This window comes from Pseudomonas sp. 05N431 (assembly GCF_056397005.1).
The window spans coordinates 56889-114559 of sequence record NZ_JBFTMN010000011.1; the positions used below are offsets into that span (position 1 = coordinate 56889).

Annotated in this window: 48 protein-coding genes and 1 pseudogene (2 of these 49 cut by a window edge); 37 read left to right on the forward strand and 12 right to left on the reverse strand. The window is 60.1% G+C overall.

The genetic code is table 11. From position 1 onward, the window contains the following. The 4 genes from speA to AC1DIG_RS19610 form a co-directional block, all read right to left on the reverse strand. Window positions 1–84: the 5' end (the start) of an arginine decarboxylase gene (speA, locus tag AC1DIG_RS19595; protein ID WP_477768630.1), read on the reverse strand. Its footprint begins 1830 nt before the window's first position; 84 of the gene's 1914 nt are visible here — the first part of the coding sequence; its start codon is at window positions 82–84; its stop codon lies beyond the left edge, outside the window. 219 nt (window positions 85–303) lie between these two features. Then, a complete protein-coding gene (locus AC1DIG_RS19600; protein WP_477768631.1) occupies window positions 304–675 on the reverse strand; it encodes a translation initiation factor Sui1 in 372 nt (123 codons plus the stop codon). A 193-nt stretch (window positions 676–868) separates the two neighbouring features. Further along, on the reverse strand, window positions 869–1438 hold the full coding sequence (locus AC1DIG_RS19605; RefSeq protein WP_477768632.1) for an NUDIX hydrolase: 570 nt from the start codon (window positions 1436–1438) through the stop codon (window positions 869–871). A 3-nt stretch (window positions 1439–1441) separates the two neighbouring features. Further along, a complete protein-coding gene (locus tag AC1DIG_RS19610; RefSeq protein ID WP_477768633.1) occupies window positions 1442–2509 on the reverse strand; it encodes a DUF2333 family protein in 1068 nt (355 codons plus the stop codon). Between the two features lie 291 nt (window positions 2510–2800). Here AC1DIG_RS19610 and gcbA point away from each other — a divergent pair, with 291 nt between their 5' ends. The 14 genes from gcbA to AC1DIG_RS19680 all read left to right on the forward strand — a co-directional run bounded on the left by gcbA (window position 2801) and on the right by AC1DIG_RS19680 (window position 21611). Beyond that, window positions 2801–4471, forward strand: coding sequence for a diguanylate cyclase GcbA (gcbA, locus tag AC1DIG_RS19615; protein WP_477768634.1), 1671 nt, complete (start codon window positions 2801–2803; stop codon window positions 4469–4471). A 970-nt stretch (window positions 4472–5441) separates the two neighbouring features. Continuing rightward, the gene (locus AC1DIG_RS19620) at window positions 5442–6485 is read left to right on the forward strand and encodes a methyl-accepting chemotaxis protein (RefSeq protein WP_477768700.1); all 1044 of its coding nucleotides are present in this window, start codon (window positions 5442–5444) and stop codon (window positions 6483–6485) included. A gap of 181 nt (window positions 6486–6666) precedes the next feature. After that, window positions 6667–8430, forward strand: coding sequence for a protein-disulfide reductase DsbD (locus AC1DIG_RS19625; protein ID WP_477768635.1), 1764 nt, complete (start codon window positions 6667–6669; stop codon window positions 8428–8430). A 131-nt stretch (window positions 8431–8561) separates the two neighbouring features. Continuing rightward, window positions 8562–9014 carry a type II 3-dehydroquinate dehydratase gene (gene aroQ / locus AC1DIG_RS19630; RefSeq protein ID WP_019693755.1) on the forward strand — a complete coding sequence of 151 codons (453 nt, stop codon included), beginning with the start codon at window positions 8562–8564 and terminating at the stop codon, window positions 9012–9014. Window positions 9015–9062: 48 nt separating this feature from the next. Next, window positions 9063–9524 carry an acetyl-CoA carboxylase biotin carboxyl carrier protein gene (gene accB, locus AC1DIG_RS19635; RefSeq protein WP_477768636.1) on the forward strand — a complete coding sequence of 154 codons (462 nt, stop codon included), beginning with the start codon at window positions 9063–9065 and terminating at the stop codon, window positions 9522–9524. 17 nt (window positions 9525–9541) lie between these two features. Further along, complete coding sequence (gene accC, locus AC1DIG_RS19640) at window positions 9542–10903, forward strand: acetyl-CoA carboxylase biotin carboxylase subunit (protein ID WP_019693757.1); 1362 nt, start codon at window positions 9542–9544, stop codon at window positions 10901–10903. A 320-nt stretch (window positions 10904–11223) separates the two neighbouring features. Then, window positions 11224–12102, forward strand: coding sequence for a 50S ribosomal protein L11 methyltransferase (gene prmA, locus AC1DIG_RS19645; RefSeq protein ID WP_477768637.1), 879 nt, complete (start codon window positions 11224–11226; stop codon window positions 12100–12102). 30 nt (window positions 12103–12132) lie between these two features. Continuing rightward, complete coding sequence (locus AC1DIG_RS19650) at window positions 12133–13395, forward strand: DUF3426 domain-containing protein (RefSeq protein ID WP_477768638.1); 1263 nt, start codon at window positions 12133–12135, stop codon at window positions 13393–13395. 197 nt (window positions 13396–13592) lie between these two features. Then, window positions 13593–14603, forward strand: a complete 1011-nt coding sequence (gene dusB, locus AC1DIG_RS19655; protein ID WP_054595437.1) for a tRNA dihydrouridine synthase DusB — start codon at window positions 13593–13595, stop codon at window positions 14601–14603. Continuing rightward, window positions 14600–14920 carry a DNA-binding transcriptional regulator Fis gene (gene fis, locus AC1DIG_RS19660; RefSeq protein WP_007921650.1) on the forward strand — a complete coding sequence of 107 codons (321 nt, stop codon included), beginning with the start codon at window positions 14600–14602 and terminating at the stop codon, window positions 14918–14920. The genes dusB and fis overlap by 4 nt, the downstream gene beginning before the upstream one ends. Window positions 14921–15002: 82 nt before the next feature. Continuing rightward, window positions 15003–16610 carry a bifunctional phosphoribosylaminoimidazolecarboxamide formyltransferase/IMP cyclohydrolase gene (purH, locus tag AC1DIG_RS19665; RefSeq protein ID WP_477768639.1) on the forward strand — a complete coding sequence of 536 codons (1608 nt, stop codon included), beginning with the start codon at window positions 15003–15005 and terminating at the stop codon, window positions 16608–16610. Between the two features lie 167 nt (window positions 16611–16777). Then, entirely contained in the window at window positions 16778–18073 is a 1296-nt protein-coding gene (purD, locus tag AC1DIG_RS19670) for a phosphoribosylamine--glycine ligase (RefSeq protein WP_477768640.1), read from the forward strand. A 99-nt stretch (window positions 18074–18172) separates the two neighbouring features. Beyond that, window positions 18173–20950 (forward strand): hybrid sensor histidine kinase/response regulator, encoded by a 2778-nt coding sequence (locus AC1DIG_RS19675; protein WP_477768641.1) that lies wholly within the window; start codon window positions 18173–18175, stop codon window positions 20948–20950. A gap of 64 nt (window positions 20951–21014) precedes the next feature. After that, the gene (locus AC1DIG_RS19680; protein WP_054595433.1) at window positions 21015–21611 is read left to right on the forward strand and encodes a MarC family protein; all 597 of its coding nucleotides are present in this window, start codon (window positions 21015–21017) and stop codon (window positions 21609–21611) included. A 41-nt stretch (window positions 21612–21652) separates the two neighbouring features. Here the strand turns inward: AC1DIG_RS19680 and AC1DIG_RS19685 are convergent, their stop codons facing one another. After that, entirely contained in the window at window positions 21653–22336 is a 684-nt protein-coding gene (locus AC1DIG_RS19685) for a hypothetical protein (protein WP_477768642.1), read from the reverse strand. Between the two features lie 50 nt (window positions 22337–22386). Beyond that, window positions 22387–23211, reverse strand: coding sequence for a hypothetical protein (locus tag AC1DIG_RS19690; RefSeq protein WP_477768643.1), 825 nt, complete (start codon window positions 23209–23211; stop codon window positions 22387–22389). A gap of 294 nt (window positions 23212–23505) precedes the next feature. Here AC1DIG_RS19690 and AC1DIG_RS19695 point away from each other — a divergent pair, with 294 nt between their 5' ends. After that, window positions 23506–24156, forward strand: coding sequence for a hypothetical protein (locus AC1DIG_RS19695; RefSeq protein ID WP_477768644.1), 651 nt, complete (start codon window positions 23506–23508; stop codon window positions 24154–24156). 141 nt (window positions 24157–24297) lie between these two features. Here AC1DIG_RS19695 and cobJ read toward each other — a convergent pair whose 3' ends face one another. The 4 genes from cobJ to cobG are packed head-to-tail and all read right to left on the reverse strand — an operon-like array spanning window position 24298 to window position 28658. Then, complete coding sequence (gene cobJ / locus AC1DIG_RS19700; RefSeq protein WP_477768645.1) at window positions 24298–26001, reverse strand: precorrin-3B C(17)-methyltransferase; 1704 nt, start codon at window positions 25999–26001, stop codon at window positions 24298–24300. Beyond that, window positions 26001–26732: a precorrin-2 C(20)-methyltransferase gene (locus AC1DIG_RS19705; protein WP_477768701.1), complete on the reverse strand. Its 732-nt coding sequence runs from the start codon at window positions 26730–26732 to the stop codon at window positions 26001–26003. The genes cobJ and AC1DIG_RS19705 overlap by 1 nt, the downstream gene beginning before the upstream one ends. Continuing rightward, the gene (locus AC1DIG_RS19710; RefSeq protein WP_427529489.1) at window positions 26732–27358 is read right to left on the reverse strand and encodes a precorrin-8X methylmutase; all 627 of its coding nucleotides are present in this window, start codon (window positions 27356–27358) and stop codon (window positions 26732–26734) included. The genes AC1DIG_RS19705 and AC1DIG_RS19710 overlap by 1 nt, the downstream gene beginning before the upstream one ends. Continuing rightward, window positions 27351–28658 carry a precorrin-3B synthase gene (cobG, locus tag AC1DIG_RS19715; RefSeq protein ID WP_477768646.1) on the reverse strand — a complete coding sequence of 436 codons (1308 nt, stop codon included), beginning with the start codon at window positions 28656–28658 and terminating at the stop codon, window positions 27351–27353. The genes AC1DIG_RS19710 and cobG overlap by 8 nt, the downstream gene beginning before the upstream one ends. A 131-nt stretch (window positions 28659–28789) precedes the next feature. Here cobG and cbiE point away from each other — a divergent pair, with 131 nt between their 5' ends. The 11 genes and pseudogenes from cbiE (at window position 28790) to AC1DIG_RS19770 (ending at window position 40104) form a co-directional block, all read left to right on the forward strand. Further along, window positions 28790–30001: a precorrin-6y C5,15-methyltransferase (decarboxylating) subunit CbiE gene (cbiE, locus tag AC1DIG_RS19720; RefSeq protein WP_477768647.1), complete on the forward strand. Its 1212-nt coding sequence runs from the start codon at window positions 28790–28792 to the stop codon at window positions 29999–30001. Beyond that, window positions 29994–31091: a cobalt-precorrin-5B (C(1))-methyltransferase gene (locus AC1DIG_RS19725; protein WP_477768648.1), complete on the forward strand. Its 1098-nt coding sequence runs from the start codon at window positions 29994–29996 to the stop codon at window positions 31089–31091. Before cbiE ends, AC1DIG_RS19725 begins: the two co-directional genes overlap by 8 nt. Then, entirely contained in the window at window positions 31088–31816 is a 729-nt protein-coding gene (locus AC1DIG_RS19730; protein WP_477768649.1) for a cobalt-precorrin-6A reductase, read from the forward strand. Before AC1DIG_RS19725 ends, AC1DIG_RS19730 begins: the two co-directional genes overlap by 4 nt. Before the next feature lie 225 nt (window positions 31817–32041). Beyond that, on the forward strand, window positions 32042–32443 hold the full coding sequence (locus tag AC1DIG_RS19735) for a DUF2946 domain-containing protein (RefSeq protein WP_103316987.1): 402 nt from the start codon (window positions 32042–32044) through the stop codon (window positions 32441–32443). Between the two features lie 47 nt (window positions 32444–32490). Then, on the forward strand, window positions 32491–32970 hold the full coding sequence (locus AC1DIG_RS19740) for a copper chaperone PCu(A)C (protein ID WP_477768650.1): 480 nt from the start codon (window positions 32491–32493) through the stop codon (window positions 32968–32970). Window positions 32971–33026: 56 nt separating this feature from the next. After that, entirely contained in the window at window positions 33027–33452 is a 426-nt protein-coding gene (locus AC1DIG_RS19745; RefSeq protein ID WP_477768651.1) for a DUF2946 domain-containing protein, read from the forward strand. A gap of 91 nt (window positions 33453–33543) precedes the next feature. Further along, a complete protein-coding gene (locus tag AC1DIG_RS19750; RefSeq protein WP_477768652.1) occupies window positions 33544–35673 on the forward strand; it encodes a TonB-dependent copper receptor in 2130 nt (709 codons plus the stop codon). 123 nt (window positions 35674–35796) lie between these two features. Continuing rightward, window positions 35797–37179 carry a PepSY-associated TM helix domain-containing protein gene (locus AC1DIG_RS19755; protein WP_477768653.1) on the forward strand — a complete coding sequence of 461 codons (1383 nt, stop codon included), beginning with the start codon at window positions 35797–35799 and terminating at the stop codon, window positions 37177–37179. A 174-nt stretch (window positions 37180–37353) separates the two neighbouring features. Next, window positions 37354–38136: pseudogene (locus AC1DIG_RS19760) on the forward strand (ABC transporter ATP-binding protein); the annotation flags it as partial. Between the two features lies 1 nt (window position 38137). Then, window positions 38138–39097: an ABC transporter substrate-binding protein gene (locus tag AC1DIG_RS19765; RefSeq protein ID WP_477768654.1), complete on the forward strand. Its 960-nt coding sequence runs from the start codon at window positions 38138–38140 to the stop codon at window positions 39095–39097. Beyond that, a complete protein-coding gene (locus AC1DIG_RS19770) occupies window positions 39094–40104 on the forward strand; it encodes a FecCD family ABC transporter permease (RefSeq protein ID WP_477768655.1) in 1011 nt (336 codons plus the stop codon). Before AC1DIG_RS19765 ends, AC1DIG_RS19770 begins: the two co-directional genes overlap by 4 nt. A 33-nt stretch (window positions 40105–40137) precedes the next feature. On the opposite strand, the gene AC1DIG_RS19775 is transcribed toward AC1DIG_RS19770, so the two are convergent. Then, window positions 40138–44856 (reverse strand): DUF4329 domain-containing protein, encoded by a 4719-nt coding sequence (locus AC1DIG_RS19775; protein ID WP_477768656.1) that lies wholly within the window; start codon window positions 44854–44856, stop codon window positions 40138–40140. 318 nt (window positions 44857–45174) lie between these two features. Between AC1DIG_RS19775 and urtA the strand changes: the two genes are divergently transcribed. The 11 genes from urtA to ureC all read left to right on the forward strand — a co-directional run bounded on the left by urtA (window position 45175) and on the right by ureC (window position 55455). Beyond that, window positions 45175–46440 carry an urea ABC transporter substrate-binding protein gene (gene urtA, locus AC1DIG_RS19780; protein WP_477768657.1) on the forward strand — a complete coding sequence of 422 codons (1266 nt, stop codon included), beginning with the start codon at window positions 45175–45177 and terminating at the stop codon, window positions 46438–46440. Between the two features lie 155 nt (window positions 46441–46595). Further along, the gene (gene urtB / locus AC1DIG_RS19785) at window positions 46596–48098 is read left to right on the forward strand and encodes an urea ABC transporter permease subunit UrtB (RefSeq protein WP_477768658.1); all 1503 of its coding nucleotides are present in this window, start codon (window positions 46596–46598) and stop codon (window positions 48096–48098) included. After that, window positions 48098–49177: an urea ABC transporter permease subunit UrtC gene (urtC, locus tag AC1DIG_RS19790; protein WP_477768659.1), complete on the forward strand. Its 1080-nt coding sequence runs from the start codon at window positions 48098–48100 to the stop codon at window positions 49175–49177. Before urtB ends, urtC begins: the two co-directional genes overlap by 1 nt. A gap of 11 nt (window positions 49178–49188) precedes the next feature. Further along, window positions 49189–50058, forward strand: a complete 870-nt coding sequence (gene urtD, locus AC1DIG_RS19795) for an urea ABC transporter ATP-binding protein UrtD (RefSeq protein WP_477768702.1) — start codon at window positions 49189–49191, stop codon at window positions 50056–50058. 132 nt (window positions 50059–50190) lie between these two features. Further along, window positions 50191–50889, forward strand: a complete 699-nt coding sequence (urtE, locus tag AC1DIG_RS19800) for an urea ABC transporter ATP-binding subunit UrtE (RefSeq protein ID WP_477768660.1) — start codon at window positions 50191–50193, stop codon at window positions 50887–50889. 30 nt (window positions 50890–50919) lie between these two features. Then, on the forward strand, window positions 50920–51771 hold the full coding sequence (locus AC1DIG_RS19805; RefSeq protein ID WP_477768661.1) for an urease accessory protein UreD: 852 nt from the start codon (window positions 50920–50922) through the stop codon (window positions 51769–51771). Window positions 51772–51926: 155 nt separating this feature from the next. Next, window positions 51927–52229, forward strand: a complete 303-nt coding sequence (gene ureA, locus AC1DIG_RS19810) for an urease subunit gamma (RefSeq protein WP_019693787.1) — start codon at window positions 51927–51929, stop codon at window positions 52227–52229. Between the two features lie 9 nt (window positions 52230–52238). Next, on the forward strand, window positions 52239–52772 hold the full coding sequence (locus AC1DIG_RS19815) for an N-acetyltransferase family protein (RefSeq protein WP_477768662.1): 534 nt from the start codon (window positions 52239–52241) through the stop codon (window positions 52770–52772). A 6-nt stretch (window positions 52773–52778) separates the two neighbouring features. Next, on the forward strand, window positions 52779–53312 hold the full coding sequence (locus AC1DIG_RS19820) for a GNAT family N-acetyltransferase (RefSeq protein WP_477768663.1): 534 nt from the start codon (window positions 52779–52781) through the stop codon (window positions 53310–53312). Beyond that, window positions 53309–53614: an urease subunit beta gene (locus AC1DIG_RS19825; RefSeq protein ID WP_429539031.1), complete on the forward strand. Its 306-nt coding sequence runs from the start codon at window positions 53309–53311 to the stop codon at window positions 53612–53614. The genes AC1DIG_RS19820 and AC1DIG_RS19825 overlap by 4 nt, the downstream gene beginning before the upstream one ends. 140 nt (window positions 53615–53754) lie before the next feature. Then, the gene (gene ureC / locus AC1DIG_RS19830) at window positions 53755–55455 is read left to right on the forward strand and encodes an urease subunit alpha (RefSeq protein ID WP_477768664.1); all 1701 of its coding nucleotides are present in this window, start codon (window positions 53755–53757) and stop codon (window positions 55453–55455) included. 72 nt (window positions 55456–55527) lie between these two features. Here the strand turns inward: ureC and AC1DIG_RS19835 are convergent, their stop codons facing one another. Continuing rightward, on the reverse strand, window positions 55528–57671 hold the 3' portion of the coding sequence (locus tag AC1DIG_RS19835) for an NEL-type E3 ubiquitin ligase domain-containing protein (RefSeq protein WP_477768665.1). Its footprint extends 3124 nt past the window's final position; the window shows 2144 of its 5268 coding nt (coding positions 3125–5268); the start codon falls outside the window, past its right edge — the gene reads right to left on this strand; it ends in the stop codon at window positions 55528–55530.

Genomic DNA, 57671 nt, shown 5'->3' on the forward strand with positions numbered 1-57671 from the left:
CCAATGGCGAATCCCGTAAACACTGCGGCTGTCCGCAACTGTCCATTGGCTGCCATCGTCTTTGCGTGTGCGTCGTACGGACATCGAAGTCCCCTATAAAGAAGTCAAAGAGCGCCACCCGGGTTGAGGGCTGGCGCAGTCTAAAGTGAAAAAATGACGATTAGCCTGCAAGCGGGATAGACCACACTTGCAGCGCTGAGTTTAGAAACCGGTCAGAACAGGCTCTGTGAAAACCATGGAGACGACGTTCAACCTGAATCGGATCAGGACTGCATCAAGTCGGGGTGGTTTTCACAGAGGCTGCTAGCCGCCGGATTTCTTCGCTTTGAAACCGTGTTTGATCAGCTCTGCCAAGAGTAGCTCGACATGATCGCCCTGGATCTCGATGATCCCGTCCTTCAACGCACCACCGGTGCCGCAACGTTTCTTCAACGTCGTGGCGAGATCCTTCAGCGCGTCTTCGGCCAGCGGCACGCCGCTGATCGTGGTCACCGTCTTGCCGCCCCGGCCCTTGCTTTCGCGGCGCACGCGCGCGATGCCGTCACCGGCCGGAATAACGGTTTGTTTGCAGATGCAGGCTGCCACCGGCTGGCTACAGTCCGGGCAATGTCGACCTGCGTCGGTGGAAAATACCAGGCCACCAAGGGCGGCGAAGGATGCGGCTTTTTTGGCCACCGGCAATCCTCTTGGGAGGACAAAGACTGGTCGCAGCAACGTTGGCACGTGCTATCGACCGCGAAGCCCCACTCAGGCAGGGGCAGCGCTACTGGACCGGACGCCCTTACAAAAAGGAGTGCCGGTTCAGCTTGAAAAGGTCGCGCAGTGTAACGGCAAAAAGCGCACTTGCTAAGAGCCAATCGGCGCCATTTTATAGATCTTTTGCGACGCCCTTTACAGTGTCGCCCCCGCGCGCGCGCAGATAGCGCTTCAACGCCGCCAGAGAGTCCGGGCAGTAAGGCTTCTGGGTGATTTCCTGCATCACCTGCTCGAGAGGAATAAAGAGGGCCTGAAGCACTTCTTCCGGCTGCAGGATCAACGGCCCGTCCCAGACTGCCGAAAACGCCGAACACCACAGGCGATTGCCAGTGTCTTCAAAGAAAAAGTGATCATGGGCGGTCAGCTCGACCCCACTGACGCCCAACTCTTCTTCCAGTTCACGGGCCGCCGATTCGGCGTAGGTTTCGCTCGCCAGGACCATGCCGCCCGCCGCCACATCCCAGAACCCCGGATAGATGGCTTTGCTGAACGTGCGCTGATGCACGCACAGTTCACCGGCCGAGTTGAACAGCATGATGTAAGTGCCGCGTCCGATCAGCCCGCGCTCGCGCAAGTCCGAGCGCACCAGCGAACCGAGCAGGTTGTCCTGCTCGTCGACCCAGGCGATCTGTTCGGCGTCCGAGGCTGCGCGGTGCGCAGTCTCATTGACGTTATCAACCATGACTCAGCCCTGATTGAGCAATTGACGCAAATCGATAACTGCCGCGTTGGCCCGCGAGATGTAGTTGGCCATGACCAGCGAGTGGTTGGCCAAAATCCCGAAACCGCTGCCGTTGAGGATCATCGGGCTCCAGACTGTTTCCTGGGATGCCTCCAGTTCACGAATGATCTGACGTACGCTGACCGTCGCGTTCTTCTTCGCCAGTACATCGGCGAAATCGACTTCGATGGCGCGCAGCAAATGCGACAGCGCCCAAGCCTGACCGCGCGCTTCATAGAATACGTCGTCGATCTGCAGCCAAGGGGTTTCCACTCGCTCTTCGTCCAGCTGCGGCACCTGACCCGGCGCCAGGGTTTCGGTTTTCAGCGCGGTGTTCAGCTTGACCCGGCCAACGCTGGCCGACAGGCGTTGCGACAGCGAACCCAAGCGGGTCGCGACATCACCCAGCCAGTTGTTCAGGTTGTCGGCACGCGCATAGAACTGGGCGTTTTTTTGCGTTGGATCGGACAGGCGAGCCTGGTAGCGGCTCAGGGAGTTGATGCCTTCCTGGTATTCCGACTCGCTGGACGGCAGCATCCAGCTCTTGTTGTCGAAGTTGAAACGCGGCTCGGCCTTGGCCAGATCGGCGTCTTCAGCCGATTGCGATTGCGAACGGGCAAAGTCTTTACGCAAGGCGCGAGTCAGATCGCGGACTTGCACCAGCACGCCATATTCCCAATTCGGCATGTCGTCCAGCCACAAGCCCGGTGGAAAACGGTCGTTGGAAATATAGCCACCCGGCTTGTGCAGCAAGGTACCGGCGACGGTCTTGAGGGTTTCGACCGTGGTGTAGCCGATGACCATCTGCTTGCCTTCCTTCTCGGCAGCCAGTTGTGCGTTCTGCTGAACCGGAAACAGCGCAGGTTCATGGCTCCAATACCAGCCCAGGGCGAGGACCACCAGCAAATACAGGCCAATCAAGGTGGCCAATGCGCGGCTGAACAGCAGGCCACCTAAATAGCTGCGGGTTGCCGACTTGGGTTCGGCGGCACGTTCAGGCGCGCTGCCTGTGCGGTTCTTCCAGTCCAGCATGGCGATATCCTTTCAATCACTTGAGTTCGTCGGTTCGACCACAACCCTACTCCATCGTGCTTTGTTGCGAGCAGATTAAATCTGCCCGGCAGACAGTGGATCGCACAGTGGTTGCGAGTCGAGCAGCCACTATAAATGAAGCACAGCGTTGATCCTATGCGACCAGTCGGTCAGGAACTGAATAACGTCGCTTTACAGTTTATTGATGTACGACACTCATGCCATTGGAAAGAGGTGCTAGCATAGAGCCACCAGTCGACCTCAGCATGCACCCTAACTAGTAGTCAGGATATGACCGAGCCAGAAGACCCCAGCCGTGAGCGCCTCAAGCACCACTTTGCCCAGCGGGTAATTCATCAAGCACGTCAGATTCTTGAGATATGGCAGCGCCTGCAACGCTGTGAATGGTCAGGCGCCGACCTGGCAGAGCTGAGTGAAGCGAACCTGCGGCTGCTGCGTTTCGCCGAACGTTTCGAACAACCCGAACACACCCACCTGGCGCACAGCATCAGCCAGTCGCTTGCAGCCGTCGACGCCAATCGCGGACGCCTGAGCAGCGGGCTGATCACCGACCTCAATCGCCTGATGCAGCGCCTGTCGCGCACCGGCCTGCGGCATGGCGACCAGCTCGAACAAACCTTTCTACCGCCACTGCGCAAGCCGATCTACGTGATGCTGCAAGATCACGACCGCGCCGAGCGACTGGCCAAGCAACTCGAGTTTTTCGGGCTCAGCGCGCAATCGCTGGACAGCGTGGCGGCGTTTCGCTCCTCGATGGTCGAGCGGTTGCCGGCAGCGATTGTCATGGACGTCGACTTCAGCGGCCCCGGCATGGGCCTGCAACTGGCAGCCGAAGCTCAGGAAGGCCTGGAGCAGAAACTGCCGCTGCTGTTTTTCAGCCTGCTGGAAACCGACACCCCGACCCGCCTCGCGGCCGTACGCGCTGGCGGCCAGGAGTTTCTGACCGGCACCCTCGAAGCGTCGAGCCTGCTGGAAAAGATCGAAGTGCTGACCTGCGTCGCCCAGTACGAACCTTATAAAGTGCTGATCATCGACGACTCCCGCGCCCAGGCCCTGCATACCGAGCGCCTGCTCAACAGCGCCGGGATCGTCACCCGCACCTTGATCGAGCCGATTCAGGCGATGGCCGAACTGGCGGATTTCCAGCCGGACCTGATCATCCTCGACATGTACATGCCCGCCTGCACCGGTACCGAGCTGGCCAAGGTGATCCGGCACAACGACCGTTACGTCAGCGTGCCGATCATCTACTTGTCGGCCGAAGACGACCTGGACAAGCAGCTTGACGCCATGAGCGAAGGTGGCGACGACTTCCTGACCAAACCGATCAAGCCGCGGCACCTGATCACCACCGTACGCAACCGTGCGGCCCGGGCGCGCAACCTCAAGGCGCGGATGGTCCGTGACAGCCTGACCGGCCTCTATAACCACACTCATATTCTGCAATTGCTCGAAGACTGCAGCTTCCGCGCCCGTCGCGAGAACAAGCCATTGAGCTTTGCGATGCTCGACATTGACCATTTCAAGCGGGTCAACGACAGCCACGGCCACCCCATGGGCGACCGGGTGATCAAGAGCCTGGCGCTGTTTCTCAAGCAACGCCTGCGCAAGACCGACTTCATCGGCCGGTATGGCGGTGAAGAGTTCGCCATCGTGATGCCGGACACCGATATCGAATCGGCCTGTAAAGTGCTCGATGAAATCCGCCAGCGCTTTGCCGAGATCCACTACCCGGCCCAGCCGCAGGACCTCTGGTGCACCTTCAGCGCCGGTGTGGTGGACCTGCATGAAGACTCCGACAGCCTGATGATGGCCAGCCAGGCGGACGAAGCGCTGTACCGCGCCAAGCACGCCGGACGCAATCGCGTTCAAGCCGCGCGGTCGTCAAGTCAAAGTGCCACTTTTTCACCTGAATCCACTGATTCGGTCATAACCCTGTAACACAAACGCAATAACTTCAGGCACTTACCATTCTGTCGTTGGTAGAACCGCGATGCGCCTGAAGTTGCTGACCAATCTCAATACCCTGCTTTTAGTCGCGGTGTGCCTCGCACTCGGCGCCACCCTCTGGTGGTCGCAAAAAGCCCTGGAGCGTCCTTATCTGTTGATGGAGCGCTACCTGGGCCTGTCGCAGCACTTTCAAAATCAAGTGGCGCGCAACGTCGAAGATTACCTGGCCAGCGGCGATGCCCTGCGCCTGAGCAGCGCCAGCCAAGCCATCGAGACCCTGCAAAAAGAACTCGACGAACTGCCGGCCGGCCTGGCTGACAGCTTGCGTCCGAGCCTCGCCAGCCTCGATGACTTCAGCAAGACCGACCTGTTGGCCGCCGGCAAACTGGCAGGTGATCCCCAAGCTTTGCTGCTTCAGGCCGAGCGCGAACTGGGCGCCAGCCTGGAGCAACTCAGCCAATACGCCACCAGCGCCAATACGCCTGCCGCTACCGCCTATCTTCCGCCTTTGCTCATAGCCTCGCAGCACGTCGGCAAACTCTCGCTGGCCCGGGACAAACTGGTCAGCAGTGGCCGCAGCGAACTGGCGGCCGATGTCGAGCGCGAAGTCAGCAGCATCCGCACTCAGGCCGAGCTGATCGAAGCGCTGCCGCTGCTCGGCGTGACCGCCAGCAAAGAATCGAATACCGACGATTTTTCGGCGATGATGGGCCTGGAAAACACTGAAAAAACCGTCGCCGAAGATGCCGGCACCGGCTTCAAACGTGATCTTGCCAGCCTGCTGACCCGCTACCCCGCCGAACTCGGCCGAACCCGCGAACAGATTCAGAAACGCGCCGACCTCAGCGCCGCCACCCACCTGAAAATTGCCGCCGTGCAACAGGCAATCGCCGGGCTGGAACCCGCCGTTCGTGCGCAACATGGGCAAATCCAGGGCGAGGTGCGGCTCATGCAGGGCGTGATGATCGGCCTGATCCTGCTGATCGCGCTGTTGATCGACACCTTGCAGCGTCGCCTCGCCCGCGTGCTGACCAATTTGGCGCCAGCGCTGTCGACCTGGGCCGAAGGCGACTTCAGTCGGGACATCCAGCTCGGCGCAACCAACCGTGAGCTACAGGACATTCAAGAATCGCTGAATCGCCTGCGCGCCTATCTGGTGGATCTGGTCGGGACAATCCGGCTGAACGCCGAACAGGTTGCCGGCAGCAGCCGGGTATTGGCCGAACTGAGCAGCGACTTGCACAGTGGCGCCGAACATCAGGCCGGCGACACCGCGCTGATTCGCGACTCGCTTGGCGAGTTGGAAGCCACCATCCAGCAAGTCGCCGGCGATGCCAGCCAGGCTGCCGACGCCAGCCGTCACGCCGGTCTTGCGGTCGAGCACGGGCAAAAGGTCATTGGCTTGAGCCTGACCGGATTGCACGCGCTGGTCGGCGAAGTCCAGGGCAACGCACAAATGATCGAGCATCTGGCCGAAGAGTCGGCCACCATCGGCGGCGTACTGACGGTGATTCGCTCGATTGCCGATCAGACCAACCTCCTCGCCCTGAACGCGGCGATTGAAGCCGCCCGCGCCGGGGAAATGGGCCGCGGTTTTGCGGTGGTTGCCGAGGAGGTTCGTTCGCTGGCGCAGCGTACTGCTGGCGCCACCGCAGAAATCCAGACCCTGATTGCCGGCCTGCAGCAGGCCGCACGGCAATCGGTGGAAGGCATGCGCGCCCAGGTCGAACATGCCGAAGCCACCGCCAACCAAGCCCAAGCAGCTGATGGTGCGCTGGACAAAATCGTCGGGGCGATCCAGACCATTGCCGACACCGCCGTACGCATCGCCGATGTCACTGCCCAGCAAAGTGGTGCTGTCAGTGAAATCCGCGATCACAGTGAGCGGATTCATCAGTTGGGCGGGGATAACCTGGTGCGGATTGGCGAAGGCCGCAGTCAGGGCGAAAACCTGCTGGTGCTGGGTGGTCAGCTGCATACCGCCGTTCAGGCCTTCCGCGTCTGACAGACCGCCATCGCGAGCAAGCTCGCTCCCACAGGTGACCGAGTTCGCCCAAGGGAATGCGATCGAATGTGGGAGCGAGCTTGCTCGCGATAGCGCCAGAACAGCCACCGCAGAACTTCCCGCCCTGCACACCCATCCGCGGTCCGCTATCATGCGCTCACTTCCGATACGCGAGATTGTCATGCGCCGTCTGCTCTGCCTGATGCTGTTAGTGCTGGTCCTGCCGGCAAATGCCGCCGGCCTTTTGGACAGTCGCCCCAGTTCGACCCTGGGCTCGATCAACAACAGCGCCGACTTCCTGCCCGTGCGCGAAGCCTTTCAGCTGAGCCTGGTGGAGAGCACGCCGCAATCGATCAAGCTGCGTTTCGTCGCCACCGAGGGTTACTACCTCTACCGGCATCGCTTCCAGTTTCACAGCGAGCCCGCCGACATTGGCCTGGGCACCGCGCAACTGCCTTCAGGCGAAAAAAAGCACGACGAGTACTTCGGCGATGTCGAGGTCTACCACGGCATTCTCGACGTAGACCTGCCACGCAGCAGTGCCGATCAGCGGGGTTTTACGCTGGCCGTCACCTACCAGGGCTGTGCCGATAAAGGCCTGTGTTATCCACCGGAAACCGAACGCCTGGCAATCGACGGTGCAGCCATTACCCCCCCAACCAGTGCTGCAGGCTGGAGCTGGCGCGAACTGGCGCTGTTCTTCCTCGCCGGCCTTGGCCTGACGTTTACCCCTTGCGTGCTGCCGATGCTGCCGATCCTCTCCGGCGTGGTGCTGCGCGGTCAGGTCGGCGGGCTGCGCGGTTTCAATCTGTCGCTGGCCTACGTCTTGCCGATGGCCGCCTGTTTCGCCGTGCTCGGCGCGTTAATGGGTCTGTTCGGTGCCCAGCTGAACCTTCAGGCACGCCTGCAATCGGCGTGGGTGTTGGTGCCGTTTGCCTTGTTCTTCGCGGTGTTTGCGTTAGCGATGTTCGGGGTGTTCGAACTGAAATTGCCCCATGTGATCAGCAGCCGCCTGGACCGCATTGCCGGTCGCACCGAAGGGGGTTCGCTGTGGGGCGCGGCCGTGCTCGGAGTGGTATCGAGCCTGTTGGTCTCGCCGTGTGTATCTGCACCTTTGGCCGGAGCACTGCTGTATATAAGCGCCAGCGGCGATGCGCTGGGCGGTGCGTTGAAGCTGTTCGTTCTGGGCCTGGGGATGGGCGCGCCATTGTTGCTGGTCGCCACCGGCGGCGCGGCCTGGCTGCCGAAAAGCGGCCCGTGGCTGGTCTACGTGAAAAATGCAATTGGCGTATTGCTGCTGGGTTTGGCAATCGGCTTGCTGAGCCGGGTATTGCCGGGCCCCATCACCTTGCTGCTGATCGGTTTGCTGGCAGCCGGGGTTGGCTTGTTCCTCGGGGCGCTGGAGCTTGGCTATAAACCGCCACGAAAACGACTCGGCCAATTGCTCGGGATACTCTTGGTGTTTTACGGGTTGGCCTGTTGGTACGGCGCCTTCAGTGGCCAGGCCGATCCGTTCAGTCCGATAAGCCAGCCAAAAGTCATCAACACTCCCGGCAGCGCTCAAGCGCAAAACCCGAGTGAATGGCAAACCATCAGCACCCCGGCGGAACTCGATCGCGTGCTCGCTGAAGCAAAATCCGCCAACACCCCACTGTTGCTCGACTGGTACGCCGACTGGTGCATCAGCTGCAAAGTCATCGAGCGCGAGGTGCTTAACGAGCGCAACGTCGTCGAACGCCTTAAAGGTTATCGGCTGGTTCGCTTCGACATTACCGCCAGCAACGCCGAACAACGCGCCCTGCTCGACCGTTACAAGCTGTTTGGACCACCGGCGCTGATGTTTTTCGGCAAGGATGGCAAGGAACGTGGCGATGTGCGGGTGATTGGCGAGATCAATGCCAGGGACTTCGCCGAACGTGTCGCTAAAGCGAATGACCAGATTTAATCAGTTGGTCACATAAATCGCGCAATCATCGGTCATTGTGCTGGCTATTGCAGAGAACTGGACAGTCACAAACGCTTTGCGGCATAGTCGCCGGGTTCTGATAACTGCACACAGATAACAAGGAACAGCCAATGGCGACCCTACTGGTTTTGCACGGACCCAACCTGAACCTGCTCGGCACCCGCGAACCGGGCGTCTACGGGGCTGTGACCCTGGCCGAGATCAACCAGGACCTGGAACAACGCGCGCGCAATGCCGGCCACCATTTGCTCTACCTGCAAAGCAACGCCGAGTATGAATTGATCGACCGCATTCACGCCGCTCGCGGCGAGGGTGTGGATTTCATTTTGATCAATCCAGCAGCTTTTACGCATACAAGTGTCGCATTACGTGACGCGCTGCTGGCGGTGAGCATCCCATTCATCGAAGTGCATTTGTCTAACGTGCACAAACGCGAACCTTTCCGCCATCACTCTTACTTCTCCGACGTTGCGGTGGGAGTGATCTGCGGCCTTGGCGCCAGCGGTTATCGACTGGCCCTGGAGGCCGCCCTGGAACAGCTTGAAAGACAGGCAACGGCTTGAACAACAAGCGTTAAACGCCCCTGACCGACCCTTGGGAGTTGATGATTCATGGATATCCGTAAAGTTAAGAAACTGATCGAACTGCTGGAAGAGTCCGGCATCGACGAGCTCGAGATCAAGGAAGGCGAAGAGTCCGTACGTATCAGCCGCCACAGCAAAACCCCGGCTCAGCAGTACTACGCTCCTGCGCCAATGCACGCTCCGGCTCCGGCACCTGTCGCTGCTGCCGCGCCTGCTGCCGCTGCACCTGCTGCTCCCGCTGCGCCAGCGCTGAACGGCAACGTTGCCCGTTCGCCAATGGTGGGCACTTTCTATCGCAAGTCTTCGCCGTCCTCGCCATCCTTCGTTGAAGTTGGCCAGAGCGTGAAGAAAGGCGACACCCTGTGCATCGTCGAAGCCATGAAGATGATGAACCACATCGAAGCTGAAACCAGCGGTGTGATCGAATCCATCCTCGTCGAAGACGGCCAGCCGGTTGAGTACGACCAACCGCTGTTCACCATCGTTTGAACCGCGGAGAGCCAACGATGTTGAAACCTGCGAAGTTGGAAAAAGTTCTGATCGCCAACCGCGGTGAAATCGCCCTGCGGATCCTGCGTGCCTGCAAAGAGATGGGCATCAAGACCGTCGCCGTTTACTCCAAGGCCGACAAGGAGCTGATGCACCTGGGTCTGGCAGACGAGTCGGTTTGCATCGGTCCGGCATCGGCCGCGCACTCTTACCTGCACATTCCAGCGATCATCGCCGCTGCCGAAGTGACCGGCGCCACCGCCATTCACCCAGGCTACGGTTTCCTCGCGGAAAACGCTGACTTTGCCGAACAGGTAGAAAACTCCGGCTTCGCCTTCATCGGCCCGAAAGCTGAAACCATCCGCCTGATGGGCGACAAGGTTTCGGCCAAGCACGCCATGATCGCTGCCGGCGTTCCAACCGTTCCAGGTTCCGATGGCCCGCTGCCGGAAGACGAAGAAACCGCTCTGCGCATTGGTCGCGAAGTCGGTTACCCGGTGATCATCAAAGCCGCTGGCGGCGGTGGTGGTCGCGGCATGCGCGTTGTGCACAAAGAAGAAGACCTGATCTCCTCGGCGAAACTGACCCGCTCCGAAGCTGGCGCGGCGTTCGGCAACCCGATGGTCTATCTGGAAAAATTCCTGACCAACCCACGTCACGTGGAAGTTCAGGTACTTTCCGATGGCCAGGGCCACGCTATCCATCTGGGTGACCGCGATTGCTCGCTGCAACGTCGCCACCAGAAGGTTCTCGAAGAAGCGCCGGCACCGGGCATCGACGAGAAGGCTCGCCAGGAAGTCTTCGCTCGCTGCGTCAAGGCGTGCATCGACATCGGTTACCGTGGCGCGGGTACTTTCGAGTTCCTGTACGAGAACGGCAGCTTCTACTTCATCGAGATGAACACTCGTGTCCAGGTAGAGCACCCGGTTTCGGAAATGGTCACCGGCATCGACATCGTCAAGGAGATGCTCAGCATCGCCGCTGGCAACCCGCTGTCGTTCACCCAGGATGACGTAGTCATCCGCGGTCACGCGCTGGAATGCCGGATCAACGCCGAAGACCCGAAAACCTTCATGCCAAGCCCAGGCACGGTCAAGCATTTCCATGCCCCGGGCGGCAACGGTGTGCGGGTTGATTCGCACCTGTACAGCGGCTATGCGGTTCCGCCGAACTACGATTCGTTGATCGGCAAACTGATCACTTACGGGGCAACCCGTGAAGAAGCCATGGCGCGCATGCGCAATGCGCTGGACGAAATCGTGGTTGACGGGATCAAGACCAACATCCCGCTGCACCGCGACCTGACCCGCGATGAAGGCTTCTGCAAAGGTGGAGTCAACATCCACTACCTGGAACACAAGCTGGCAGCACAACACTAAAGCTTGATCCAGACCAACAAAGCCGCTTTCGAGCGGCTTTGTTGTATCTGGACATTTCATCTGACCTGTCGCCTTACCCCCTGTGGGAGCGAGCTTGCTCCGGGCGGCGATCCGACGATGGCGGTGTGTCAGTCGACATCAATATTGGATGTACTGGCCTCTTCGCGAGCAAGCTCGCTCCCACAGGGTACGTGGTCAATCAGAAACCGCGTGATAGACACAGATCAAGCTCGCTCCCACAAAAGCATCGCTCTCGCGTAAACTTGCGCGCTTCTCGCAGCCCGCTAGGCTGCACATTATATTTTTCAAAGGTGCCCGCCATGCCTTGGCTGCAAGTCCGTCTCGCCATCAGCCCAGAACAAGCCGAAACCTACGAAGACGCTTTCCTTGAAGTGGGCGCCGTATCGGTAACCTTCATGGACGCCGAAGATCAGCCGATCTTCGAGCCAGAACTGAACACCACCCCACTGTGGTCGCACACCCACCTGCTCGCCCTGTTCGAAGGTGGCACCGAAACCGCCAGCGTGCTGGCTCACCTTGAGCTGCTGACCGGCAGCCCGCTGCCCGAGCATCACAGCGAAGTCATCGAGGACCAGGACTGGGAACGCAGCTGGATGGATAATTTCCAGCCAATGCGCTTCGGCCAGCGCCTGTGGATCGTCCCGAGCTGGCACGCTGCGCCCGAGCCTGAAGCGGTCAACCTGCTGCTCGATCCGGGTCTGGCGTTCGGCACCGGCACCCACCCGACTACCGCCTTGTGCCTGGAATGGCTCGATGGCCAGGACCTGAAGGACTGCCACGTACTGGACTTCGGCTGTGGCTCGGGGATCCTCGCGATTGCCGCCCTGCTGCTGGGCGCCAAGGAAGCGGTTGGCACCGACATCGACGTGCAGGCGCTGGAAGCCTCCCGCGACAACGCCGGGCGCAACAACATCGACCCAGCGCTGTTCCCGCTGTACCTGCCTCAGGATCTGCCGCAGGTGCAGGCTGACGTGCTGGTGGCCAACATCCTCGCCGGGCCACTGGTTTCCCTGGCTCCGCAACTCTCCAGCCTGGTCAAGCCCGGCGGTCGCCTGGCACTGTCGGGCATCCTCGCCGAGCAAGGTGCAGAAGTCGCAGAGGCTTATGCCAAAGACTTTGATCTGGACCCGATTGCCAATCGCGATGGCTGGGTGCGCATTACCGGCCGTCGGCGCTAAAATGAGCGCCTGCATACTCCGGATGGCCGCATGACCGATAGCTTCGTCACCCAGTGCCCGCATTGCCAGACCAGTTTCCGCGTCAGCCACGCCCAATTGAGCGTGGCCCGCGGGGTGGTTCGCTGCGGCTCTTGCCTGCAAGTGTTCAATGCTGCTCGACAGTTGCTCGAGCAACGCATGGGCAAGGAAGCTATCGCCCTCACGACCCCGCCTCCGGTTGAGCCGCCCACGCAACGGGCCATCAGCCAGAAACAGTGGACAGCCGCCGAACTGGATCTGGACAGCCTCGACCTCGACGAAGAACTCGCCAAGCTCGAACAACGGGAAATCCAGCCCACCAAAGAGTTCGGCCATCATGAGCGCGAGCACAAGGAAGACTCGCTGAGCGCCCGCCGGGATACGACCGAAGGCGAAGAGCCGTGGGCCGACAGCCTGTTCAGCGAGTCCGCCGCCGAACGCGCGCTGGCCAGCGAAAACGCGCACCCAGCGACCGAGAGCCATCGATCGACAGACGTCGCCGACGAGCCGGAAAAAAACTCGCGCACCGAACCCTCACTGTCGCTCGAACTGGTCGACCTCGACGATGAGCCAGAGACACCGCAGTTGCGCCTCGAGCAGCCATTCGAAACGCCGGAGCCTGCTGCAAAACACGAACGCCTGTCCGCGACCGATGACGACCTCGACGACGAAGCCCATGAGCCCGAGCCTGCACGCAAGAAGCGCACACGCAACGAATCGGCCATCCATGACGAGGTGTTGCAGGACCTGGTCGACGACCCGCTGCAACTCGACTGGCAAAAACGCCGCTCACCCTGGGGTCGCCGGCTCTTCTGGGGCCTGATGGTCCTGCTGGGTGCCGCAGCCCTTGCCGGCCAGTACATTGCCTATCATTTCGACGAACTGGCCCGCCAGGACCAATACCGCCCCTGGTTCCAGCAAGTGTGCCCACAGATTGGCTGCAGCGTGCCGTCCAAGGTCGATATCGCGAAAATCAAAAGCAGCAACCTGGTGGTGCGTAGCCACCCGGACTTCAATGGCGCGCTGGTAGTCGACGCGATCATCTACAACCGCGCGTCATTCTCGCAACCGTTCCCATTGCTGGAACTGCGCTTTGCCGACCTCAATGGCCATCTGATCGCCAGCCGCCGCTTCAAACCGGGCGAGTACCTCAATGGCGACCTCGCGGACCTCGCAGAAATGCCGCCGCAAACGCCCATTCATATTGCCCTGGACATCCTCGATCCCGGTCCGAAAGCCGTGAATTACAGCCTGAGCTTCCACTCGCCCGAGTGATTCGCTTCACTCGGCGCTCAATCGCGCGCAATTGACGACAGCTTTCTGACTCCCGGCGCCTCGAACCAAACTGCTGGCAATAACAGAATAACTGTTCAGATTTTATCCAATTCAGCCTTTAACCAGTCATCGAGAGCGGGTATCATGCCAACCCTTTTTCGAACTCTCATGATCCGACCCCACAACAGGGAAGTCCTATGTCGGCGGTACGCATCGGCCCATATACATTGCACAACGGCTTGATTCTCGCCCCAATGGCGGGGGTCACAGACCAGCCCTTTCGTCAGCTGTGCAAACGACTGGGCGCAGGGCTTGTAGTCTCGGAAATGGTCACCAGCGACATGAGTTTGTGGAACACCCGCAAATCGCGTCTGCGCATGGTCCACGAAGGTGATCCCGAGCCACGCTCGGTACAGATCGCCGGTGGCGATGCTCAGATGCTGGCGGAGGCAGCACGCGCCAACGTCGAGCTGGGTGCTCAGATTATTGATATCAACATGGGGTGCCCGGCCAAGAAGGTCTGCAACAAGGCTGCCGGCTCCGCGTTACTGAAAGATGAAGAACTGGTGACCGAGATCCTGCACGCCGTCGTGGCGGCGGTTGATGTGCCGGTCACCCTTAAGATCCGCACGGGCTGGGACCGGGCGAACAAGAATGGCCTGACAGTGGCGAAAATCGCCGAACAGGCAGGCATTACGGCGCTGGCGGTGCATGGCCGGACCCGTGCCGATCTGTACACCGGTGAAGCCGAGTACGACACCATTGCCGCGATCAAGCAGGCGGTGTCGATTCCGGTCTTCGCCAATGGCGATATCGACTCGCCCGAGAAGGCCCGGCACGTGCTTGACGCGACCGGTGCCGATGGCCTGCTGATAGGCCGGGCTGCCCAGGGGCGGCCATGGATTTTTCGTGAGATCGAGCATTATCTGCGTACCGGCGAAAAACTCCCGGCACCGGAATTGATCGAGGTGGAACGTATTCTGCTTGAGCATCTGGCCGCGCTCCATGCTTTCTATGGAGATGTCATGGGCGTACGCATCGCCCGCAAGCATGTCGGCTGGTATCTCGCAACCCTGCCGGGCGCCAGGGAGTTTCGCGCCCACTTCAATCGTTTGGATGGTACGGAAACACAATGCGCCAACGTTCGGGAGTTCTTCGCCGAGCGCTACAAGAGCCTGACAGGGGACGGAGAAGGGGTGGCCGCATGACGATGATGACCGAGACTTTAGTGAGTGGAACAGCACCCGTGAGCGACAACGTAAATTTGAAACAGCACCTCAATACACCGAGCGAAGAAGGCCAGACCCTTCGCGGGAGTGTCGAGAAGGCGCTGCACAATTATTTCGCCCACCTTGAAGGCGCTGCCGTCACGGATGTGTACAACCTGGTGCTCTCCGAAGTCGAGGCTCCCCTGCTCGAAAGCGTGATGAACTACGTCAAGGGCAATCAGACCAAGGCCAGTGAGCTGCTGGGACTGAACCGCGGCACCTTGCGCAAGAAACTCAAGCAGTACGATTTGTTGTAAGCATTCAATCAAACCAGAAAGGCGCCCGCGTAAAACCGGTCGCCTTTTTTGCTGACTTCCTTTGCTTTTGATGGAAATTGAGATGACCGACCAGACCACCCGCCTGCCGATCCGCCGTGCCTTGATCAGCGTTTCAGACAAGACCGGGATCCTCGAATTCGCCAGGGAACTCGAAGCCCTCGGCGTCGAGATCCTCTCCACCGGCGGGACGTTCAAGCTGCTGCAGGACAATGGCGTAGCCGCTGTGGAAGTCGCGGATTACACCGGTTTCGCAGAAATGATGGACGGTCGGGTGAAAACCCTGCACCCGAAAATCCACGGCGGGATCCTCGGTCGTCGCGGTATCGACGATGCCATCATGAACGAACACGGCATCAAGCCGATCGATCTGGTCGCCGTTAACCTCTACCCGTTCGAAGCCACCATCAACAAGCCAGGTTGCGACCTGCCGACCGCCATCGAGAACATCGATATCGGCGGCCCGACCATGGTGCGCTCCGCAGCCAAGAACCACAAAGACGTGGCCATCGTGGTCAACGCCAGCGATTACGCCAGCGTGCTGGAAAACCTCAAGGCCGGTGGCCTGACCTACGCCCAGCGTTTCGACCTGATGCTCAAGGCCTTCGAACACACCGCAGCCTATGACGGCATGATCGCCAACTACATGGGCACCGTGAACCAGGCCGCTGAAACCCTCAGCACCGAAGGTCGCAGCGAGTTCCCGCGCACCTTCAACAGCCAGTTCATCAAGGCTCAGGAAATGCGCTACGGCGAGAACCCGCACCAGAGCGCGGCGTTCTACGTTGAAGCCAAGCCAGCCGAAGTCGGTATCGCCACCGCGACCCAACTGCAAGGCAAAGAGCTGTCGTACAACAACGTGGCCGACACCGACGCTGCGCTGGAATGCGTGAAGAGCTTCGTCAAACCAGCCTGCGTCATCGTCAAGCACGCCAACCCGTGCGGCGTTGCCGTGAGCCCGGACGCCGAAGGCGGTATCCGCCAGGCGTACGAACTGGCTTACGCCACCGACACCGAGTCGGCCTTTGGCGGCATCATCGCGTTCAACCGTGAACTGGATGCTGAAACCGCCAAAGCCATCGTCGAGCGTCAGTTCGTCGAAGTGATCATCGCCCCATCGGTCAGCGAAGAAGCCCGCGCCATCGTTGCCGCCAAGGCCAACGTTCGCCTGCTGGCCTGTGGCCAATGGTCGGCTGATCGCGCCCCGGCCTGGGACTACAAGCGCGTCAACGGCGGCTTGCTGGTACAGAGCCGCGACATCGGCATGATCGGCAGCGAAGACCTGAAGGTTGTGACCAAGCGCGCACCGACCGAGCAAGAGATCAACGACCTGATCTTCGCCTGGAAAGTCGCCAAGTACGTCAAATCCAACGCCATCGTCTACGCCAAGAACCGTCAGACCATTGGTGTCGGCGCTGGCCAGATGAGCCGCGTGAACTCTGCGCGCATCGCGGCCATCAAAGCTGAACACGCTGGCCTGCAAGTGCAGGGCGCGGTCATGGCCTCGGACGCGTTCTTCCCGTTCCGCGACGGCATCGACAACGCAGCCAAGGTCGGCATCACCGCCGTGATTCAACCAGGCGGCTCGATGCGTGACAACGAAGTGATTGCTGCCGCTGACGAAGCCGGCATCGCGATGGTCTTTACGGGCATGCGCCACTTCCGTCACTGATTATTGCCCCCTGTGGGCGAACTCCTGTGGGAGCGAGCTTGCTCGCGATAGCGATCTATCAGGCACATTAATGCTGGATGTGCCGCCGCCATCGCGAGCAAGCTCGCTCCCACACAAGAGCACCCCTGCGGTGCTATCAAGAATTAGCGTCATCCGAGGTTTTTGAAATGAATGTTTTGATCATTGGCAGCGGTGGCCGTGAACACGCCCTGGCCTGGAAAGTCGCTCAGGATCCGCGCGTACAGAAAGTCTTCGTTGCCCCGGGCAACGCCGGCACTGCCATTGAAGCCAAGTGCGAGAACATCGCTATCGACGTACTGGCCCTTGAACAGCTGGCCGACTTTGCCGAGAAAAACGTCTCCCTGACCATCGTCGGTCCGGAAGTCCCGCTGGTCGCAGGCGTGGTCGATCTGTTCCGCCAACGTGGCCTGGATTGCTTCGGCCCAACCGCTGGCGCCGCCCAGCTGGAAGGCTCCAAGGCATTCACCAAGGACTTCCTGGCTCGCCACAAGATCCCGACGGCCGACTACCAGAACTTCACCGAGATCGAACCAGCCCTGGCTTATCTGCGTGAAAAAGGTGCGCCGATCGTGATCAAGGCCGACGGCCTGGCTGCCGGTAAAGGCGTGATCGTCGCCATGACCCTGGCCGAAGCCGAAGACGCCGTACGCGACATGCTCGCCGGCAACGCATTCGGCGACGCCGGTTCGCGCGTGGTCATCGAAGAGTTCCTCGATGGCGAAGAAGCCAGCTTCATCGTCATGGTCGACGGCAAGAACGTGCTGCCGATGGCCACCAGCCAGGACCACAAACGTGTTGGCGACGCCGACACCGGCCCGAACACGGGCGGCATGGGTGCCTACTCCCCTGCCCCGGTGGTCACCAGCGAAGTTCACCAGCGCGTCATGGACCTGGTGATCTGGCCAACCGTGCGTGGCATGGCCGAAGAAGGCAACGTCTACACCGGCTTCCTCTATGCTGGCTTGATGATCGACAAGGCCGGCAACCCGAAAGTCATCGAGTTCAACTGCCGTTTCGGCGACCCCGAGACCCAACCGGTGATGCTGCGTCTGCAGTCGAGCCTGGTATTGCTGGTCGAAGCGGCGCTGGCACAGGCACTGGACAAGGTCGAAGCACAGTGGGATCCACGTCCAAGCGTCGGTATCGTACTGGCGGCTGGCGGCTACCCGGGTGATTACGCCAAGGGCACCGTGATCGAAGGTCTGGATGCCGCCGCTGCGCTGGAAGGTAAAGTCTTCCACGCCGGTACCGCGCTGAAGGACGGCAAGGTCGTGACTGCCGGTGGTCGGGTACTTTGCGCCACCGCCATGGGCGCTAGCGTCGATGCCGCCCAGCAGCAGGCCTACAAACTGGCCGGCAAAATCAACTGGGAAGGCTGTTTCTACCGCAAGGACATTGGCTACCGCGCCATTGCCCGTGAGCGTGGCGAAAATCAGGAATAAGCTATCCATTCGGCTAGGCAAGGGCCTATGGCCCTTGCCGTACTATTCCGGCGCCGCGCATAGTTATAATCTGGCATCAACCTACGAAGGGATTTCGCCGTGCGCTGGCTCAGGATTGCCATAGGTTTCACCGTCACTCTGCTGACCCTGCTCTGCATGCTCCCGGCCCAGGCCGCGCAAGGCAGTGGCTGGGCGGTATTGCTCGACGAACAGGCAGACCTGCAACTGAGCGATATCCGCTCGCCTCGCTACACCAACCAATTCAGCCCGATTGAACTCGACCAGATCACCGCCGCCGAACCCAGTGGCGCGTTGTGGCTGCGTTTCAAGCTCAGTCCCGGCAAACACGAACAACTGCTGCGCATCTTCGCCCCCGACTTGTTGCACCTGAACCTCTACGTTCTGGATGGCGACACGCTGATCGAGCAATTGACCAGCGGCAACGAGCAACCGCAGAGCGAGCGGCCGCTCCCCAGCAGCGACTTCATGATGCCGCTGCCTCAAAGCGACAAACCCCTCGACGTCTATCTGCGACTGGTTTCCGAACACGAGTTGCGGCCTTATATCACCCTGCAATCGGCAGTGATGACGGCAGCCCACCAGAACCAGACGCTGATCTACGGCCTGTTTTTTGGCTGCATCGCGATGCTGATCCTGTATAACCTTACGCGCTACGGTTATTCCCGCTCGCGAAGCAGTCTCTGGCTGGCGGCGTGCGAGGGGCTGTTGTTACTCAGTCTGGTGCTGTTGCTGAACCTGGCAGGCCCATGGCTACCCGACTGGCACGCCGTGCAGACACCCGGCGCCTATCTGGCGCTGTTGCTGACAGCACCCTGCGGCCTGATGTTCGCCTACCGTTTCTTTGCCCCGCTGGGCCCGCATCCATTGAACAGATTGCTGCTGGGGGACATCCTGTTCATTGTCCTGTGCAGCCTGCTGTTACTGTTCGTCGACACCTTGCCGCTGAACATCATCACCTATGCGCTGGTGGCCCTGGCGGGCCTGAGCATGCTCTTTGTCAGCGCCTATCATTGGCAAAAGGGTTACCGACCGGCACGCCTGTTCGTGGCCGCAATGGTGGTATTCAACGTCGGCGCGCTGATCATCCTCCCGGCGCTGCTGGGGCTGACCCTGGTTGCGCCGCAAGGTCTGATCATGACCTTGATGGCCTTCATCTGTATCAGTGGCGTGCTGATGAGCATCGCCCTGAGCGAACGCCAGCGCAGCATCACCGAAGACCGCTTCAGCGTCAGCCGCGACCTGGCAGCAAGTAATGCCGAGATCAATGCCAAAGCCGAGTTCCTGGCAAAAATCAGCCACGAAATCCGCACCCCGATGAATGGCGTGCTGGGCATGACCGAACTACTGCTGGGCACCCCGCTGTCGGTCAAACAGCGCGACTACGTGCAAACCATCCACAGCGCCGGCAATGAACTGCTGACGTTGATCAACGAAATCCTCGACATCTCCAAGCTCGAATCCGGACAAATCGAACTCGACGACGTGCAGTTCGACCTCAACGCACTGATCGAAGACTGCCTGAGCATCTTCCGCGCCAAGGCCGAACAACAGAACGTCGAGCTGATCAGCTTCATCCAGCCACAGGTTCCCCGCGTGATCAGCGGCGACCCGACGCGTCTGCGCCAGACGCTGCTGAGCCTGCTGGAAAACGCCCTGAAGAAAACCGACGAAGGCGAAATCCTGATCGTCGTTGCCCTCGACGAGCGCAGCCACAAACCGCGCCTGCGCATTGCCGTGCAAGACAGCGGGCAACCCATGGATGCCGAAGAACGGGAAGCCCTGCTACATGCCGAACTGCATAGCAAGAACTTCCTTTCCGCCACACGCCTGGGCGGTAACCTGGGGTTGGTGATCGCTCGCCAATTGATTCTGCTGATGCACGGCGAATTCGGTATCAAGAGCGGCAGCAATCAGGGCAGCACACTGTGGCTGACCTTGCCGCTGGACCCCGAGCGCCTCGAACACCCGAACTCCGATCTCGATGGCCCGCTGCAGGGCGCCCGGGTGCTGGTGGTGGACGACAATGACACCTGCCGCAAAGTCCTGGTGCAGCAATGCAGCGCCTGGGGGCTGAACGTCAGCGCCGTACCTTCCGGCAAGGAAGCCCTCGCCCTGCTGCGCACCAAGGCGCACCTGCGTGACTACTTCGACGTGGTCCTGCTCGACCAGAACATGCCCGGCATGACCGGCATGCAACTGGCGGCGAAGATCAAGGAAGACCCGAGCCTGAATCACGACATTCTGCTGATCATGCTCACCGGCATCAGCAACGCACCGAGCAAGGTCATCGCGCGCAATGCCGGGATCAAACGCATCCTCGCCAAACCCGTGGCCGGCTACACCCTCAAGACCACGCTGGCCGACGAACTGAGCCAACGCAGCAAAGGCCTGGCCGTCTCGCAGCAACTGCCGAGCGGCGCGCCTGCGGCGGTCAAGGTGCCAAGCGATTTCCGCATTCTGGTGGCCGAAGACAACAGCATTTCGACCAAAGTGATTCGCGGCATGCTCGGCAAGCTCAACCTTCAGCCGGACACCGCCTGCAATGGCGAAGAAGCCTTGAAGGCAATGAAGGCCCAACGCTACGACCTGGTGTTGATGGACTGCGAAATGCCAATCCTCGATGGTTTCTCCGCCACCCAGCAATTGCGTGCCTGGGAAGTCGGTAACCAGCGAACCCGCACACCGGTAGTGGCGCTGACCGCACACATCCTGGCCGAACACAAAGAACGCGCACGCCAGGCCGGCATGGATGGCCACATGGCCAAGCCCGTCGAGCTTTCTCAGCTGCGTGAACTGATCGAGCATTGGGTCGCGCAGCGCGATCAGCAGAATCAGGCAACGGCTCAGACGTCCTGAGCCGACAGACCCGGCAGCGCCTGATAGACTCCACCTCGACTTCCCTCGCCAGTGAGCTTGCCCCATGCTCCACGTGTTGTTCAGCGTTTACCTGAAGATGCTGGTGCTCTACAGCCCATTCTTCGTATTGTCCTGCTTCATCAGTCTGACCCGCGGTTATTCGCGCAAGGAACAACGTCGACTGGCCTGGAATGTCGCCCTCGCGACCCTGGTCTCCAGCGTCCTGCTGTATTTGTTCGGGCGAGTGATTTTCAGCGTGTTCGGCATTACCGTAGACGCTTTCCGCATTGGCGCCGGCAGCGTGCTGTTCATTTCGGCATTGGGCATGGCTCAGGGCAAATCAGCGGTCCAGACCGACAACGTGCAGCAAGACGTGACCATCGTCCCGCTGACCATTCCCCTCACTGTCGGCCCCGGCACCATCGGCGCCTTGCTGGTGATGGGCGTCAGCCAGCCGCACTGGGACGACAAACTTACCGCCATCCTCAGCATTGCCATGGCCAGCCTGACTGTTGGCGTGGTGCTTTATCTGTCCAACCGCATCGAGCGGATTCTCGGTGACCAGGGTTTGCAGATTGTCAGCCGGTTGATGGGGTTGTTTGTGTGTGCGTTGGCGGCGCAGATTATCTTTACCGGGGTGAAGGGGTATCTGGTGCCGTAGCTCACGGCCGAAGGATTTAAAGCCCTCGACCGTGGCTTTCACTACTCAATTGACAAGACTCCGATTTCAACGCTTTGAGTGCCCCGCTGCCCGCCTAACCACTGCACAGTGTCTTCCCTGTAGTCGTTAAATTCATCGTAATTAAAACGAGCCAGGAAAAACCGGCTGCTGACGGCGCCGTCGACTTGATTCAGCGCGACCTCATTCTCAACGAAATGTTTTCCGGCCATTACGCGGGTATCAAAAGACACGGTTGTCATACTTAAAAATCCATTCGCCTCCACAATGCCTCCCATCACTCTTATCCGCGTCATCCCTGTGCCGCCACCCAATAGACTGTGCTGGCGAAAGACTTGCGCCGCGTCCGAATCGGGAGACAACGCCACTGCTTTATCCAGTGCTGCCGAGAGGACAGCCACCTGACCGCCAGAGCAATTACGATTAGCAGATGCAACAAGTGTATCTCTCACTGAAAATGTCGCATTATCAGACGTCGAAAACAGCTCATCTGTTTCTGTCTGGGTGTAAAAGACCCAACCACATGCGGATAAGGTGCTCGTAAAAACATCAAACCACTGCGCGTCATTAAAACCGCCAGGAAAATCTTCGCCAGCTGCAAGTTGAGCAAATAAAATAGTATCAAGCGCGTCTTGTTGCCTGGCAGGCGACAAAGCCTGTGATACGGCCAAAGCGCTGCAGGCGTTTATATAAACTGAATGTTCCATATTCGCACTCCAAAAGAGGCCAGCGATATCGCATCACCGGCCTTACTTACTTAATCAGCTGCGTTCTTGCGCCGCTGAAATCTTTTACTCAGCGCCGCCTTAAAATGCGTCCCAAGGTACTCTTCCAGCTCATCCTTCAGTGCCGCATAACGAAGTGGATTAAAGGTAATATAAGAACTGCCGCGAAAGATATCGCGACCAGATGTTTTCCAGTTGAAAAAGACAGGCGCAGTTTCTGTGCTACCACCGACGCTGTCAATCGACACTAACGAAGTCAGAATAATACCGTTCGCCAGCTGGTCGCATGGCATTACCGCGAGCCTGACGCCTTTGCTCTTGGTAACTTCACGGTTATACAAATTGATCGCTTCAGGCTTCGCCTTCAGGGCATCCAATGTCGAGTCGGCAATCGCACTGAGCACCGCAGCACCAGGAATCGCCGCTTTCGCGGCATCAACACCGGCCTTAACGATATCGGTAACGATGTTATCCATTGTCAACTGATGAGAACGCTTCTGATAGGTGGTATAACCGGAGTCTGCAACAAAACAACCTGCCTCATCCATGCACTGCAGGAATGCGAGATACCACGCTTCAGGGTCATCACCTGGAACTTCGTAGCTCGCCTCCAGCTTAGAAAACTTAATGAGATTTTCGATAATCGCCATATTCTCAAGCGAAATGTTAGCGCCATAACCCACGAGCGCATTGCCCAACACCACTGCATCCAATTCTTTAGTTGGGCTAGAAGTGTCTGCTACCGTAAACGCCCTCACACGAGGAACAGCAGACTGCAATGATTGGCGCTTACTAATCCGAGCCTTCACCAAAGCAACACTTTCATCCACGCTAACGATACTTTCCATAACATCCATATTCAACGCTCCATGTATTAATTCACTTGCGCCCTTCATTGGGCACACACCGAATCTAACGCATAGCCTTCCAGCGAACAATCACCTTTGAATACATTTTATGTACAACAACAACCTCGCCCCCCGCCCACAGACCAACAAAACTAAAAATCAAAAAAAACACATAAAGAACAAACTTTACGACAACACTTCATTCAACACATATCCCTACCACTGTAATCTGCACGAGCCATATACAAGCCTGACAGCACGCTTGTAAGAAAATTACTTACTCCCCCTCATCAGGAATACCCCATGAACAATGAAATACCGCACGGACTTGTGACGAGCCACAATCTTATTTCATGTATTGGCGAACTGTCCCTGCAAGACTTTGATGATTTGACGGACTGCACACAGATCGCAACATGGTCAGCCGACCTCGGTCATAATCGCTTTGCCAACTCACAACACTGGCTGGACGAATATATTCGCACGCTGATGTTTCTTGGTTGGTCTCTTCATGAAGGGACCATCACGACACGCACACGCTCTGATATTTCGGGGAGCATTGCCGATTTTCTGGTGCGGAGCGCGCTAACCATGAACGACCCTCGACAAGGGAACGCCATGATTGACACCCTCGATGCGTTAAAGCCCGATCAACCCGCCGTGCTTTCACTGGATGAAGAAAGTCTTAAAGGGCGTCGATTCCAAGTAGCTCCTTCCCGTTACGACTCAAGTGGAAATCTTCACATGGCTGTCTTTAATCTTGAGCTGGTTGCCGATACCGAAAACAACAGCTTTTTGTTTTGGCCCTGGGAGAAACAATCAGCAAAGCTTGTACAGCAGAGTGCCTTTCTTAAATTAAACAGAGGTGTACTCGACACGAAAAGGGAACTTATGGCGACTAAGCTCCGAGAACAGATCGTGAAACGATTTGCCTTGAGGAAGAGGAAGCCATAAAACGCCACGATAGGTGAGCCACCAGAAGACGTTCTTGCTCAATGTTCACATCCTACAATCCCCCCTTCACACATTAAAAATATGTGAAGGGGGTCAGCTTATATTCGAGCGGGTGAAGCCCCCCCGAAGGAAGGTTATTAATCATGTAGCGGGCTTGTCACCATACCAGCGTGGTGTGTAGACCCAGTCACCACCCTCAGTACGCGGGAACACACAGGTGGTGGATGAGCCGATCAGCACCATGGTGCGCATGTCCACCTGTTCGGGTGTCAGTTGCCCCAGTGTGGTGACCCGCAGCGTCTGGCCCGGACGGCCGATATCCCGCCCCAGCACCACCGGCGTTTCCGGCGTGCGATGCCGGGCGACGATTTCCAGTGCACGGCCCAATTGCCACGGCCGCGAACGCGAGATCGGGTTGTAGAAGGCCAGGGCCAGGTCAGCCTCTGCCGCCAGGTCCAGACGCTTCTCGATGATCGTCCAGGGTTTCAGGTTGTCCGACAGCGACATCACGCAGAAATCATGCCCCAACGGCGCGCCCGCTTGAGCGGCGGTCGCCAATGAAGCGGAGACACCCGGCAGGATTTCCAGATCGACGCTGTGCCAGCTCGTATCGGTAGATTCGTGCAGCGCTTCGAGCACCGCCGCGGCCATGGCAAATACGCCTGGGTCGCCGGATGAGACGACCACCACTGAACGCCCTTGGGCGGCCAGTTCGAATGCGTGGCGCGCGCGCTGCATCTCCTCGCGGTTGTCGGTGCAGTGCAACACTTGATCGGCGCGGAACGGCCCGGCCATGCGCACGTAGGTTTCATAGCCGAGCACGTCGTTGGCACGAGCCAGTTCCGCCTTGACCGCCGGCACCATCAGTTCGGCAGCGCCAGGTCCCAGACCGATGACCGCCAAACGGCCACGAGGACGACCGATCTGCAACGGGTCAAGCGGTTGCTCAGCCATAGCGATGGTGATTCCGTTAACGTCACAGACGCTGACCGGCTCCGCGAGCGCGTTGCGCGCCAGTTCACCGAGACTCCCGGCAGCCGCCGCAAAACGCAGTGGCACACCCAGTTCCAGCGCCGCTTCACGTAACGCCGGGCTGGCCATTTGCTGATCGCTGGCCAACAGACACACCACCGATTGCACAGCAATGTTCGCTTGGTGCAAGGCATCGCGTATGGCGTTCGACAAGTCTGCAACGTCGGCACTCGCCGCCACCAGAACGCTTTTCGGATAGATCAGCAATTCATTGGCCGCGGGCTCACGCTCGGCGCTGCCAATATGAATGGCCAAATGCGCCTGCGAATCCTGCAGTAACTGCGCCTGATCCAGCCACGGGGCAGCACCTTCGATACGTACGCTCTCACCGGCCAGCAAATCCGAAACAAAGCGCTTGCCCAGTTCCAGATCACCCAACGCATAGCCACTCGGCGGGTTGAGCAAGCACGTGCCAAAGCGCAATTCACCACTGGTGGTGATGGCCGCAGCCACACCCAGAGCCTCAGAAATTTCGCGGGCCAGCACGTTCACCCCGCCCAGACCACCGAGCAACGGCACCACCGCACTACCATCTTCAGCAATGGCCAGCACCGCCGGTTCTGCGCCTTTTTCCAAGAGCAATGGCGCCAGCGTGCGAATGACGATGCCGGCGGCGCACAAGGCGATGATCGGCGTGTCGTGTTGATAGAGCTGGCGCAGGGTCGCGCCAAACTCGTGATAAACGTGATCTGCGCCGTCGACACGTTCGGCCAGACCGTGGATCAAGGCGCCCGGGTACAGCTGCTGGATCTTGCGTGCGGTCGCGAGGCTGCCATTGCCAAGAATGACAATCGCCGGAACTGGACGAGTCATCAGCCTTGCCACCTTTCGCCGGGAACGATGATCAACGAAAAATACGGCGAGGACATTGGCTCGACCTGATCCAGCGGCACGATCTTCTGATTGGCCATGGTGGCGCGCTCAACGTACAGCGCACGCTCTGCCAGACCGAGTTCTTCCAGCACCTGACGTACCTTGGGAAAGTTGCGCCCCAACTTCATCACCACCGCCGCGTCGGCATCGGCCAAACGACGCTTGAGCTCTTCGTGCGGTAGCACCCCGGACAACACCGACAGGCTCTGATTGCGATACACCAGCGGCGCACCGAGCACCGAAGCGCCGCCGAGCATCGAGCAGACGCCCGGCACCACTTCAGCCTCGTAACGTTCGGCCAGACGATCATGCAAATACATGTAGGAGCCGTAGAAGAACGGATCACCTTCGCAAATCACCGCCACGTCACGTCCGGCATCCAGATGCGCGGCAAGCTCTTCGCCGGCGGCGTCATAGAAATCGCTGATCACTTGCTCGTAGGAAAGCGGCGGCGCCAAGGTCTCGGTGGTCACCGGGTAGACCAGAGGCAGCAAGGTTTGCGCATCTTGCAGGTGCGCTTCGATGATGCCAAACGCATTGCCTTTTTTACCCTTGGCGACGAAGTACGCCACCACCGGCGACTCGCGCAACAGGCGCAAGGCTTTGACGGTGATCAGTTCCGGATCACCAGGGCCAACGCCAAGGCCGATCAAACGTCCAGGTTGCTGCATCATTCAATCTCCGTGGCGAGGGCATTGACCGCCGCGGCGGCCATGGCGCTACCGCCCAACCGACCCTGCATGATCACAAACGGCACGCCACGGCTGTCCGCCGCAAGCATTGCCTTGGACTCGGCGGCACCGACGAAGCCCACCGGGAAGCCGAGAATCAGCGCCGGTTTTGGCGCGCCGGCATCGAGCATTTCCAGCAAGTAGAACAACGCGGTCGGGGCATTGCCGATCACTACCACGCTGCCTTCCAGGTGCGGACGCCAAAGCTCCAGCGCCGCTGCCGAACGGGTGTTGCCGAGTTCGCGGGCCAGGTCCGGAACGCTCTCGTCACGCAAGGTGCAGATCACTGGATTGTTCGCCGGCAAGCGTGCGCGGGTCACGCCTTCGGAGACCATCCGCGCATCACACAGAATCGGCGCACCGGCCGCCAGCGCATCGCGCCCGGCCTTGCCCGCGCCTTCGGAGAATTGCAGACCGTCGATCGCCTCGACCATGCCGCAGGCGTGAATGACCCGCACCGCGAGTTTCTCCAAATCGGCCGGGATCCGGTCGAGATTAGCCTCGGCACGTATGATCGCGAAGGAATTGCGATAGATCTCCTGACCGTCGCGGATGTAATCAAGCATCAAGTGGGCTCCGTGGGCGGGCATCAAGCACTGCGCCGGCCGCTTCAATAGTGAGGTTGCGTGCTTGCAGGGCGCCGAAACCCGGCTGCCCCGCATCGCGAAAATAGAGGTCGTAATGACCGGGGCCGACCGCCAGCAAGGTGACCGGCGCGATGTGCGCGGCGGCGCACGAACGTGGGCAGCCGGACAGGTGAACCTGCGGTTGCTCAGCGTGGTTTGGCAACCCTGCGGCCAGTTGCAAGGCGTCGGCCTTGGTATCCGCCAAACCTTTTGCACACCCGGCGGAACCGGTACAGGCAACCAGATGCGTCAAGGCTTGATCAGCGCACAACAGAAAACCCAGAGCCTGTAATTGCTCACTGAGCGCCGGGGCGTCCTGATGGCGAATGTTCGGCAGCAGCAGGCTTTGCCAAGGGGTCAAACGCAGGCTGGCGTCACCGAATTCTTCGGCCAGAAGCGCCGCGCCTTTGAGCATCGAAGCATCCAGCCGTCCCAGAGGCGGGACAGCGCCGACGTAGACCCGGCCTTCCTGGCGCTGTGGATAAGTACCGATGTGCAACCCCGGGCGCAACTCGGGACGCTGCCAGTTACTGATCGGGGTCAGCGACACCCGTTCGGCCAAGGCCTGCAATAGCGACGCAAGCGAGCGCTCGGCCAGCACATGCCGCATGCGGGTCTGATCCGGTCGCGCCAGATCGAGAAACAGCTCCAGCACCGCGACCACCAAGGCGTGACCGTCATTGCGCAACACCGCCCCTGCCGGTGTATCCGTGGGGCAACCCGCCAGACCGAACGCCAGCCATTGCTCGCCATTGCGTTCAACGGCGCTCAACCAGAGGTCATGAGGATGTTCGAGCATCGCCAGCGCCTCGCCGCCATCCAGTTGCACGGCAAACTTGGCCGACAGCTGGTGAAAACGTTCGTGGTTTTGCAAGGTAGCGAGGATCTGTTCGGCCAGCGGGCGCGTATCGAACAACATCTGCCGATCAATACCGGCAGATGGGCTGAGCATCAGATTGCGCACATCATCGCCAGCCGCCGTCTTTGGGCCCAACCCGGCGGCCAGCAGGCTGTCGATCAATGGCCGGTGCTCGCTACCGATCCCGCGAATTTGCAGGTTGGCGCGGTTGGTCGCTTCGATCACCCCACCGGCATAACGCTCGGCAGCCTCGGCCACGGCCATCGCCTGGGCCGCACTGATCGACCCGCCATTCAACTTGATCCGGCAAATGCCGCCGTCCGATGCCTGGACGATACGCAGCAACCCCGGACAGGCCGAGGGGCGTAAGGCGTTGTGCATCTGACGTTCGTTCAAGGGGGCGACCGGCTAAGAGGTAGAAGCACTTCGGGGGCGAAGGCGCGGTATTATGCCTGCTTTGTCTGACGGCATGAAAAGCCTGCCCGTCGGAACATCAGGATTGAGGAATATAAATGGCCCCCTGGCTGACAGTGGTAGGCATCGGTGAAGACGGCTTCAAGGGCCTGGGCAAGAACGCTCGGCGTGCGCTGCTGGGTGCTTCGCGGATTTTCGGTGGCCAACGGCAACTGGATCTGCTGCCGGTGTGCATCCGTGGTGAGCGCCAGCTCTGGCCGAGTCCGTTTTCCCTTGAGCCCGTACTGGCGCAACGCGGTGAGCCGATCTGTGTGCTGGCCAGCGGCGATCCGATGCTGTTTGGCGTGGGCGCCAGCCTGGCGCGGCAAGTGCCGAGCGATGAAATGCTGATCCTGCCCGCGCCATCTTCCTGCTCTCTCGCTGCGGCCCGGATGGGCTGGCCATTGCAAGATCTTGTCACGCTGTCGGTGGTTGCCCGGCCAGTCGCGGCGCTGAACGCTCAGCTGTTCAGCGGCGTTCGTTTACTGGTGTTGAGCAATGACCGACACAGCCCCGCCGCCATTGCCACGCTGCTGCGTGAACGCGGTTTCGGACCGAGCCGGATGACCGTGCTGGAACACCTGGGCAGCGAGAGCGAACGACGCGTCGAGGGTATCGCCAGCGACTGGACCGACCCGGTCGTCGCCGACCTCAACCTGATTGCCATCGAGTGCCTCGCCGCCCCTGATGCGCCGCGTTTGTCGCGCCTGGCCGGCTTGCCGGATGCAGCCTTCAAGCACGATGGCCAGCTGACCAAACGCGATGTCCGCGCCATCACCCTCGCCCGTCTGGCGCCGGTGCCCGGTGAACTATTGTGGGACGTCGGCGCCGGCAGTGGTTCGATCGGCATCGAGTGGATGCGTGCGCACCCGAGTTGCCGCACGCTGGCCATCGAGGCCGATGCTGGCCGCCAGCAACTGATCGAACACAACCGCGATGCCCTCGGCGTGCCCGGCCTGCAACTGGTTCGTGGCAGTGCGCCGCAGGCGTTGGCCGGTCTTGAGCGACCCGACGCAATCTTCATCGGTGGCGGCGTGACCCGTGACGGTGTGCTTGACACCTGTTGGACGCAGCTCAAACCCGGCGGTCGGCTGGTCGCCAACGCGGTCACCCTGCAAAGCGAAATGACCTTGATGGCCTGGCGCGAACAACACGGTGGCGAACTGACGCGGATTCATATCGCTCAGGCGCAGCCGCTGGGAGAGTTCGACACCTGGCGCCAGGCGTTGCCAATCACCTTGCTGGACGTGGTCAAACCCTTCGATGCGTGACGAAACCGCCGAACAACCCGCGCCCCTGCGCAGCGGCCTGACCACCGGCAGTTGCGCCACCGCCACCAGCCTCGCCGCCGCGCGCCTGCTGCTCGGCGCGGTGACTAGCGATGCAGTGGAGATTGTGCTGCCCAAAGGCAAACAGGTGCAGATGCGCCTGGAGTTTTGTCGACTGACTGCCGACGGTGCCGAAGCCGGAACCATCAAGGATGCCGGCGATGACCCGGACGTGACCCACGGTGCATTGCTCTATAGCCAGGTGCGCTTGATCAGTGAACCCGGTATTCGTTTCAGCGCCGGCAAAGGCGTCGGCACCGTCACGCGTCCGGGGCTGGTACTGGGTGTCGGTGAGCCGGCGATCAATCCGGTGCCACGCAAGATGATCTGCGACCATCTGCTACTTCTCGCACAAGAGTTCAGCTACGGCGGCGGTTTTGAGGTGACGGTCAACGTCGAGAACGGCGAGGCCCTGGCGCTGAAAACCATGAACCCGCGATTGGGCATTCTTGGCGGGCTGTCGATCCTCGGCACCAGCGGCATCGTTCGGCCGTTTTCCTGCGCGGCGTATATTGCCTCGATCCATCAGGGTATCGATGTCGCCAAAACCAACGGTTACCTGCACATCGCCGCCTGCACCGGCAACGCCAGCGAAGACACCATGCGCCGGGTCTACGACCTGCCGGAAATTGCCCTGATCGAAATGGGCGACTTCGTCGGTGCAGTGCTCAAACATCTGCGCAAAGTGCCTGTGGATAAACTGAGCATTTGCGGCGGTTTCGGCAAGATCAGCAAACTCGCCGCCGGACATATGGATTTGCACAGTCGCCATTCCAGCATCGACCTGCCGCAACTGGCCGAATGGGCCGCAAACATTGGCGCAGACGCAGCATTGCAGCAGGGCATTCGTGAGGCCAACACCAGCCAGCAAGCCCTGGCGATGGCCAGCGCCGCCGGCATCGCCCTCGGCGATGCGGTGTGCCGGCACGCGCTGGATTTCGCCCGTAGCGTAGTGCCCAAACAGGTTCAGGTCGAAGTGTTTGCCATCGATCGCCAAGGTGGCATCGTTGGTCATGCCGGGGGACTCCAATGAAACGTCTATTGCTGCTCGGCGGTGTCACCGAAGCCCTGGCGATTGCCCGAACTCTCGGCCCGCAGCATATCTATAGTCTGGCGGGCGTGGGTCGGGTACCGACCGACCTGAACTGCCAAGTGCGAGTCGGCGGCTATGGCGGCGCTGAAGGCCTGACGCAATTCATCAAGGATCATGGCATTGATCTGTTGCTCGACGCCACCCACCCCTACGCCGCGCAGATCAGCCAGAACGCCGCCACCGCCGCACAACAAAGCGGCATCCCGTGCTGGGCGCTGCGCCGCCCGGCGTGGCAAGCGCAGGCCGGGGATGACTGGCGCGAAGTCAGCGATTGGGCCGATCTGACCGAAGCACTGAAACCATTCAAGCGTCCACTGTTCACCCTGGGCCGCGAGCCGTTGCAGCACCTGGATGAAATCCCGTCCGAGCAGTTCTGGACCTTGCGCGCGCTGGAGGTTTATCCCGGCAACGAGCGCTGCGAAGTGATCGGCGCACGCGGACCGTTTTTCATCGAAGACGAACGCGCGCTGTTCGAACGCCGGCAGATCGATGTGCTGATCAGCAAAAACAGCGGCAGCAGCGCCACCGAACCCAAGCTTGAAGTAGCCCGCGAACACCGGGTGCCGGTGCTGATCCTCAAGCGGCCAGAGTTGCCGAGGGTTGAGCGGGAGTTTGAAACGGTGGCACAGGTCCTGGCGGCACTGGCCATCAGACGCGATCTATAAATCGCCCCCGGCCGAATGTGGGAGCGAGCTTGCTCGCGATTGGGGCGATGCGGTCCGTCAGTAAAACCGCGTCATCGTTCTTCGCGAGCAAGCTCGCTCCCACAAGAAGCCGCTACACTCTTTGGGAAATGCGCTGCGACACCACACCGCACGGCGGTTTTTTACTTATCGCCCCCGATCAGGCTAAATACCCGGCTTGATCACCCACCCAACCGGATATGACCCATGTCCCGACAACGGCTAGCGTTTGCCTGGATCGCCTGCTTCGCAGTGCTGTTCAATATGCTCGCCATGCCGATGTCCGGCGCGATGGCGCAAGGTGCCAGTCAGTCGCCGGCCGAGCAGTTGTTGTGGGGCAGTTTCTGCTCGTCCAGCGGGACGAAAATGGTGGCGATTTCTCTGGGCAAACTTGAACAAAAAGCCCCTTCAAACGACGATCACTCAAACATGCAGCATTGCTGGTGCTGCTCGGGCTCGGCGCCTCTGGTGGCGTTGCCAGGCCATGTTCCGCAGCTGTATTTCGCGCGCTTCGAGGCCAATCGAAGCCGACCAGCGCCGACCCTCGACATCCCCACGCCACGCCAGCAATGGCCAAGCCTCAATCCCCGAGCTTCTCCTCTAGTCTGATTACCGTCGCAATTGATCTGCGTGTTTAATCGTTCTGGAGAACTGCCATGTTGAAGAAACTCATCGTTCTGGCCGCCTTGCTGCTGCCTGCGTGCTTTGCCAATGCCTATGAATACAAAGCCGGCGAACTGGAAATCGCACACCCTTGGTCGCAAGAGCTACCGCCCAACGCGCCAACGGTTGCCGCCTATTTCGTGATTCACAACAACGGCAAAACCGCCGACCGCCTGCTCAGCGTTGCTTCGCCGATCGCGGGGAAAGCCGAGTTGCACGAGCATGTGATGCAAAACGATTTGATGAAAATGCAGCAAGTGCCGAGCGTCGAGATTCCGGCGGGCGGCGACATCACGTTCGCGCCGATGGCCTGGCACGTGATGCTGCTGGAGCTCAAAGACCGCAGCCTGCTCCGCGACGGCAAGCGCTTCCCGCTGACCCTGCATTTCGAAAAATCCGGCGACGTGACCGTTGAGGTCGCGGTACAGAAACAACCGCCCGCCGGCACCGAAGAGCACAAGCACGCCCAGTAATCACAGCCTGCCCCCCTCCTGTGAACGCACGGCGCTCGCTCAGCGTCAGGCGACCAGTGCCGCGTAACACCTCGTTGAAGGTTGCACGCGGTAGCTGGATCAGCCTGTTCGCCATGTTGATGATCTTTATCGGCCCACTGATTTCTCAGTCGATGCCGATGAATCAACGCATGCCGATGCCAGTGAACATGAACATGTCGATGGACATGAGCATGGACATGTCGGCGAACGCCCACGCCGAGCATGACGCGCAAGCGACTGCCGAACACTGCGCACCAAAACCCGATCACCACGCGCTCTGGGAGAAATGCGGCTATTGCAGCCTGCTCTTCAACTGCCCCGCGCTGCCCGGCAGCCTGTCGTTCGCTGACTTCGACACACCTTCCGCCCACAGTTTCATCAGCCCCTCCCCCCGCCTGGGCCATGCCCGGCAAACCGTCTTCCCCGGCGCCCGCACTCGCGCCCCACCCATCGTCGCGTAAACACCCAAACCACTACTCATACGGCCGACTGTAGAGAACGACAGCCGAAGGCTGCTGGCCGTGTTGTTGACGACTGATTGATGGAACCTTTATGTCCAGGTTTTCTGCTGACACACGCTTGAGCGCTGCTCAGGCATTTTTCGCCCTGAACGCGCCACGCGCCCGTTTCAAACAGGCCACTGCCGTTCTGTGCGGCGCCCTGCTTTCCCCGTTGGCCAGCGCGGCCGAGCAAACGGTTGATCACAGCCAACACACCGAAGAACTGAGCCCGACGGTGATCACCGCTATCGCCCCAAGCTCACCGCTGACCATCGTCACCAACCCCAAAGACCCGCGCCAGCCAGTGCCGGCCAGCGATGGTGGCGACTACCTGAAGACCATTCCCGGCTTCGCGCTGGTTCGCAATGGCGGCACCAACGGCGATCCAGTGCTGCGCGGCATGTTCGGTTCGCGGCTGAACATTCTCACCAACGGCGGCATGATCCTCGGTGCCTGCCCTGGCCGGATGGACGCCCCGACCTCCTACATCTCACCGGAAACCTACGACAAGCTGACCGTCATCAAAGGCCCGCAAACGGTACTCTGGGGACCTGGCGCCTCTGCCGGCACCGTCCTGTTCGACCGCGAGCCGGAAAGCTTCGGCGAGCTGGGCACTCGGGTGAACGCCAGCCTGCTGGCCGGTTCCAACGGGCGTTTCGACAAACTCGTCGACGCCGCTGCCGGTGGCCCACAGGGTTACATCCGGGTGATCGGCAACACGGCTCACGCCGACGATTACCGCGACGGCAACAACGACACCGTGCCGTCGCGCTACGACAAGTGGAACGGCGATGTCGCCCTGGGCTGGACGCCGGATGCCGACACGCTGCTGGAGTTGACCGCCGGCAAGGGTGACGGCGAGGCACGTTCGGCCGGGCGCGGCATGGACGGTTCGCAGTTCAAGCGCGAAAGCCTGGGCCTGCGTTTCGAGAAATCGAATCTCGGCGAAGTGCTGGATAAAGTCGAAGCGCAGGTCTACTACAACTACGCCGACCACGTGATGGACAACTACACCCTGCGCACGCCGTCCGGTACCGGGATGATGGCCGGGCCCATGGCCTCCAACGTCGACCGCCGCACCCTCGGTGCACGGATCAAGGCCACCTGGCGCTGGGCCGATGTGCAGTTGATCAGCGGCATCGATGCGCAAACCAACGAACACCGTCAGCGCGCCGCCATGGGCATCGACACCTACAAGGACGTGCCGCGTAACAAAGATGCGAACTTCCATAACTACGGCGTTTTCAGTGAGCTGACCTGGTACGCCGCCGACCGTGATCGCCTGATCAGCGGTGCGCGACTGGACCGCGCCTCGGCCAAGGATTTTCGTCAGACCATCGGTTCCGGGATGATGAGCCGACCCAACCCGACCGCCGACAAGAGCCGTGCCGATACCTTGCCGAGCGGTTTCGTGCGCTATGAACATGACCTGGCGGACAGCCCGACCACGCTCTACGCCGGTCTCGGCCACGCTGAACGCTTCCCGGACTACTGGGAGCTGTTCTCGCCAAAATCCGGCCCGGCTGGTTCGCTCAACGCTTTCGATTCGATCAAGCCAGAGAAAACCACTCAGATCGACTTCGGCCTGCAATACAAAAACCAGGACCTTGAAGCCTGGGTCTCGGGTTATGTCGGCGAAGTGCACGACTACATCCTGTTCGATTACACCCCCGGCATGATGGGCATGACCTCACGGGCCGAGAACATCAATGCGCGCATCATGGGTGGCGAGCTCGGCGCAGCCTACAACCTCACCTCCCATTGGAAAGCCGACGCGACCCTGGCCTACGCCTGGGGCAAAGACACCACCCACGGCACGGCACTGCCGCAAATGCCACCACTGGATGCACGTTTCGGCCTGACCTACAGCGAAGACAACTGGAGCGCGGGCGCCTTGTGGCGAGTGGTCGCGGCGCAGAACCGCATCGAGCAGAACAAGGGCAACGTAGTCGGCAAAGACTACGACAAGAGCCCAGGTTTCGGGGTGTTCTCGCTCAACGGAGCCTACCGGATCGACAAGCACTGGAAGGTCAGTACCGGCGTCGACAACCTGTTTGGCAAGGCGTACGCCGAGCATTTGAACCTGGCCGGCAACGCCGGGTTCGGCTACCCGGCCAATAACCCGCAAGCGATCAACGAACCAGGGCGCACGTTCTGGACCAAGGTCGATATGAGCTTCTAAAGGCATCGCGAGCAAGCTCGCTCCCACACGATCGGTATGAACCTGTGGGAGCGAGCTTGTTCGCGATCGGTTGCGCAGCGACCGCAAACAAACAACAAAGATCCACGCCAAGCGGAGCATCTGATGAAACAACCCAAACCGAATTTCTACAACCTGGCCTGGCGCTGGCATTTTTATGCCGGGCTGTTCGTTGCGCCGTTCATGGTGATGCTGGCCTTGACCGGCATCGTTTACCTGTTCAAACCGCAACTCGACCCACTGATGTACGGCAGCCTGCTCAATGTGCCGGGCGGCCATCACACCGTCAGTGCCGATGAGTTGCTGCGTCGTGTCAAAGAGGCTTATCCACAGGGCCAGATCAAGCAGTACCTGCCACCGCTCAATGCCGAGCGCAGTGCGCAGTTTGTCGTTAAAAATGCTGGCAGCGAGCTCAACGTCTTCATCGATCCGTATCACGCCGATATCCTCGGTGAGCAGGACGCGAAGAGAAACCTGCAAGCTATCGCCCGGGCCATTCACGGCGAGTTGATGATCGGCACCGTCGGTGATCGGCTGGTCGAACTGTCTGCCGGCTGGGGCGTTGTGCTGGTGGTTTCCGGGGTGTTCCTCTGGTGGCCACGCGGGCGAACCGGCGCAGGGATCGTGTGGCCGCGATTCAGCATTCGCGGACGTGTGCTCTGGCGTGACCTGCACGCCGTGACCGGGTTCTGGGGCGCGGCGTTTCTGCTGGTGATGCTGCTCAGCGGCATGACCTGGACCGGTTTCTGGGGCAAGCAATACGCCGAAGTCTGGAACCGCTTCCCGGCAGCCATGTGGGATAACGTGCCCAAGTCCGACCAGGAAGCCCGCAGCCTCAACACGGCCACTCGCCAGACCGTGCCCTGGGCCATGGAAAACACGCCGCTGCCGATGTCCGGCGACCACGCCGAACACATGGCGCACAACGGCGGCAGCAGTGCCCCGGCCGCGCCGACCATCAACCTGCAAGACGTGCAGGACATCGCCGTTCAACGCAAGGTCGAGCCGGGTTACAGCATCACCTTCCCGACCACCGCCAGCGGCGTGTTCACCATCGCCGTGTTCGCCGACGACCCGCGCAACGACGCCACCCTGCATGTCGACCAGTACAGCGGCGAAGTGCTGGCCGACGTGCGCTGGCAGCATTACGGCAACGTCGCCCGCGCCACGGAAATGGGCGTGATGCTGCACGAAGGCAAGCTGTTCGGGCCGTTCAACCAGATCGTCGTGTTGCTGATCTGCCTGATGATCCTGCTCAGCGCCGTCAGCGGTGTCGTGATCTGGTGGAAGCGCCGCCCGCAGGGCAAGCTCGGCGTTCCGCCGTTGCGTCATGACCTGCCGACCTGGAAAACCGGGGTGTTCATCATCCTCGCATTAGCGGTGGTGTTCCCGTTGGTGGGCGCTTCGCTGATCGTGGTGTGGCTGCTCGACCGCGTGCTGCTGTCGCGCTTGAACCGCCAGCCTGAATCGGCCTCATCTTCATCCTGAATACAGCGAACTACATCAAAGGGCGCGCCAGACACTACAATCGCGCCCGCAGTTTGATCGTTCCCACGCTCTGCGTGGGAATGCAGCCCGGGACGCTCCGCGTCCCAAAAGCGGACGCAGAGCGTCCATTGAGGCGTTCCCACGCAGAGCATGGGAACGATCTTAGGGAAATGCATGACCTCGCTGAACCTCACCCACCTCGCCTGGACACCACTGGGCCATGGCCACTGTCATCACCAGTTCCAGCTGCGTGAGGCCAGTCTGCATGTGGCAGCCGGCGAGTTCGTCGGTTTGATCGGGCCCAACGGCAGCGGCAAGACCAGCCTGCTGCGCTGTGCCTATCGGTTCAGCAAACCGGAATCCGGCGAGGTGCATCTGGCCCATCACAATGTCTGGAAGCAGTCGTCGCGCTGGTGTGCACAACGCATTGCCGTGGTGTTGCAGGAGTTCCCCGATGCCTTCGGCCTGACCGTCGACGAAGTGGTCGCCATGGGCCGCACACCGCACAAAGGTCTGTTCGATGGCGATACCCTGGAAGATCGCCGAATCGCCGAACAGGCCCTGGAGTCGGTAGGCCTCAAAGGCTTCGAAGATCACGCCTTCGCCACGCTGTCGGGTGGCGAAAAACAACGCGTTATTCTCGCCCGCGCCCTGACCCAGCAACCGCAATTGCTGATCCTCGACGAGCCGACCAACCACCTCGACCCACGCTATCAGCTCGAACTGCTGCAACTGGTCAAACGCTTGCAGATCGGCACCCTGGCGAGCATCCACGACCTCAACCTGGCCGCGGCGTTCTGCGATCGGCTGTACGTGATCGACCATGGACGCATCGTCGCCAGCGGCACGCCAAAACAAGTGCTGACCACCACGCTGCTGCGCGAGGTGTTCGGCGTCGACGCGCTGATCGATGAACACCCGCTGTCCGGCTACCCCCGAATTACCTGGATAACCCAACATGACTTTGCGCACCCTGCTCCGCTCCAGCCTGTCCATCGCCCTGCTGCTGGGCAGCGCCCAGGCATTCGCCGAAGCGACTCGTTACCCGTTGACGATACAGAGCTGCAACCGTGAAGTGACGTTCAAGGAGGCGCCGAAACACGCCCTCAGTCACGACATCAACATGACCCAGATGATGCTCGCCCTCGGCCTCAAGCCGCGGATGGTCGGCTACAGCGGTATCAGTGGCTGGAAAGCCGTGACACCCGAGATGCAGAGCATTCTCGACGGCCTGCCGGAACTCGCCGCCAAGTACCCATCGGTGGAAACCCTGCTCAACGCCAACGTCGATTTCTTCTTCGCCGGCTGGGATTACGGCATGCGCATTGGCGGCGACCTGACCCCGCAAACCCTCGGGCCGCTGGGGATCAACGTTTATGAACTGAGCGAGTCCTGCGCCTTCGTGATGAAGCGCCCGGCCGCCAGCCTGGATGACACCTACAACGACCTGCGCAACCTCGGCAAGATCTTCGACGTACAGGATCGCGCCAACCGCTTGATCAGCGACATGCAGGCGCAAGTGGCGGAGGTTCGCAAAAACCTGCCAAGTGAAAAACCGCGCGTGTTCCTCTACGACAGCGGCGAAGACCGGGCCATGACCTCGGGTCGCCTGGGGATGCCGCAAGCACTGATCGACGCCGCCGGCGGGCGCAACATTCTCGATGACGTCGACGCGAGCTGGACCCGGGTCAACTGGGAAAACGTCGTCGAGCGCAACCCGCAGGTGATCGTGATCGTCGACTACGGCGAAGTCAGTGCCGAGCAAAAGGAACAATTTCTACTGAACAACAAGGCCCTGCAGTCGGTAGACGCGATCAAGAACCAGCGCTTCATTGTCATCCCTTACGTGCAGGCCACGCCGGGGATCGACAACGTGCTGGCGGTTGAAACCCTGGCCAAGGGTTTCCACGGCGAATGATCAATCGTCGTTATGCCTTGTTGCTGGTTGCCCTCGGCGCGCTATTGCTGGTGTCGTGTGTGGTATCGCTGGGTTTTGGCTCGGCACGGGTGCCGGTGGACGTGGTCTGGCGGATTCTGCTGCACAAGGCATTCGATGCTGGCGAAGTGAACTGGAGCGCCGGGCAGGAACATATCGTCTGGCTGATCCGCGTCCCGCGCATGCTGCTTGGCGCACTGGTGGGGGCCGGGCTGGCGCTGATCGGCGCGGTGTTGCAGGCGGTCACGCGCAACCCGCTGGCCGATCCCCATCTGCTGGGCGTGACGTCCGGCGCGACCCTTGGTGCGGTGATCGTGGTGCTGCATGTGGGCGAGATCGTCGGCCTGCTGACCTTGCCGATCGCCGCGTTTATCGGTGCGTTGCTGAGCATGCTGGTGGTGCTGATAATCGCCAACCGCAACGGTCGGCTGGACAGTGATCGACTGCTGCTGTGCGGCGTGGCGGTGTCGTTCGTGATGATGGCGGTCGCCAACCTGCTGCTGTTTCTCGGCGACCACCGCGCCAGTTCTGCGGTGATGTTCTGGATGCTCGGCGGCCTCGGGCTGGCACGCTGGGAGTTGCTGGCAGTGCCAGCGGCCAGCGTGCTGCTCGGGTTGGTATTGCTGGTGGGCATGGCCCGACCGCTGAATGCGTTGATGGCAGGTGAACAGACCGCAGTGACCCTCGGGCTCAATGCACGCTCCGTACGGTTGCGGGTGTTTTTGATAGCGTCGCTGATGACCGGGGTGCTGGTGTCGATCAGCGGCTCCATCGGCTTTGTCGGGCTGATGGTGCCGCATATCGCGCGGCGCCTGGTGGGCGCCGAGCATCGTCGACTGCTGCCAGTGTGCGTGTTGCTCGGCAGTGTGTTTCTGGTGTGGGTCGATGTCGCCGCACGCACGTTGATCGCTCCGGAGGATTTGCCAATCGGAGTTGCCACCGCAGCCATCGGTGGCCTGTTCTTCATCGGCCTGATGCGCAGAAGATGAGTTGCATCCGCCACGCAACAGGCAATCGGATAATCAGAGCTCGTCCCGACGCCGGACAATCCCGAGACCGGGTGGCTGTTGCCGACGCTCACGCCACTTGATGCCCATGCGACCGGTCTGCCGCCAGTAATGCCCGGCCACCAGTACCCTGAACTCCCCAAGATCGACAAGCCTGGAGATAAACGCTCCCGGGGAAAGCAGAGCCTCCCACTTTCCATCCCTGAACTCGACCGGTTTCATCAATAGCAGGTCTCTTTCTGCGTGTGTGTAACCGGGAGTGTATTTAAGCAATACACCGTGAGGGGTTGAGTAGTAATAGTCCTTGATCTCGAATCCTTTGCTTTTGAGGTCATGGGTATGTGCGTACACCATGGAAGGTGAGGCGAAATTGGCATAGACCTGCTCGGCATCCGGGGCGAGTGTCGTGTTGCCCGAAAAGTACAGCTGATGGCTCGCCACAAGCGTGTAACCGTCGGGATAACGTGGCGCCGGAGCATGGAGCGTCGTGGAAGGATCCTTCGCCTTGCGGAAAATCCGCGCGACGAGACTTTCTCCGGTCGCAGAACTTGCCTGGGGTTCAAGCGGGACGAAACGGGCTGCGCGATTCAGAAGCGATGACGTCCGGGCAAGTATTGCGCTCTCAAAACCGGTATCCCCCTCATAACCCTCCCCCGCTCGCTGCTGGGTATAGCGCGCGGCATCATCGGGATGATGAAAAACCGGCCCCAGTGCCGACACCGGCCGGGCGGCCCAGCGCTCGGTGTCGGAAACATCCGCCATGCGCGGTTGCCAGTTCTCGTCGACCACACCATGTCTTGACCAGTACGCACTGGTCACGATGACTTCGAGTTTGCCGGCCCGTGCCATACGATGGATGTAGTTCGCAGAGTCCAGCCTGCCTCGCATGTAGTCAGTTTCATCCTTCCTTGCCCGCTCCAGGGCCGCGAACTGGTTAGGCCTGAATTCGACCTGTCCAGCGGAGTCGTAAAAATCCCCCGGTTCAAAGGGCGCCATGTCGAATCGCAACAACGCACCATCGGCGCAGGAGAAGTAGATCGGCTTGTAGCCCTGATGAGTGGACGCCGCCGTGCATGCCTGATTAACAAATATCGGCGAAGGAATGAATCGTCGCGGGTCATCTTCCCGCGCGCCTTCCGGGACCGCTGCCGAACGCAAATAAAGGGCTTGTACGGAATAGTTGCCGGGCACTGCACCTTGAGGAAAAACACGGTCAAGTGCCATCCAGGAAAGCTGGATCTCCACTGGCAGACTGCCGATAAAAACGCCATCCCGATCGCTGCGCAAAATGAAACCGAAGGTCAGGAGCCAGCTGTGGCGCGGGCCTTCACTCACATAGCGCGCCGCCGCGTCCTGCTGAATGAATGCCGGGCTGTAGGTGGGAGTGGTCACTGCCTTTTGGTAACCAACCGCCGGAGAAGGCGCAACCGCAGGATAAGGAGACCAATGGGTCACCGGGCCGCTTGCCCCCCATAATCGACTGCCGGTGACAACGTGCAGATAACCTGCCTGCGCCAGGGAGTTGACCCATGCACTGGGCGTCAATGCACCGCTATGGATCTGCTGTTTGATTTTCTTGCCGTCGAGATCACCCGGCAGCCGCTGGAAGTCTGTCAGGATGTTCGCGAGGTTGGCACGCAAACGGCTCAGCACACCCGCGTCATATCGAATCAATGATCCGTCAGGCCCGAGCAGGTATTCACTCAATTTCGCATGATCGCCGGGGCGGGTAAAAGCCGAGTACAGCGTATCGACCGACAACATGTTCAAGTAGGTCTGCTTCTGGATCTCGGAAAAAACCAGCGGTAACTCAGTTGGCAATCGCGCCCGGTAACGTGCCACAACGTGACAATCTTGGGGAAACACTCCCGCACGCAAGCTTTCATCCGGGAAAATCAGCTGGACGTCGAAGTCTTCCTGAGGCACTTCAACCGGTTCGGTGGCCAGGTACAGGCCATCCGCTCGCTTCAGCAGCACGCCACCAAAGAGTTTGTCTGGATGATCAGGCAGTCGGGAACGGACATACGCCGCAGCATCATCCTGAAAACTGAATGCCGGGCCGAGCTTGCGACGCTCCAGATTTATGAAGGGGCGCCATTGCTGATCCACCGGCCAGGGCCTGTCCCAACACAGGCTCGTGCGCATGACAGTCAATTGACCTTGACTGGCCACCGTCCGGACAAAATCTGCAGGCTGCAGTTTTCCGCTGGCCAGTTTTTCCTTGAAATCCTCCAGCCCCATGTTGGGTGTGTCGATGTCGAACAGCTTGCTCTCCCGATTCTGTTCATATTTCAGCAGGGCACCATCCTGAGTGGAAATGTAAAGCGCAATGGGCTTGTCTGGTTCCGTGACCGGACGGCGCCGCGAGTAATTCACCGCTATAAAGAGATCATCAGGTGAAATGAAGTATTGCGACAGCCAGGAGCCAGGTTTGTCAGACGGATGTTTCACACGCTGGCGCGAGTAAAAGAATGCATACCGGATGAAGCCTTCGGGGTACAGGTACCAAGGCGGCGTTCTGGAAACACCAAACAGGCTCTGCTGCTCGAACACGGTGTTTCTTTCGTCGCCGACAGGCACCAGCTCGGAGGCGACATATTTCTCCCGATCCTTGTGCTTGAGGATAAAACCGAACCATGCTTTTTCCTGGTCGTACAGACGCACGTCCCGGGTATATCGATCCATTGCGGCGTCATCCGATGAGGAGAAAACCGCACCGAATGCGACGTGTTCGGGACGCTTCCATTTCCATGGCAAGGAAGGGACAGACCATGCAGCCGTCACCTGTCCACGAGGCCCCCACAGTTCATTGTTCACCACAACAGTCATTCGGCCGGCCGCCGCCTGCTCTCTGATGAAATCGCTTGGCTTCTTGATGCCGGTATCGAGCTCGACTGCCAATGGGCCAGGCTGTTTTTTTGTACCTAAACGTGTTGCCAATGCTTGTGCAATTGTTGTCTCAAACGGTTCGAACCTGACAAGGCTGTTCTGGCTACCGGATAAGTAGACAGGAATCTCATCAAGCAAAACCTGCCTCATCTCCTCGACACTAATCATTTGCACACTCAGTGCCGCCTCTTGCCGGGACCACTTCAGCCTGTCCACCTTCACAGGATCAAGCCGCGACAGCGCCTCGTGCGAGACATAACGCCCCTGCAATTCATGGTCGATAGGAAAAATGGAGCGCCCCTCGTTGTCGCTCGGATAAAACTGACCATGGCTGAGCGACTCGATCCCGCCTTCAAGCGGCTCGGTAACGAAAAAGCGCTTGTCAAAACGCTGAAAAACATAGCCTGCGTATTGGCGGTCACGTCGATTGCCAATCCGCCCGTGGACATAACGGACGGCGTCGTCTGCCGATAAAAATTCAGGACTCAACGTCGGCCAGGGGAAGTCTGCGAAGGGAACCCAGTCGAGCCCGACCCTCCCCAATCGAGCCCACAACGCACTCACCCGCAATACTTCCAGCCGCCCGGCCAGAGCGAGCGTCGAGACAAACTCGCGCGGTCTGAGCGTTCCGGCGAGCATTTTGGATTGCAGGCCACCATCACCAACGGTGCCATCCGCGTTCTTCACGCTCAGCGCCGATTCAATCTCGGAACCACTGAAGCTGTACTTCAACATCGAGAAATCCCTGGCCTGCATGTACAGCGACATCGGCTTTTCGGAATCGGACAGCGGCTTGCTCAAGGCCTGACATGCAATGGCCAGGGCCATCTCACCGGGAGTGAAGAAATTCTCGTAAAGCCAGGGCTGACTCGGGGGAAACAGGGCAGGATCAGGATGGGACGCATAATAAAAACCCTCCAGCACATAGCCGGCCGGCAGCTTCAGCCGGCCGTCGTCACCGCGAGGAAAAAACTGCGTCGGATCCCATGCCGATTGGCCGGCGACACGCGCCTGTGTTGCGACGTACTCATTCGCCGCACGCTTTTTGAGCAGCAATCCCGAAGTCTGGGCGTTTCTGGTTTTCAATGCAGCGAGTACTGCCCGCTCGGCATTGGCGCAAATGCGTGTCATCAATGGCAACTCAGTTATCACCCCCTTGGAGAAGGCTTTGCCTGGCTGCCAGTCCGACGGCACTTTACCGACGGAACCGGCCCAATCCGCATTCGACACAATGACTTTAAGCTCACCGATCGAGGCGACCTTTCGGATGACGTTCGCCACCCCGAAAACCCCGACTGGGTTGCCGGGCGGCGCACCCGCTTTAAGCCAGAGGTAATAGCTGAATTCTTCCTTCGAACCGCTGGGCGAATATTTCAGCAGCAACCCATCAGGGCCAGAGAGATAGGCGCTACGAAAAAAACTGCGCTCTGCGACATCGGCGACGAAATCCATGTCGGAGAAAAAATTGATAAAAAGCCTGAGTGTGACTTCATCCTGGCCAGAATTGGCTTCGCGGACTTTATCGTGTGCCGGCGGATGTGAATGGACATTCGCGACACAGGTATAACCTTGGGGATGCACATAGCCGCCGTGGGCGTCGACATTCAGAATGGTTCTGAAATCAAAAGTGTTCACCCCGCCCCCCACGGGTGTTGTGGCTGCGAATTCGCCGTCCGGCAATTGCACGATCACACTTCCGTATTCCCGGTCCCGGTTGGCCGGAATCCGACTATGGGCCCAAAAAGCGGCGTCCTCCTCAGTCAGGAACCCCGGGCTCAGTTTTGGAAGGCTGGCTTTGGGTGGCGGTACGGCGGCGCGGATTTCCCGGCCTGACATGTCATTCATGATAAAAATCCTGCGAAAAATAGTGGGATAACTACCGAATGAGTATTGCCATGCGTGCGCCTGGATCAGCGGTACATATCTATTGTTTGTGTATCCACTCCTCTACAGTCTTCGCCCGTGGATGCAGCACCATTTGCGCGCAGACAGGCGCACCCGGTCAGCCTCTCTGCCTGTTAATAGTGCAGCCTTCGATGTGCCCGCCAATGTTTGCTCTTCTGAACATGGCATTCCCGTTCTTGGGCACAGCCCTTGCTAAAGACCCTTCAGTAGTTCGCATCTGCCAACCAAGAAAACTCATAAGTTCATGGAGATCGCACAATGAAGCGTCGCAGTTTGATCAAGGCTTTCACACTATCGGCAAGCATTGCCGCCATGGGTATGACCTGGACTGTCCAGGCCGCCGAGACCATCAAGGTCGGGATTCTGCATTCGTTGTCCGGGACCATGGCGATCTCCGAAACCTCGCTCAAAGACATGGCGCTGATGACCATCGACGAAATCAACGCCAAGGGCGGGGTCAACGGCAAGATGCTCGAACCGGTGGTGGTCGACCCGGCGTCAAACTGGCCACTGTTCGCGGAAAAGGGCCGGCAGTTGCTGACCCAGGACAAGGTCGCGGTGGTGTTCGGCTGCTGGACCTCGGTGTCGCGTAAATCGGTATTGCCGGTGTTCGAAGAGCTCAACGGCCTGCTGTTCTACCCGGTGCAGTACGAAGGCGAAGAGATGTCGCCGAACGTCTTCTACACCGGTGCCGCGCCGAACCAGCAGGCAATCCCGGCAGTGGAATACCTGATGAGCGAAGAAGGCGGCAGCGCCAAGCGCTACTTCCTGCTCGGCACCGACTACGTCTACCCGCGCACCACCAACAAGATCCTGCGCTCGTTCCTGCACTCCAAAGGTGTGGCCGACAAGGACATCGAAGAGGTCTACACGCCGTTCGGTCACAGCGACTATCAAACCATCGTCGCCAACATCAAAAAGTTCTCGGCCGGTGGCAAGACGGCGGTCATCTCCACGGTCAACGGCGACTCCAACGTGCCGTTCTATAAAGAACTGGCCAACCAGGGCCTGAAAGCCACCGACGTTCCGGTCGTGGCCTTCTCGGTGGGCGAAGAAGAACTGCGCGGCATCGACACCAAACCGCTGGTGGGCAACCTCGCCGCGTGGAACTACTTCGAATCGGTGGAGAATCCGGTGAACCAGAAGTTCGTCGCCGACTGGAAAGCCTACGCCAAGAAACACAACCTGCCGGGCGCGGATAAAGCCGTGACCAACGACCCGATGGAAGCCACCTATGTCGGCATCCACATGTGGGCGCAGGCGGCGGAGAAAGCCAAGTCCACCGATGTCGACAAGGTCCGCGAAGCCCTGGCCGGCCAGACCTTCGCCGCGCCATCGGGCTACACCCTGACCATGGACAAGACCAACCACCACCTGCACAAGCCGGTGATGATCGGCGAGATCCAGGCCAACGGTCAGTTCAACGTGGTCTGGCAGACCGAAGGCCCGATCCGCGCCCAGCCGTGGAGCCCGTTCATACCGGGTAACGACAAGAAGCCGGAGTATGCGGTGAAGAGCAACTGAGCCACTGGATGCCAGGCCTGACTATCAGGCCCGACACAACTCCTGTGGGAGCGAGCTTGCTCGCGATTACGGTTTATCAATCAACATCAATGTTGCCTGACCCACCGCTATCGCGAGCAAGCTCGCTCCCACATTGTCCGCGCAAGGCCAATGACATGCCCACTGCCCTTTACCGCTTCATCCTCGCCATCGCACTGCTGTTGCCGATGGCCGCCCATGCCGGGGACGCCGAAGACTTTGTCGCGGCCAATCCGGTTCAGCAAGCCAAGCTGTTGGAAACCTGGGCTGCGCAGCCCAATCCGGCTCGCATCGAACTGATCAATGCCTTGCAGCAAGGCCAATTGACCGTCGACGGCGAAGCCAAGACCCTGCGCCTGAACAATCGCCTGCGGGGCTTGATCGACACCGCGCTGGCCAGCCACCAACTGCTCGCCGCTGACGCCAAAGTGCGTTTGAGTGCCGCACAACAACTGCAAAAAAACGCCAAACCTGCGCAGCTTGCATTCCTCGACCAGCAACTGGCGGGCGAAAAAGACCCCAGCGTTCACGCCGCCCTGAGCCTGGCGCTGGCCAATCTGCAACTGGTCGACAACGACCCGACAGTGCGCCTGGCGGCCGTGCGCTTGCTCGGTGAAACCGGTGATCCGCTGGCCCGTACCCGTCTCGAAGGTTTGCTCCAACCCGGCGTCGAAGCCGATGTCTCGGTGCACACGGCTGCCGAAACCAGTCTGGCCCAGGTCAAACGCAAGCTGCTGGTCGGTGAGCTCCTCGGTCAGGCCTTCAGTGGCATGTCGCTGGGTTCGATCCTGCTGTTGGCGGCCCTCGGTCTGGCGATCACCTTCGGCCTGCTCGGGGTGATCAACATGGCCCACGGCGAGATGCTGATGCTCGGCGCCTACTCCACGTACGTGGTGCAGTTGCTGTTCCAGCGCTTCGCCCCGCAAGCCATCGAGTTCTATCCGCTGATCGCTTTGCCGGTGGCGTTTTTTGTCACCGCCGGCGTCGGTATGGCGCTGGAGCGCACGGTGATTCGCCACCTCTACGGCCGACCGCTGGAAACCCTGCTCGCCACCTGGGGCATCAGCCTGATGCTGATACAACTGGTGCGTTTGTTGTTCGGTGCGCAGAACGTCGAAGTGGCGAACCCGGCCTGGCTTTCAGGCGGGATTCAGGTACTGCCTAATCTGGTGCTGCCATACAACCGCATCGTGATCATCGCGTTCGCGCTGTTTGTGGTGGTGCTGACGTGGCTGCTGCTGAACAAGACCCGCCTCGGTTTGAACGTGCGCGCGGTCACCCAGAATCGCAACATGGCCGCCTGCTGCGGCGTACCCACCGGACGTGTCGACATGCTCGCTTTCGGTCTCGGTTCGGGCATCGCCGGGCTTGGTGGCGTGGCCCTGAGTCAGGTCGGCAACGTCGGCCCGGATCTCGGTCAGAGCTACATCATCGACTCGTTCCTGGTGGTAGTGCTCGGCGGCGTTGGTCAGTTGGCCGGCAGTGTGCTCGCCGCGTTCGGTCTGGGGATCGCCAACAAGATTCTTGAACCACAAATCGGCGCCGTACTCGGCAAGATCCTGATCCTCGCGCTGATCATTCTGTTCATTCAGAAACGCCCGCAAGGACTCTTCGCACTCAAAGGACGGGTAATCGACTGATGAACCAGCCCCTGATGCTCACGGCCACGCAAAAGGCCGGCCCCAAAGTCACGATAGTGTTGGGTGCAGTGATTCTCGCCTTACTGCTGACGCTGCCGCTGCTTTCGCTGTTGTCGCCGGACAATGCGCTACACGTTTCCGCCTATACACTGACGCTGGTGGGCAAGATCCTCTGCTACGCCATCGTCGCCCTGGCGCTGGACCTGGTCTGGGGTTACGCCGGTTTGCTGTCCCTGGGTCATGGCCTGTTCTTCGCCCTCGGTGGCTATGCCATGGGCATGTACCTGATGCGCCAGGCGTCGGGCGATGGCCTGCCGGCGTTCATGACCTTCCTCTCGTGGACCGAACTGCCGTGGTACTGGACCGGCACCAGCAGCTTTATCTGGGCGATGTGCCTGGTGGTGCTGGCGCCGGGTTTGCTGGCGCTGGTGTTCGGTTTCTTCGCCTTCCGCTCGCGGATCAAGGGCGTGTACTTCTCGATCATGACCCAGGCCCTGACCTTCGCCGGGATGCTGCTGTTTTTCCGCAACGAAACCGGGTTTGGCGGCAACAACGGCTTCACCAATTTCCGCACGATCCTCGGCTTCGGCATCACTGAACCGGGCACACGCGCGGTGCTGTTCGTCGCCACCGTGCTGCTGTTGGTCGTCAGCCTGTTCATCGGCTGGCGTCTGGCACAAAGCAAGTTCGGCCGGGTATTGACCGCCCTGCGTGATGCGGAAAACCGCCTGATGTTCTGCGGCTACGACCCACGCGGTTTCAAGCTGTTTGTCTGGGTTTTGAGCGCGGTGTTGTGCGGCCTCGCCGGTGCGCTTTACGTGCCGCAAGTGGGGATCATCAACCCCAGCGAAATGTCGCCGACCAACTCCATCGAAGCCGCCGTGTGGGTCGCGCTCGGCGGGCGCGGCACGTTGATCGGGCCGCTGCTCGGCGCGGGTGTGGTGAATGGCATGAAGAGCTGGTTCACCGTGGCCTTTCCCGAATACTGGCTGTTCTTCCTCGGCGCGCTGTTCATCGTCGTGACCCTGTACCTGCCCAAAGGTGTGATCGGTTTGCTGAAGAAAAGGAGCGAGCAATGAGGCTTATAGAAATGAGAGCAGCACCTACAGCCGAATTCATGCTCGAACCAGTCTTTTTTCCACCGGAGCCCAACAAGGACGCCGGTAGCAGCCGCGACGCCATCGGCCTCGGCCAACGTGTCGAAAAAGGCCTGAACACCCTCCACGGCACCATCCTCACCCTTGAGGACATCAGCGTCAGCTTCGATGGTTTCAAGGCACTGAACGATTTGAACCTGTACATCGGTGTCGGCGAACTGCGCTGCATCATCGGCCCCAACGGCGCCGGCAAAACCACGCTGATGGATGTGATCACCGGCAAGACCCGGCCCAGTCACGGCAACGCCTGGTTCGGTGAAACCCTGGACCTGACACGGATGAGTGAAGTGCAGATCGCCCAGGCAGGGATCGGCCGCAAGTTCCAGAAGCCAACCGTGTTCGAAGCCTTGAGCGTGTTTGAAAACCTCGAGCTGGCGCAGAAAACCGACAAGTCGGTGTGGGCCAGCCTGCGGGCTCGCCTGAGTGGCGAACAGAAAGATCGCATCTGCGAGGTGCTGGAGACCATTCGCCTGACTACCTCGGTCAATCGCCCGGCCGGTCTGCTGTCGCACGGGCAGAAGCAGTTTCTGGAAATCGGCATGTTGCTGATGCAAGACCCGCAACTGCTGTTGCTCGATGAACCGGTAGCGGGCATGACCGACGCCGAAACCGAATTCACCGCCGAGTTGTTCAAGAACCTGGCCGGCAAGCATTCGCTGATGGTGGTGGAGCACGACATGGGCTTCGTCGGATCGATTGCCGACCACGTCACGGTGCTGCACCAGGGCAGCGTGCTGGCCGAAGGGTCGCTGGCGCAGGTGCAGGATAACGAGCGGGTGATCGAGGTGTATCTCGGCCGCTGAGTTCTATGAGCATCGCTTTTATGTGGGAGCGAGCTTGCTCGCGATGACGGCCTCATATCCAGCATCAATGTCGACAGATGCACCGCTATCGCGAGCAAGCTCGCTCCCACATGAACCACAAGGAATTTGAACATGCTGCAAGTCGACAAGCTGCACCAGTATTACGGCGGTAGCCACATCCTGCGGGGCCTGAGCTTTGAGGTGAAGGTCGGTGAAGTCACCTGCCTGCTCGGACGCAACGGCGTCGGCAAGACCACCTTGCTCAAATGCCTGATGGGGCTGTTGCCAGCCAAGGAAGGCGCGGTGAATTGGGAAGGTAAACCGATCACCTCGTTCAAGCCGCATCAACGGGTTCACGCCGGCATCGCTTACGTGCCGCAAGGCCGGGAGATTTTCGGGCGGCTGACGGTGGAAGAAAACCTGCTGATGGGCCTGTCGCGCTTCCCGGGTTCCGAGGCTAAAGAGGTCCCCGCATTCATCTACGAGCTGTTCCCGGTCTTGCTGCAAATGAAGCAACGCCGCGGTGGCGACTTGTCGGGCGGCCAGCAACAACAATTGGCCATCGGTCGCGCACTGGCCAGTCGGCCACGCTTGCTGATCCTCGACGAGCCCACCGAAGGCATTCAGCCGTCGGTGATCAAGGAGATTGGCGCGGTGATCAAAAAGCTCGCCGCACGGGGCGACATGGCGATCCTGCTGGTCGAGCAGTTCTACGACTTCGCCGCCGAGCTGGCCGATCAGTACCTGGTGATGTCCCGGGGCGAGATCGTCCAGCAAGGCCGCGGAGAAAATATGGAAGCCGAGGGTGTGCGCGGACTGGTTACGATCTAGTCTGTAGCGTCCTGACGATAAATAAAATATATGACTGTCCTTGCGCCCATTTCAATCACTGAAGCACTGTTCACGCCCAGTTGGCACGCCGAGCTAGAGCTCGGTTACGCCCGCTTCGGCGACAGCACGCGCCCGATCCAGCGCCGCCACCAAGGCCCGCTGCGGGTGCAAAAACACCTGTACGCCGAAGGCCCCGAGGTGTGCCAGCACATCATCGTCCACCCACCCGGCGGCATTGCCGGTGGTGATCGGCTGGACATCGCCGCCAGTGTCGGTGCCAACGCCTGGGCGCAGCTGACCAGCCCCGGTGCCGCAAAGTGGTATCGCGCCGCCGGGCCGGCCTATCAACGGCTCGACTTGAACGTCGCCGCCGGTGCCACGCTAGAGTGGCTGCCGCAAGAAACCATCGTGTTCAGCGCCGCCCAGGCTGAGCTCAGCACTTCGATTGAACTGCAAGGTGACGCGCGGTTGTTTTACTGGGACGTGGTGGCGCTGGGTCGCCCGGCCAGCGGAGAACGTTTCGAGCGCGGGCACTTTCAGTCACAGCTGGAAATCCGCCGCGACGGCCAGTTGCTCTGGCACGAACGCCAGCGCATTGTCGGGGACGACGGTTTGCTTGATTCGCCAATAGGGCTGGATGGCCAGCCGGTGTTTGCGACGTTGCTGGTGACGGGGGAAATTGACAGCGAACTACTGGAGGCGTGCCGCTCGTTGCCCAACCCGGTACGCGGTGACCTGACTCAGTTACCAGGGCTGCTTGTCGCTCGCTGCCTGGCCAGTGAAGCATTACTGGCACGAGGCTGGCTGATTGATTTGTGGAAGTTGCTGCGCCCGGCGCTGCTCGGCCGTCAGGCTGTGCCGCCAAGAATATGGAGCACCTGATGTGTGCTTCTTGTGGGAGCGAGCTTGCTCGCGATGGCGATCGTACAGTCAACATTTTTGCTGAATGTGATGGCCTCATCGCGAGCAAGCTCGCTCCCACAGGGTACCCATTCACAGATTCAACACCTTTTTATCTGCCCTGATGGATTTCTACGATGGACCTGACCCCACGCGAAAAAGACAAGCTGCTGATCTTCACCGCCGGCCTGGTCGCCGAGCGGCGTTTGGCCCGTGGCGTGAAACTCAATTACCCGGAAGCCATGGCCTACATCTCCGCGGCGCTGCTTGAAGGCGCGCGCGACGGCCAGACGGTCGCCGAACTGATGCACTACGGCACCACCCTGCTGAACCGCGAGCAAGTGATGGAAGGCATCCCGGAAATGATCCCGGAGATCCAGGTCGAGGCGACCTTTCCCGACGGCACCAAACTGGTCACCGTCCACCAACCCATCGTTTGAGACTGCGCCATGACTTATCACATTCGTGATGCCGTGCACGCCGACCTGCCGGCGATCCGCGACATCTACAACGACGCGGTCCTCAATACGACCGCGATCTGGAACGAACAGGCCGTGGACCTCGCCAACCGCCAGGCCTGGTTCAGCACCCGGCAATCCCAGGGCTACCCTGTTCTGGTGATTGTCGACGCCGACAACAGCGTGCTCGGTTATGCCTCGTTCGGCGACTGGCGGCCGTTCGACGGTTTCCGCCACACCGTCGAACATTCGGTGTACGTGCGCAGCGATCAGCGCGGCAATGGCCTCGGCCCACAGCTGATGGACGTGTTGATCGAACGCGCCAGGGACTGCAATAAACACGTGATGGTCGCCGCCATCGAAAGCGGTAACGCCGCCTCGATTCGCCTGCACGAACGGGTTGGTTTCACCACCACCGGGCACATGCCGCAAGTCGGTACCAAGTTCGGCCGTTGGCTCGACCTGACCTTCATGCAGCTGATCCTCAATCCGGGCGCGGAGCCGCCCGTCGCCAACAAGGAGTGATACGTCATGAACACTGCCCAACTGCGACGCGTGAACACCGAAAGCTTTGCGCACTACCGTCAGGGCTTGATCGATTTGCTGTTTGACGCCGTGCAGCACGGCGCCTCGATCGGCTTCATGGCCGACCTTGATGATGCCCAGGCCCGCGCCTACATCAACAGTGTCCAGGCCGGACTCGATGATGGCAGTCTGTTGCTGTGGGTAGTGGTTCACGATGAAAAGGTCCTGGCCAGCGTGCAACTGGCCCTGTGCCAGAAAGCCAACGGCCGCAATCGCGCCGAAGTGCAAAAGCTGCAGGTGCGCCATGACACGCGGCGACGCGGCCTGGCTCAACAACTGATGAATGCTGTGGAGCTTGCCGCGCGCCAGCACAAACGTGGCCTGCTGTACCTCGACACTGAAGCCGGCTCTGCGGCCGAAGCGTTCTATCAGTCCTTGGGTTATACCCGTGTCGGTGAGTTGCCCAACTACTGCCAAAGCCCGGACGGTCGCTACACCCCGACCGCCATCTACTACAAGACCCTGGGACAACCCGAATGATTCCTGGCGAATATCAGATCAAGCAAGGCGACATCGAGCTCAACGCCGGCCGTCGCACCCTGAGCCTGACCGTGGCCAACAGCGGCGACCGGCCGATTCAGGTCGGTTCGCACTACCACTTTTTCGAAACCAACGACGCCCTGACGTTCGACCGTGCCGCCAGCCGTGGCATGCGCCTGAACATCCCGGCCGGCACCGCCGTGCGCTTCGAACCGGGGCAGAGCCGCGAGGTCGAGCTGGTGGACCTGGCCGGGCATCGCCGGGTGTTCGGGTTTGCCGGCAGGATCATGGGCGACCTCTAAATCGTGCAGCGTCTCTACCGGCCTCATCGCGAGCAAGCTCGCTCCCACATAGGTACGCGGTCGAATGTGGGAGCGAGCTTGCTCGCGATAAGCGAGCTATGCGAGCGGTCCAAAACACAATTGAATCCCAAGGCATGCGCATGAAAATCTCAAGACAAGCCTACGCCGACATGTTCGGCCCCACCGTTGGCGACAAGGTCCGCCTGGCCGACACCGAGCTGTGGATCGAAGTCGAAAAAGACTTCACCACCTACGGTGAAGAAGTGAAGTTCGGCGGCGGCAAAGTGATCCGCGATGGCCAGGGTCAGAGCCAGTTACTGGCGGCGGAAGTGGTCGACACGCTGATCACCAACGCGCTGATCATCGACCATTGGGGCATCGTCAAAGCCGACGTCGGCCTCAAGGATGGGCGCATTGCGGCGATCGGCAAGGCCGGCAACCCGGACGTCCAGCCGAACGTGACCATCGCGGTCGGCGCCAGTACCGAAGTGATCGCCGGCGAAGGCATGATCCTTACGGCGGGTGGCGTCGACACGCACATCCACTTCATCTGCCCGCAGCAGATCGAAGAAGCATTGATGAGCGGTGTCACCACCATGATCGGCGGCGGTACGGGACCGGCGACGGGCACCAACGCCACCACCTGCACCTCCGGCCCTTGGCACCTGGCGCGCATGCTGCAAGCGGCGGATGCCTTCCCGATGAACATCGGCCTCACCGGCAAAGGCAACGCCAGCCTGCCGGAGCCGCTGATCGAGCAGGTCAAGGCCGGTGCTATCGGCCTCAAGCTGCACGAGGACTGGGGCACCACGCCAGCGAGCATCGACAACTGCCTGAACGTCGCCGACCAGTTCGATGTACAGGTGGCGATCCACACCGACACCCTCAACGAATCGGGTTTCGTTGAAACCACCCTCGCCGCTTTCAAGGGTCGGACCATCCACACCTACCACACCGAAGGGGCCGGTGGCGGCCACGCGCCGGACATCATCAAGGCCTGCGGTTTCGCCAATGTGCTGCCGAGCTCGACCAACCCGACCCGGCCGTTCACCCGCAACACCATCGACGAACACCTCGATATGCTGATGGTCTGCCATCACCTCGACCCAAGCATTGCCGAAGACGTGGCCTTCGCCGAAAGCCGTATCCGCCGCGAGACGATTGCGGCCGAAGACATCCTTCACGACCTCGGCGCGTTCTCGATGATCAGCTCCGACAGCCAGGCCATGGGCCGCGTCGGTGAAGTCATCACCCGCACCTGGCAGACTGCCGACAAGATGAAGAAGCAGCGTGGCGCACTGGCAGGTGACGGCGAGGGCAACGACAACTTCCGGGTCAAACGCTACATCGCCAAGTACACCATCAACCCGGCGATCACTCACGGCATCAGCCATGAAGTGGGCTCGATCGAAGTGGGTAAATGGGCTGATCTGGTGCTCTGGCGTCCGGCGTTTTTCGGGGTCAAACCGACGCTGATTCTCAAGGGCGGCGCGATTGCGGCCAGTCTGATGGGTGACGCAAACGCCTCGATCCCGACGCCGCAACCGGTGCACTACCGCCCGATGTTCGCCAGTTACGGTGGCTCGCTGCACGCCACCAGCCTGACATTCATCAGCCAGGCGGCGCAGGATGCGGGCCTTCCCGAAGCACTGGGGCTGAAAAAGAAAATCGCCGTGGTCAAAGGTTGCCGCGAGGTGCAGAAAACCGACCTGATCCACAACGACTATCTGCCTAACATCGATGTCGATCCGCAGACCTATCAGGTCAAGGCCGACGGCGTGCTGCTGTGGTGCGAGCCGGCGGATGTGCTGCCGATGGCACAGCGGTATTTTCTGTTCTGAGTCCGCACGCCAGGCAAAAAAAACGATGCGAAGGTTTCAGGCCTTCGCATCGGTTTAAGCATCACTCAGCGATCAGTTAACCGGTGCCACCGTAAAAGGTATTTCAACCCTCTGCAGTCTGGCCCGATCCATGGCTTGCTGGGTCAGGTCCTTGAGCAAAGTGTTTCTCTCGGTCTTGATCTCCTCGAGCTCAGCTGCATATTCCTCGCTTGTCACCAGTTGACCTGGTGCGATGTCGATTTCCGACTTACCCAGCTCAGCGGCCAGCACTCTGATCTGCTCTCTCAAACGGTCTCTCGCCTCATGTGACAAACCCGAGCCTGCCGCTCGTTCCTCCAGGGCCTCCTTGAACTCGGTAATCGCGACCTCTTTGCGATTGATGCGTCTGAAACGTGCGCCGTTCGAACGCTCTACATAGGACTTCCAGAAGGGCTCTTCGGCAATCGAATCACGCAGATAATGCCCCTCCTCCAGCCCCTGTATCCGCTGGTAGGCATCCTCGATCATCTCGGGAGTGACGCCTGCGATGTTGCGAAACTGCATGCCGCGTGCCTGCCAAGGCAGGTCAAGCCGCTCCGCCAGATCCGTCATGAAGGCCAGGTGAACCTCAACCACATCAATCGTGCCCGTCACATTACCTGCGGCATCGACCACCCGAAAGCGCTCCCCTGCCGCCAAGCGTTTAGCGATATGACGCTCGGCGATCCTCTCAATCTCATCCAGGCGCGTCTTGCCTTTGGCCAGGCTGACCAACTCGGCCTCAATCAAAGCAGGGTTGGCCAACCCATACGCCTCGTGAATCAGAATCTTTATACCCATGACGTTGAACAGTTGCGTCGCGCCATCGACGCATTGAGTGCGTTCGATCGCCTCGTTAAATAGCGTGATGCGCAGTTTCGAGTCTTCTGCCATGGCCTCCAGCATTCGCCAGACCTTCGCGGTCAGTTCTTCTCGGTAAACACCGCCTGCCCTGAAATCCGCAGACTGGGTCAACCGCCGAATCTCATTGAAGAAGGATTCGGAGTTGAACTCATCTTCGATCGCGTCCCAGATTTCCTGCCGGGCCTGCCAGTCTTTCTCGGTCATGCCTTCGGCCCATGCAGTGCTGTCCATTGTGCTTCTGGGCGGGTACGGTCGCTCGGGGTCCATACCGACCGACTCGATATACGACCTGAGCGTGTCCAGGTTTTGCGCCGATATCCATTGCGGCTCACGACTCAACAGGGTCCGCGCCAACAATTCAGCACGAAACGAACCGGGGGCAACTTCCGGGATGCGACTGATCGGGTTGTTGCGAAGGTCCAGGTAAATGTTGCGTGGACGCGCCTGGCCAAACAGACCTGTAGGCCAACTGTCGATTCCGGTCTCAGCCAGAATCAATACCTGTAACGCCGGCATCTGGCTGATGTCAGGCAGTAACCTCAACGGATTTCCTCTTAACCCCAAGGACTTGAGGCGGGTCAGGGCCCTCAAGTGCGCTACCGCCTGTTGAGTCAGCTCGATTCTGTTCTCGTTCAAAACCAGCTGTTCGAGGTAACGCATATCGCCGATGACCGGCGGAAGGCGATTCAGCAGGTTCTGTCCAAGATCCAGATAACGCAGTCGGCGAAACGTCTCGAGAAACGGCGCATGACTGCTGAGCATGTTGCAATTGCGCAGGCTCAGACTGGTGACGTGATCGAAGTTGGCTTCCAGCTTCGGCATATTCGCCAAGTGATTCATGGGCAGACCATCGAGCTTGAGCATCTGCGGGCTGACGATGCCGGGAACGTCCACTCCGGCAGGGCCGGTCCGTTGCCAGCACTGCCTGATCGCCCTGTAGAACAGCTCTTTGGATCGCAACTCCAGCATGCCCGCCGGGCTTAACCGGTGAGCAAGTGAGGACGAATCCATCCAGACCCTGAACTTGTAGTTCAGCGCGTTGAACTCCTCCTCCAGCGCACTCACTCGCTGATCGGCCGACGCCCCGAAGTCGTCCAGCATCGTACTGACCTGCTCTTCGGTAAACGCCGGATACAGGGAACTCACCCGGGTCTGCAACATCGACCTGTCGCCGAGTTGCCGGTAACCCTCCATCCCGCCGCGAAGACGCATGGTCTGCGGGTCGTAGGCCGGTTTGCGGATAGGGTACTCGGCCAGAACCGACTCGAAACGCTCGTGGTTCACGGGTGAACGTTGTATGGCCTGCCTGAGCCGTTCGCCCTCGTAAATGTCAT

Excerpts from the sequence above, each read along its gene's own strand:
- AC1DIG_RS19605 (WP_477768632.1), bottom strand. The coding sequence starts at position 1,438 with ATGGTTGATAACGTCAATGAGACTGCGCACCGCGCAGCCTCGGACGCC.
- AC1DIG_RS19610 (WP_477768633.1), bottom strand. The coding sequence starts at position 2,509 with ATGCTGGACTGGAAGAACCGCACAGGCAGCGCGCCTGAACGTGCCGCC.
- gcbA (WP_477768634.1), top strand. The coding sequence starts at position 2,801 with ATGACCGAGCCAGAAGACCCCAGCCGTGAGCGCCTCAAGCACCACTTT.
- AC1DIG_RS19620 (WP_477768700.1), top strand. The coding sequence starts at position 5,442 with ATGATCGGCCTGATCCTGCTGATCGCGCTGTTGATCGACACCTTGCAG.
- AC1DIG_RS19625 (WP_477768635.1), top strand. The coding sequence starts at position 6,667 with ATGCGCCGTCTGCTCTGCCTGATGCTGTTAGTGCTGGTCCTGCCGGCA.
- aroQ (WP_019693755.1), top strand. The coding sequence starts at position 8,562 with ATGGCGACCCTACTGGTTTTGCACGGACCCAACCTGAACCTGCTCGGC.
- accB (WP_477768636.1), top strand. The coding sequence starts at position 9,063 with ATGGATATCCGTAAAGTTAAGAAACTGATCGAACTGCTGGAAGAGTCC.
- accC (WP_019693757.1), top strand. The coding sequence starts at position 9,542 with ATGTTGAAACCTGCGAAGTTGGAAAAAGTTCTGATCGCCAACCGCGGT.
- prmA (WP_477768637.1), top strand. The coding sequence starts at position 11,224 with ATGCCTTGGCTGCAAGTCCGTCTCGCCATCAGCCCAGAACAAGCCGAA.
- AC1DIG_RS19650 (WP_477768638.1), top strand. The coding sequence starts at position 12,133 with ATGACCGATAGCTTCGTCACCCAGTGCCCGCATTGCCAGACCAGTTTC.
- dusB (WP_054595437.1), top strand. The coding sequence starts at position 13,593 with ATGTCGGCGGTACGCATCGGCCCATATACATTGCACAACGGCTTGATT.
- fis (WP_007921650.1), top strand. The coding sequence starts at position 14,600 with ATGACGATGATGACCGAGACTTTAGTGAGTGGAACAGCACCCGTGAGC.
- purH (WP_477768639.1), top strand. The coding sequence starts at position 15,003 with ATGACCGACCAGACCACCCGCCTGCCGATCCGCCGTGCCTTGATCAGC.
- purD (WP_477768640.1), top strand. The coding sequence starts at position 16,778 with ATGAATGTTTTGATCATTGGCAGCGGTGGCCGTGAACACGCCCTGGCC.
- AC1DIG_RS19680 (WP_054595433.1), top strand. The coding sequence starts at position 21,015 with ATGCTCCACGTGTTGTTCAGCGTTTACCTGAAGATGCTGGTGCTCTAC.
- AC1DIG_RS19685 (WP_477768642.1), bottom strand. The coding sequence starts at position 22,336 with ATGGAACATTCAGTTTATATAAACGCCTGCAGCGCTTTGGCCGTATCA.
- AC1DIG_RS19690 (WP_477768643.1), bottom strand. The coding sequence starts at position 23,211 with ATGGATGTTATGGAAAGTATCGTTAGCGTGGATGAAAGTGTTGCTTTG.
- AC1DIG_RS19695 (WP_477768644.1), top strand. The coding sequence starts at position 23,506 with ATGAACAATGAAATACCGCACGGACTTGTGACGAGCCACAATCTTATT.
- cobJ (WP_477768645.1), bottom strand. The coding sequence starts at position 26,001 with ATGACTCGTCCAGTTCCGGCGATTGTCATTCTTGGCAATGGCAGCCTC.
- AC1DIG_RS19705 (WP_477768701.1), bottom strand. The coding sequence starts at position 26,732 with ATGCAGCAACCTGGACGTTTGATCGGCCTTGGCGTTGGCCCTGGTGAT.
- AC1DIG_RS19710 (WP_427529489.1), bottom strand. The coding sequence starts at position 27,358 with ATGCTTGATTACATCCGCGACGGTCAGGAGATCTATCGCAATTCCTTC.
- cobG (WP_477768646.1), bottom strand. The coding sequence starts at position 28,658 with ATGCACAACGCCTTACGCCCCTCGGCCTGTCCGGGGTTGCTGCGTATC.
- cbiE (WP_477768647.1), top strand. The coding sequence starts at position 28,790 with ATGGCCCCCTGGCTGACAGTGGTAGGCATCGGTGAAGACGGCTTCAAG.
- AC1DIG_RS19725 (WP_477768648.1), top strand. The coding sequence starts at position 29,994 with ATGCGTGACGAAACCGCCGAACAACCCGCGCCCCTGCGCAGCGGCCTG.
- AC1DIG_RS19730 (WP_477768649.1), top strand. The coding sequence starts at position 31,088 with ATGAAACGTCTATTGCTGCTCGGCGGTGTCACCGAAGCCCTGGCGATT.
- AC1DIG_RS19735 (WP_103316987.1), top strand. The coding sequence starts at position 32,042 with ATGTCCCGACAACGGCTAGCGTTTGCCTGGATCGCCTGCTTCGCAGTG.
- AC1DIG_RS19740 (WP_477768650.1), top strand. The coding sequence starts at position 32,491 with ATGTTGAAGAAACTCATCGTTCTGGCCGCCTTGCTGCTGCCTGCGTGC.
- AC1DIG_RS19750 (WP_477768652.1), top strand. The coding sequence starts at position 33,544 with ATGTCCAGGTTTTCTGCTGACACACGCTTGAGCGCTGCTCAGGCATTT.
- AC1DIG_RS19755 (WP_477768653.1), top strand. The coding sequence starts at position 35,797 with ATGAAACAACCCAAACCGAATTTCTACAACCTGGCCTGGCGCTGGCAT.
- AC1DIG_RS19765 (WP_477768654.1), top strand. The coding sequence starts at position 38,138 with ATGACTTTGCGCACCCTGCTCCGCTCCAGCCTGTCCATCGCCCTGCTG.
- AC1DIG_RS19770 (WP_477768655.1), top strand. The coding sequence starts at position 39,094 with ATGATCAATCGTCGTTATGCCTTGTTGCTGGTTGCCCTCGGCGCGCTA.
- AC1DIG_RS19775 (WP_477768656.1), bottom strand. The coding sequence starts at position 44,856 with ATGAATGACATGTCAGGCCGGGAAATCCGCGCCGCCGTACCGCCACCC.
- urtA (WP_477768657.1), top strand. The coding sequence starts at position 45,175 with ATGAAGCGTCGCAGTTTGATCAAGGCTTTCACACTATCGGCAAGCATT.
- urtB (WP_477768658.1), top strand. The coding sequence starts at position 46,596 with ATGCCCACTGCCCTTTACCGCTTCATCCTCGCCATCGCACTGCTGTTG.
- urtC (WP_477768659.1), top strand. The coding sequence starts at position 48,098 with ATGAACCAGCCCCTGATGCTCACGGCCACGCAAAAGGCCGGCCCCAAA.
- urtD (WP_477768702.1), top strand. The coding sequence starts at position 49,189 with ATGAGAGCAGCACCTACAGCCGAATTCATGCTCGAACCAGTCTTTTTT.
- urtE (WP_477768660.1), top strand. The coding sequence starts at position 50,191 with ATGCTGCAAGTCGACAAGCTGCACCAGTATTACGGCGGTAGCCACATC.
- AC1DIG_RS19805 (WP_477768661.1), top strand. The coding sequence starts at position 50,920 with ATGACTGTCCTTGCGCCCATTTCAATCACTGAAGCACTGTTCACGCCC.
- ureA (WP_019693787.1), top strand. The coding sequence starts at position 51,927 with ATGGACCTGACCCCACGCGAAAAAGACAAGCTGCTGATCTTCACCGCC.
- AC1DIG_RS19815 (WP_477768662.1), top strand. The coding sequence starts at position 52,239 with ATGACTTATCACATTCGTGATGCCGTGCACGCCGACCTGCCGGCGATC.
- AC1DIG_RS19820 (WP_477768663.1), top strand. The coding sequence starts at position 52,779 with ATGAACACTGCCCAACTGCGACGCGTGAACACCGAAAGCTTTGCGCAC.
- AC1DIG_RS19825 (WP_429539031.1), top strand. The coding sequence starts at position 53,309 with ATGATTCCTGGCGAATATCAGATCAAGCAAGGCGACATCGAGCTCAAC.
- ureC (WP_477768664.1), top strand. The coding sequence starts at position 53,755 with ATGAAAATCTCAAGACAAGCCTACGCCGACATGTTCGGCCCCACCGTT.